Origin of the sequence: Halomonas sp. (assembly GCF_052095695.1) — a bacterium.
Taxonomy (GTDB): Bacteria; Pseudomonadota; Gammaproteobacteria; order Pseudomonadales; family Halomonadaceae; genus Vreelandella.
This window is the reverse complement of sequence record NZ_JBQDLQ010000027.1, coordinates 1-41,293: the sequence shown is the minus strand read 5'-3', so window position 1 is coordinate 41,293 and position 41,293 is coordinate 1. Positions and strand designations below refer to the sequence as shown.

At 52.1% G+C, this 41,293-nt stretch carries 46 protein-coding genes; 16 read left to right on the top strand and 30 right to left on the bottom strand.

What is annotated here, in order from left to right:
* The 3 genes from ACTH5D_RS07600 to ACTH5D_RS07590 all read left to right on the top strand — a co-directional run.
* The coding region (locus tag ACTH5D_RS07600) for an ATP-binding protein (protein ID WP_441669840.1) at window positions 1-2,071 on the top strand (2,071 nt) is incomplete at its 5' end.
* On the top strand, window positions 2,068-3,456 hold the full coding sequence (locus ACTH5D_RS07595; protein WP_441669838.1) for a hypothetical protein: 1,389 nt from the start codon (window positions 2,068-2,070) through the stop codon (window positions 3,454-3,456). The genes ACTH5D_RS07600 and ACTH5D_RS07595, both read left to right, overlap by 4 nt.
* A gap of 12 nt (window positions 3,457-3,468) precedes the next feature.
* Window positions 3,469-3,894 (top strand): very short patch repair endonuclease, encoded by a 426-nt coding sequence (locus ACTH5D_RS07590; protein WP_441669836.1) that lies wholly within the window; start codon window positions 3,469-3,471, stop codon window positions 3,892-3,894.
* 257 nt (window positions 3,895-4,151) lie between these two features.
* On the opposite strand, the gene ACTH5D_RS07585 is transcribed toward ACTH5D_RS07590, so the two are convergent.
* The 8 genes from ACTH5D_RS07585 to ACTH5D_RS07550 form a co-directional block, all read right to left on the bottom strand.
* Window positions 4,152-5,135: a DNA cytosine methyltransferase gene (locus ACTH5D_RS07585; RefSeq protein ID WP_441669834.1), complete on the bottom strand. Its 984-nt coding sequence runs from the start codon at window positions 5,133-5,135 to the stop codon at window positions 4,152-4,154.
* A gap of 100 nt (window positions 5,136-5,235) precedes the next feature.
* Window positions 5,236-5,514 carry a hypothetical protein gene (locus tag ACTH5D_RS07580; RefSeq protein ID WP_441669832.1) on the bottom strand — a complete coding sequence of 93 codons (279 nt, stop codon included), beginning with the start codon at window positions 5,512-5,514 and terminating at the stop codon, window positions 5,236-5,238.
* Window positions 5,515-5,835: 321 nt separating this feature from the next.
* On the bottom strand, window positions 5,836-6,510 hold the full coding sequence (locus ACTH5D_RS07575) for an HAD family hydrolase (protein WP_441669830.1): 675 nt from the start codon (window positions 6,508-6,510) through the stop codon (window positions 5,836-5,838).
* Entirely contained in the window at window positions 6,507-6,743 is a 237-nt protein-coding gene (locus tag ACTH5D_RS07570; RefSeq protein WP_441669828.1) for a tautomerase family protein, read from the bottom strand. The genes ACTH5D_RS07575 and ACTH5D_RS07570 overlap by 4 nt, the downstream gene beginning before the upstream one ends.
* A 17-nt stretch (window positions 6,744-6,760) precedes the next feature.
* Window positions 6,761-7,603, bottom strand: coding sequence for a hypothetical protein (locus tag ACTH5D_RS07565; protein WP_441669826.1), 843 nt, complete (start codon window positions 7,601-7,603; stop codon window positions 6,761-6,763).
* A gap of 59 nt (window positions 7,604-7,662) precedes the next feature.
* On the bottom strand, window positions 7,663-8,436 hold the full coding sequence (locus ACTH5D_RS07560; protein ID WP_441669824.1) for an AfsA-related hotdog domain-containing protein: 774 nt from the start codon (window positions 8,434-8,436) through the stop codon (window positions 7,663-7,665).
* The gene (locus ACTH5D_RS07555; protein ID WP_441669822.1) at window positions 8,360-9,079 is read right to left on the bottom strand and encodes a hypothetical protein; all 720 of its coding nucleotides are present in this window, start codon (window positions 9,077-9,079) and stop codon (window positions 8,360-8,362) included. The genes ACTH5D_RS07560 and ACTH5D_RS07555 overlap by 77 nt, the downstream gene beginning before the upstream one ends.
* A gap of 232 nt (window positions 9,080-9,311) precedes the next feature.
* Window positions 9,312-10,202: a LysR family transcriptional regulator gene (locus tag ACTH5D_RS07550; RefSeq protein ID WP_441669820.1), complete on the bottom strand. Its 891-nt coding sequence runs from the start codon at window positions 10,200-10,202 to the stop codon at window positions 9,312-9,314.
* A gap of 97 nt (window positions 10,203-10,299) precedes the next feature.
* Between ACTH5D_RS07550 and ACTH5D_RS07545 the strand changes: the two genes are divergently transcribed.
* Genes ACTH5D_RS07545 through ACTH5D_RS07535 form a run of 3 tightly spaced genes read left to right on the top strand, consistent with a single transcriptional unit; the run spans window position 10,300 to window position 12,876 of the window.
* Window positions 10,300-11,283, top strand: a complete 984-nt coding sequence (locus ACTH5D_RS07545) for an aldo/keto reductase (RefSeq protein WP_441669818.1) — start codon at window positions 10,300-10,302, stop codon at window positions 11,281-11,283.
* Window positions 11,280-11,660, top strand: a complete 381-nt coding sequence (locus ACTH5D_RS07540) for a carboxymuconolactone decarboxylase family protein (protein WP_441669816.1) — start codon at window positions 11,280-11,282, stop codon at window positions 11,658-11,660. The genes ACTH5D_RS07545 and ACTH5D_RS07540 overlap by 4 nt, the downstream gene beginning before the upstream one ends.
* A gap of 28 nt (window positions 11,661-11,688) precedes the next feature.
* The gene (locus ACTH5D_RS07535; RefSeq protein ID WP_441669814.1) at window positions 11,689-12,876 is read left to right on the top strand and encodes an MFS transporter; all 1,188 of its coding nucleotides are present in this window, start codon (window positions 11,689-11,691) and stop codon (window positions 12,874-12,876) included.
* A 256-nt stretch (window positions 12,877-13,132) separates the two neighbouring features.
* Here the strand turns inward: ACTH5D_RS07535 and ACTH5D_RS07530 are convergent, their stop codons facing one another.
* Together ACTH5D_RS07530 and ACTH5D_RS07525 are read right to left on the bottom strand one after the other, a co-directional pair.
* Complete coding sequence (locus tag ACTH5D_RS07530) at window positions 13,133-13,264, bottom strand: hypothetical protein (protein ID WP_441669812.1); 132 nt, start codon at window positions 13,262-13,264, stop codon at window positions 13,133-13,135.
* Between the two features lie 351 nt (window positions 13,265-13,615).
* Entirely contained in the window at window positions 13,616-14,536 is a 921-nt protein-coding gene (locus tag ACTH5D_RS07525; protein ID WP_441669810.1) for a DMT family transporter, read from the bottom strand.
* Between the two features lie 93 nt (window positions 14,537-14,629).
* Here ACTH5D_RS07525 and ACTH5D_RS07520 point away from each other — a divergent pair, with 93 nt between their 5' ends.
* Entirely contained in the window at window positions 14,630-15,544 is a 915-nt protein-coding gene (locus tag ACTH5D_RS07520; protein ID WP_441669808.1) for a LysR substrate-binding domain-containing protein, read from the top strand.
* A 41-nt stretch (window positions 15,545-15,585) separates the two neighbouring features.
* Window positions 15,586-15,756, top strand: a complete 171-nt coding sequence (locus tag ACTH5D_RS07515; protein ID WP_441669806.1) for a hypothetical protein — start codon at window positions 15,586-15,588, stop codon at window positions 15,754-15,756.
* A gap of 117 nt (window positions 15,757-15,873) precedes the next feature.
* On the opposite strand, the gene ACTH5D_RS07510 is transcribed toward ACTH5D_RS07515, so the two are convergent.
* Window positions 15,874-16,926 (bottom strand): LysR family transcriptional regulator, encoded by a 1,053-nt coding sequence (locus ACTH5D_RS07510; protein WP_441669804.1) that lies wholly within the window; start codon window positions 16,924-16,926, stop codon window positions 15,874-15,876.
* Between the two features lie 51 nt (window positions 16,927-16,977).
* Here ACTH5D_RS07510 and ACTH5D_RS07505 point away from each other — a divergent pair, with 51 nt between their 5' ends.
* Window positions 16,978-18,009 (top strand): alcohol dehydrogenase catalytic domain-containing protein, encoded by a 1,032-nt coding sequence (locus tag ACTH5D_RS07505; RefSeq protein WP_441669802.1) that lies wholly within the window; start codon window positions 16,978-16,980, stop codon window positions 18,007-18,009.
* Window positions 18,010-18,826: 817 nt separating this feature from the next.
* Here the strand turns inward: ACTH5D_RS07505 and ACTH5D_RS07500 are convergent.
* A complete protein-coding gene (locus ACTH5D_RS07500) occupies window positions 18,827-19,666 on the bottom strand; it encodes an SDR family oxidoreductase (RefSeq protein ID WP_441669800.1) in 840 nt (279 codons plus the stop codon).
* A 108-nt stretch (window positions 19,667-19,774) separates the two neighbouring features.
* On the opposite strand from ACTH5D_RS07500, the gene ACTH5D_RS07495 reads away from it, so the two are divergent.
* Complete coding sequence (locus ACTH5D_RS07495) at window positions 19,775-20,659, top strand: LysR family transcriptional regulator (protein ID WP_441669798.1); 885 nt, start codon at window positions 19,775-19,777, stop codon at window positions 20,657-20,659.
* 277 nt (window positions 20,660-20,936) lie between these two features.
* On the opposite strand, the gene ACTH5D_RS07490 is transcribed toward ACTH5D_RS07495, so the two are convergent.
* Entirely contained in the window at window positions 20,937-21,260 is a 324-nt protein-coding gene (locus ACTH5D_RS07490) for a hypothetical protein (RefSeq protein ID WP_441669796.1), read from the bottom strand.
* A 477-nt stretch (window positions 21,261-21,737) separates the two neighbouring features.
* On the opposite strand from ACTH5D_RS07490, the gene ACTH5D_RS07485 reads away from it, so the two are divergent.
* From ACTH5D_RS07485 to ACTH5D_RS07475, 3 genes are all read left to right on the top strand, one after another.
* Window positions 21,738-22,721 (top strand): DUF1852 domain-containing protein, encoded by a 984-nt coding sequence (locus ACTH5D_RS07485; protein ID WP_441669842.1) that lies wholly within the window; start codon window positions 21,738-21,740, stop codon window positions 22,719-22,721.
* Window positions 22,722-22,749: 28 nt separating this feature from the next.
* Window positions 22,750-23,772: a methionine synthase gene (locus ACTH5D_RS07480; protein WP_441669794.1), complete on the top strand. Its 1,023-nt coding sequence runs from the start codon at window positions 22,750-22,752 to the stop codon at window positions 23,770-23,772.
* A 308-nt stretch (window positions 23,773-24,080) separates the two neighbouring features.
* Window positions 24,081-25,031, top strand: coding sequence for a DUF808 domain-containing protein (locus tag ACTH5D_RS07475; protein ID WP_441669792.1), 951 nt, complete (start codon window positions 24,081-24,083; stop codon window positions 25,029-25,031).
* 17 nt (window positions 25,032-25,048) lie between these two features.
* Here ACTH5D_RS07475 and ACTH5D_RS07470 read toward each other — a convergent pair whose 3' ends face one another.
* The 4 genes from ACTH5D_RS07470 to ACTH5D_RS07455 all read right to left on the bottom strand — a co-directional run bounded on the left by ACTH5D_RS07470 (window position 25,049) and on the right by ACTH5D_RS07455 (window position 27,055).
* Complete coding sequence (locus ACTH5D_RS07470; protein WP_441669790.1) at window positions 25,049-25,225, bottom strand: helix-turn-helix domain-containing protein; 177 nt, start codon at window positions 25,223-25,225, stop codon at window positions 25,049-25,051.
* 45 nt (window positions 25,226-25,270) lie between these two features.
* A complete protein-coding gene (locus ACTH5D_RS07465) occupies window positions 25,271-25,417 on the bottom strand; it encodes a hypothetical protein (RefSeq protein WP_441669788.1) in 147 nt (48 codons plus the stop codon).
* Window positions 25,418-26,005, bottom strand: a complete 588-nt coding sequence (locus ACTH5D_RS07460; protein WP_441669786.1) for an AraC family transcriptional regulator — start codon at window positions 26,003-26,005, stop codon at window positions 25,418-25,420. It lies immediately after the preceding gene.
* Window positions 26,006-26,269: 264 nt separating this feature from the next.
* Window positions 26,270-27,055, bottom strand: a complete 786-nt coding sequence (locus ACTH5D_RS07455) for an AraC family transcriptional regulator (protein ID WP_441669784.1) — start codon at window positions 27,053-27,055, stop codon at window positions 26,270-26,272.
* Between the two features lie 107 nt (window positions 27,056-27,162).
* Between ACTH5D_RS07455 and ACTH5D_RS07450 the strand changes: the two genes are divergently transcribed.
* Window positions 27,163-27,972 (top strand): sulfite exporter TauE/SafE family protein, encoded by an 810-nt coding sequence (locus ACTH5D_RS07450; RefSeq protein WP_441669782.1) that lies wholly within the window; start codon window positions 27,163-27,165, stop codon window positions 27,970-27,972.
* Window positions 27,973-28,420: 448 nt separating this feature from the next.
* Window positions 28,421-29,620 carry a Bcr/CflA family efflux MFS transporter gene (locus ACTH5D_RS07445; protein ID WP_441669780.1) on the top strand — a complete coding sequence of 400 codons (1,200 nt, stop codon included), beginning with the start codon at window positions 28,421-28,423 and terminating at the stop codon, window positions 29,618-29,620.
* A 126-nt stretch (window positions 29,621-29,746) separates the two neighbouring features.
* On the opposite strand, the gene ACTH5D_RS07440 is transcribed toward ACTH5D_RS07445, so the two are convergent.
* The 7 genes from ACTH5D_RS07440 to ACTH5D_RS07410 all read right to left on the bottom strand — a co-directional run bounded on the left by ACTH5D_RS07440 (window position 29,747) and on the right by ACTH5D_RS07410 (window position 36,520).
* Window positions 29,747-31,249 (bottom strand): tripartite tricarboxylate transporter permease, encoded by a 1,503-nt coding sequence (locus ACTH5D_RS07440; RefSeq protein WP_441669778.1) that lies wholly within the window; start codon window positions 31,247-31,249, stop codon window positions 29,747-29,749.
* Window positions 31,249-31,701 carry a tripartite tricarboxylate transporter TctB family protein gene (locus ACTH5D_RS07435; protein ID WP_441669776.1) on the bottom strand — a complete coding sequence of 151 codons (453 nt, stop codon included), beginning with the start codon at window positions 31,699-31,701 and terminating at the stop codon, window positions 31,249-31,251. Before ACTH5D_RS07435 ends, ACTH5D_RS07440 begins: the two co-directional genes overlap by 1 nt.
* A gap of 56 nt (window positions 31,702-31,757) precedes the next feature.
* The gene (locus tag ACTH5D_RS07430) at window positions 31,758-32,729 is read right to left on the bottom strand and encodes a Bug family tripartite tricarboxylate transporter substrate binding protein (protein WP_441669774.1); all 972 of its coding nucleotides are present in this window, start codon (window positions 32,727-32,729) and stop codon (window positions 31,758-31,760) included.
* A gap of 74 nt (window positions 32,730-32,803) precedes the next feature.
* Window positions 32,804-33,505, bottom strand: coding sequence for an RraA family protein (locus tag ACTH5D_RS07425; RefSeq protein WP_441669772.1), 702 nt, complete (start codon window positions 33,503-33,505; stop codon window positions 32,804-32,806).
* Window positions 33,502-34,473 (bottom strand): hydroxyacid dehydrogenase, encoded by a 972-nt coding sequence (locus ACTH5D_RS07420; protein ID WP_441669770.1) that lies wholly within the window; start codon window positions 34,471-34,473, stop codon window positions 33,502-33,504. The genes ACTH5D_RS07425 and ACTH5D_RS07420 overlap by 4 nt, the downstream gene beginning before the upstream one ends.
* Window positions 34,470-35,306, bottom strand: coding sequence for a citryl-CoA lyase (locus ACTH5D_RS07415; protein ID WP_441669768.1), 837 nt, complete (start codon window positions 35,304-35,306; stop codon window positions 34,470-34,472). The genes ACTH5D_RS07420 and ACTH5D_RS07415 overlap by 4 nt, the downstream gene beginning before the upstream one ends.
* Complete coding sequence (locus ACTH5D_RS07410) at window positions 35,303-36,520, bottom strand: CaiB/BaiF CoA transferase family protein (RefSeq protein ID WP_441669766.1); 1,218 nt, start codon at window positions 36,518-36,520, stop codon at window positions 35,303-35,305. The genes ACTH5D_RS07415 and ACTH5D_RS07410 overlap by 4 nt, the downstream gene beginning before the upstream one ends.
* A gap of 168 nt (window positions 36,521-36,688) precedes the next feature.
* On the opposite strand from ACTH5D_RS07410, the gene ACTH5D_RS07405 reads away from it, so the two are divergent.
* On the top strand, window positions 36,689-37,372 hold the full coding sequence (locus tag ACTH5D_RS07405; RefSeq protein ID WP_441669764.1) for an IclR family transcriptional regulator: 684 nt from the start codon (window positions 36,689-36,691) through the stop codon (window positions 37,370-37,372).
* A 182-nt stretch (window positions 37,373-37,554) separates the two neighbouring features.
* Here ACTH5D_RS07405 and ACTH5D_RS07400 read toward each other — a convergent pair whose 3' ends face one another.
* The 6 genes from ACTH5D_RS07400 to ACTH5D_RS07375 all read right to left on the bottom strand — a co-directional run.
* Window positions 37,555-37,851 (bottom strand): DUF1330 domain-containing protein, encoded by a 297-nt coding sequence (locus tag ACTH5D_RS07400; RefSeq protein ID WP_441669762.1) that lies wholly within the window; start codon window positions 37,849-37,851, stop codon window positions 37,555-37,557.
* 21 nt (window positions 37,852-37,872) lie between these two features.
* Entirely contained in the window at window positions 37,873-38,382 is a 510-nt protein-coding gene (locus ACTH5D_RS07395) for a hypothetical protein (protein WP_441669760.1), read from the bottom strand.
* Window positions 38,383-38,498: 116 nt separating this feature from the next.
* Complete coding sequence (locus tag ACTH5D_RS07390) at window positions 38,499-39,803, bottom strand: PQQ-dependent sugar dehydrogenase (RefSeq protein WP_441669758.1); 1,305 nt, start codon at window positions 39,801-39,803, stop codon at window positions 38,499-38,501.
* On the bottom strand, window positions 39,800-40,228 hold the full coding sequence (locus tag ACTH5D_RS07385) for a DUF2231 domain-containing protein (protein ID WP_441669756.1): 429 nt from the start codon (window positions 40,226-40,228) through the stop codon (window positions 39,800-39,802). The genes ACTH5D_RS07390 and ACTH5D_RS07385 overlap by 4 nt, the downstream gene beginning before the upstream one ends.
* Window positions 40,229-40,384: 156 nt before the next feature.
* Complete coding sequence (locus ACTH5D_RS07380; protein ID WP_441669754.1) at window positions 40,385-40,783, bottom strand: EamA family transporter; 399 nt, start codon at window positions 40,781-40,783, stop codon at window positions 40,385-40,387.
* Window positions 40,784-41,006: 223 nt separating this feature from the next.
* Window positions 41,007-41,293: RidA family protein (locus tag ACTH5D_RS07375; protein WP_441669752.1), on the bottom strand; the 287-nt coding region annotated here is incomplete at its 5' end.

Here is a 41,293-nt window from a genome sequence, read left to right as displayed (position 1 = left end):
GGCTATATTTGAACTGGTAAAAAATGCATATGATGCGGATGCAACACGGGTTGATGTAACTCTTGATATGGAAGCCAGTGACCCGAAAATAATTGTAAGAGATTTTGATGGTTGTGGGATGAGCCGGGACACTATCATTGAAAAGTGGATGGAGATCGGAACAGACAGCAAGAGAAAGTACAACAGAAAGAGAAGCCCAAAATATCACCGAATGCCATTGGGTGAAAAAGGAGTTGGTAGGCTGGCTGTTCACAAGCTAGGCACTGAATTAACAATAAATACCCGGGCGGAAGGACATCCTGAATGCAAAATACAAATCGACTGGTCCTCCCTTATTAATGAGTCGAATTATATTGAAGACACTAAGGTGGGGATTGAGGAGTTAAAGAGGCCAGAAATATTTCAGGATGGGGAAACAGGAACCAGGATTGAAATAAATAACCTCAACAATCAAATCTGGGCAAGAGGGGATATACGCCGTTTAAAACGCCTCCTGACCAGTTTGGTATCACCGTTCAGTGAGGTGTCAGAATTTTCAGTGAATCTATCTGTTCCTGGCAGAGAAAAAGATATAGAGGATGTTCTGGACGCTGAGGATGTATTGAGCAGGGCGATCTGGCAATATGACTTTCTTGTTGATGAGGATGCCAAGTTTTCCTACTCCTACTCATTCAGCCCTCCTTCTCTTTTCAAGGAGCTTTTGACAGACTCCAAGAATGCCGATGATGAGAGGCTTGAGCTGATTCCTCCGGATAAATCGGAAAAGGCATCGCGAAAGAATGGAGTGAAGGATAACCTCCTGCTTGCAAAACCCGATATGGAAGGTATAGGCCCGATCTCTGGAACATTCTATTTCTACCTGAGAGACAGGAAAATTCTTAATGCCCAGGGCGCATACCAGGATGTTAAAAAGTACCTGGATGAACAGACAGGTGTGCGTGTTTACCGGGATGGAATTCGTGTTTTTAACTATGGCGAGGTTGGGGACGACTGGCTTGATCTGAATACGACACGTATAAACACTCCAGGAAAAAAAATAGCCAACAATATGGTTATAGCTAGTCTGCATATGGATCTGGAGCAGAGTTCTGACCTGAAGGAAAAAACCAACAGAGAAGGGTTTGATGAGAATTCAACCTACAAAAGATTCCGGTGGATTATCCTCAGTGCTCTGGACAAGTTTTATCAGCTTCATTTCGATCACCGGGAGTCAGTAAGAAAATATATCGATGGTGAGACTAAAGCGGCTAAACAAGACCCAGACGCAAGATTCACAGAAAATATCGAGTCCATCCGAAGTAGCCTCAAAAAACACGGCCTTGAGAAGGAAATTGGCGGGAAGGTCAATCAGATTGAGTCCGACTACAAACAGATGAGGGATGTTACGCTTTCTTCAGGCATTGCTGGCATAAACTTGGCTGTAATTTTTCATGAGGTTGAAAGGGGAGTGGATGAACTGAATGCTGCAATAAAAAGAAGCGACCCCCATACAGCACTGCTCAACAGATCGGATCATTTGTCAAAACTTCTCGAAGGATTCACACCTCTTCTTCGCAGGAACGAACAGAAAACCTTTAGTATAAAGGCACTGGCAAAGAGAGTAATTGATCTGTCGGAGCATCGTTTTCTGCATCATAAAATCACCGTATCCTGCCCCCTTCTCGTCGATGAGTCACCTGATTTCAAGGTTAAAGGCCCTTTTGGCCTTTTGCAGGCGGCTCTGACGAACCTTGTTGATAACGCGATCCACTGGACCAAACTGAAAGCGGAAAAGGAGGGAGAAGAATACAGCCCGGCAATGCGTCTGCTTACACTGACAGACTGGTTCAAAGAGGGTCCGGCATTGGTTGTTGCAGATAATGGTCCAGGATTTGATATCCCGCCCGACCAAGCAGTTCTGCCATTCAAGACGACACGCTCAGCTGGAATGGGGCTCGGCCTATATTATGCTGATAAGGTAATGGAAACCATTGGTGGACGGTTGATTGTCACCACCTGCGATGAACTGGATTTACCGAATGCATATTCTGGTGCTGCGATTGTTATGGTATTTAAAGGGGTGAAAGAATGATTTCTGGTTTGCCTAGTGTTGTGGTTATAGATGATAACAATAATGAGTTGGACAATATAAAGAATGCTTTTTTTGACGCTGGAATACCCTGCTTGCCGATCCAATATGTCAACGATGATCCGAATAATGAGAGCGGTATAGATCACGTGGATATTTCGGAGTGGGTATCCCCGAGGATCATAGTGACAGACTTGAACCTAACGGAAGTACAAAACGCAAAAGCAGTTAATTTAGTAGGTCCGTTAGCTAAAATGCTTCAAAAACTAACTCTAACGGGCCCTTACCTGTTATGCATCTGGTCAAAGCTTGAAAAGGATGTTGCCGAAGTAATGCAGCTGCTGGAGGAGCGGCATCGCGATAACATGACACTTCCTTTGCAGGTATCTGTCATCTCAAAAACAGAGTTTCTTGCAGAGCGGGGGAAGCTTAGAGAGAAGTTAAAAAATTTGATTGTAGAAAATTCGTTATTTGACATTCTCTTTAATTGGGAAGTGCGGATATCCGAGGCGGGAAGAAATGCTGTTACCATGTTGTACTCATTGGCCCAGGGCAACAATGAAAGCATGTCCATTGAGAATAGGGCAGATGAACTGCGGAAAATCCTGGCTGCAATAGGCAACGAGGCTATTGGTCTGAAGAACGCAGAAAAGAATCCAGCATTGGCAATGGAAGCAGGACTCATTCCTATTCTTGAGGATCAGGTCAGGTCCATGTCCAGTGCTGAGTTCGATAGCAAATGGGCTGGCGCAATTCCTGAGATAGGAAAAAAGCAGCATATTGATAATGCGGCAAAGTCAAAGCTGAATGCTTTCTACCATATTGAAGAGGTGCCGGAGAGTTTCCCAAAAGACAGTAGAGGCGTTTTCATATGCCTAAATAGCCAATACTTGGAAACAAAAGAAAACGTAGAAAAATTTGAGAAAAGGATTGGCCGTTCAATCGAATGTTTAGTTCATGAAGAATTTCTCAGCCGAAAAGGGAAGGCAGACGGACGCGCTTTGACTGAAAGGGCGAGGAATGAGACTATCCTCGGCTTTCTAGAGATTTCTGCAGCATGTGATTATGCTCAAAGGAAAATTAAGTTCCCCAGGTATATTCTGGGTGCATTGATCCCAGCTGAATTTGAAGAATTATCTTCTTTTACAACAAGCCAAGGAGTCAAGAAAGACAGAGCTCATGACGGGGTGTACCGGCTTCCACAAATTGATGTTAACGGAAAAGCCTACATCGTGAAATTCAGTTTTAAATATCAGCTAGGAGCTCAGCCGGATGACAATCAGTGGTTCGGAGTTAGTTTGTTTCGGGTGAGGGATCAGATCCTATCTGCCATAACATTTAACTGCTCTCAGTATGCATCAAGACCTGGCGTAATAGGTTTTCTATAGAGGCGAACACTTATGACAGATGTGCTAACCGAGGAACAACGTTCTTACTGTATGTCGCGGATCAATGGTAAGAACACCAAGCCTGAGTTAGCTCTCAGCAAACCTTTGTGGGGCTTGGGCTACAGATATAAAGTCAGAAACCGGTTGCCAGGAAAGCCTGACTTGGTTTTTCCATCATCGAGAACAGTGATTTTTGTTGACGGTTGTTTCTGGCATAAATGCCCAGATCATTTTGTGGAACCTAAAACGCGGACTCAATTCTGGTTAGATAAAATTAATAGTAACGTCGCCAGAGATCGACGAAATAATGAATCTCTAAGAGCGGATGGGTGGCAGGTTTTCCGAATTTGGGAGCATGAAATTAAACAGTCTCTAGCAAATGCAATTGACCGTGTGGTGTGTGTGCTGGAAATGAAAGGAAGCAGTCTTTACTTTTAAAGTTGTTTAGCTATTTAGTAGTTTGACTCGGAATAACTAATGCGATTTTTATTGTGCTATCTATATTCACGTCCGAGATAACCCTTGCTATATGTTGATTTTAATTATGGTGAGCGCAAGATGCGAGCTAGGGGCTAGTGATAAAAGTGCCAATTTATCGCCCGTAATTTTATTCACAAAAAGTAATGAGGGCAGAGGATTATCTGATTATTAACTGTTTAATGAGTTACGGCCAAATCGGTTTCAGCTAGATACATTCAGGAAGCAAGGCCTATTTGATTATCTTCGATTAAAGTAATTTTTTTGAAGATCGTTTCCATGACTGGAGAGCAAACACCGTTGCCACAAAGTTTAACCTTGTCCCGTCGGCTGCCGTGAGAGAGGAGATGTTTAGAGCCTGCACCCATAGCTTTCAGTAGCTCTGGTGGTTGTAACATACGCAGATATGGAATGTCATTCTCCCACGTAACCAAGCCAAATCGGTCGATGGTAGTTACTGTGCGAAGTGGTGCATCAAGTGATTGCCAGCCTCCCGCGTAATCTGACCCGTAGTAAACGATAATAAAATCTTTTCCTCTTCCCAGGGCTTCAATAGCCCTCTCTGCTCTATCGATCGTTGCTTGTGCTCTCTTTTCCCTATAAAGAGGACGGCTTTTGTAAACACCAGACCAGTCAATAATTGACCGAGCAGAACTAATACTTTTAGGCCGTAACGCGACTAGATCTTCCTGAGTAATAACAGACCCTTGCAGGTCGCAAACTAAAAACATACGTTTGCGTGCCTGCGGAACTCCAAAATCTGCTGAATTAAGGAGCAAGTCATTTACGGTATAGCCATATGACTCAATAGCGCTAACCAGCTCTTGATGCCGCCCCCACTTTTTCATCCTGTTCACATTTTCCACAATCAGCCAGCGTGGCTTCATTGTTTCGATCCAGGGAATTATGCCAATAGCTGTTTCTTTGCTTAGCTCACAACCTGGCTTGGCTCCCCGAGCGATCGAGTGAGAAGTGCACTCGGGTGAAGTTAATAGCACATCAGGCTTGTATTTTTTTGCCAGCTCAATTGGATCTAAGTCTTCGATAGGCGAGCAGACGACTTCTGCAGAAGGAAAATTGCTCTTATATGTGGATGCGGCAAGCTGCCAAGCATCAACTGCAAGAATTGGAGTAGCTCCTGCCTTGACCGCTCCCCTGGCACCAAAGCCACCACCACAAAATAGATCCACGAACTTGAGCATACAGCCTTCTTCAATTGAGACGTTTTTGAACGATGAGGCATGTTACCAGGTTTAAATTTGTCCTGCCTATTTTGTCGTGGATATATTTCGGATAGTCCTACTAACCACTCCCCGACACAATCAGCATCGTCGCCAAAATTGAAAGCACTATTCCCACCATACTCACACCGCTAAGCCTTTCCCCGCGCATCAGCGAACCAAACACGGCAGGCATCAGTGGGTACATCGAAACAATCGCGATGCTGATGATGGCAATATGGACTTCCCGCGAAAGTGCATACAGTGTTAGCCCTAGTGCACTGATGCCGCCCGCTGCAGTTGAAAATAGTGGAAAGCGCTTTAGTGCTGGGTGTGCGTGTTGATAAAGGGCAGACAGCATACGGCGCCGCTGAGCATGCAGAGTGCGATGCCATAAAAAGCGCTATGCTCAGGCACTTGGCCAAGGAAGTTGAGCTGCAAGGCAAACCCTAAGCCCGCGCCTACACCATATAGCAGACCGCTCTGATGCCGTACCCATTCGCGTTTTGCTCGGCTTACCAGCGATGGTTGCGACGTTTGCCCAAGTCATATCATGGGTCTGAGTCAGTTATCTGTATCCATGCACTGCTGCCCTTTGGGCGGTAAAGCGGAGAGGGGCGGCGCTGACTTTCGTGTCTTTACCGTGCGGTTTAAAAGTACTGCAGTTATTCTATGGTCAGAACTATGAGGTCGCGATGACACGCCAGTTGGCCATAGCTGCGTGTTTGGCAAGGCTGCTGCCAGTTCCCACTACGACCGGATAGCCGACGACTCCAAGCATATGCAGATCAGAAATATCATCACCGAAAGCGTAGCAATGTTGTGGAGATGTGTCTTTTTGTTGAAGGAAGTTCTGAATTGCTAATGCCTTGCCTATACCAATAGTTTGAGGGGATATAATATTCCCTGTATATAGTCCGTCCTCACCGATTTCAAGCATAGTTGCAAGAATATGGGGTGCTTTGAGGGAGTGCGCTATTGGTTCGAGAATGGCATGGAAAGAACCCGAAATGAAAACTGGAGTGATTCCTTCCCCTTGTAGTCGCTGAAGTTCTTCTATCACTGGTGCAATAAAGAGGTCAGCAGGATGTTCCAGGCGTTCCATTGCCCAATCCGCACCGGCTAGGTTAAGCATTTGTGGGTCGACTCCTGTGAAATAACGGTAATAATAGCGGTTGAGTTCTTCCCTTGTACGGCCCTCAAAAAGCATGCGTGAAAATTCAGTCTCGAAATCATCGTGCATATCAGGGCGAAGCAAAACTTTGTAACACCAGTAGTGATAGAACTCAAACATGCTTTTAATTTTGATTAGAGTTTCATCGACATCGAAAAAAGCAAATCGAATTTCAGTGTTCATTCTTTCTTCTCCTCGACATAAGTTTTCCGGCGGCTTTGAGTCTGAAAAGTTGGATCCGATCCTAATACTCCTGCATCAGCCCATCGGGACGGCTCTACTTCGGTCAGGTAGGCACTTATCTTATCGAGTGGAACACCAGTGACACGGTGCATAGCAGCAGTGACCTCTTCGAGAAGAGCCTGGGCTTTTTCCTGGTCTGCTATCTTAAATGTAGAAATGTGAATAACAGGCATAGCGTCTTCTCTCCAAATCAGGCTTGAGTGATAAGCTCATCGAACATTGGCTTGCGAAACTTGAGTTGGGCATGGATGTCCCCGCCCAGTCCATAGCGACCAATTGCCCCTCCATGACTCATCTGATAGCTCATCCACAGGACGACCACATTAACGATTCGATTCGCTCCAGCAATATTTGGCGATGGGAACGGGTTCGGCAAAATAACGTCATACTGCGCAGATCCCTGATGATCGGTTACAAATACATTGGGCACACCTAGAGGCCCAGGGCGTGTTGGCCCAGCGGGGTCTAGATCATGCTGACGCAAGCTCATAATGGTATACAGTGAGAACGGTATTAGTCCCTCTAGCAGGAAAGTAAAGCGTCCCGCGCGTCCGTTATCTACTATTTTTACGGTGAGCTCACCACGGGCACGCATCCAATCTTCGAGGGTCACAGGTTGCTGTAATTGTCGGCCATGTTCTGGCTTCAGGTCGGGAATGGGTACTTTATGCAAAGCATAGCTCGGTCGGCTTTCCGAATTTGCGTCTGGATATTGCTCTGGTGCGAAGAGCATCGGATAGTTGGTGCACGGTAGGGGCAGTGGAAGTGTGTGTAGCACCTTACCTGCAAGGTGCTTGGGTAAATAGTCATCGAAGCTTTCGACAATATCGTAGGGCGCCATCCCGCCGAAAGACGGTATTGCACTATTTTGTGAGACGATCGCGCGGCCCCATTGAGTTTCGCAGCCGCCTGCAGAATTGGGGCGGCTTATAGCGCCGATGACGATGAAGTTCCCGTTTTCGTCCATTACCTCACTGGGTGGATAAAGGGGGCCTTGGGTCGTTAGGCTCAACTGGTAGGTCTGTGTTTGCATATTAACCCTCCCGCGAGTAGATCGGGACATATAGTCCCGACCTACTTCATTCAAAAACTTCATTCCGCGACAGTAATCGAGGAAGGTTGTTGGAACTCACTAAGGAATACCTTGGCAGTGTCTCTCGCCAAAGCAGCCTCACGCTCAGAGATGATCCAGTCAGGGTACACAGTGAATGAGATTGAAGATCTGGTGCGCATATCTCCACCCTGGATGGTATCGATTTCCACATAGAACTTTTTTCGCCGTTCGTTGATGTCTTTCGAAACTATCCGATAATCAATATGCGAGTAGACCGGGAATACGAATCCCTTAAACTCAGTTGTCATGGAGTTAATGACAAAATAAACACTTTCCTCAGTCTCATTTTTGAAGAAGGTTTCAGTCACTGCCAGGAAGGCTTGGCGCGATGCTTCTATCAACACCATGCCCTGAACATGCTGTCCTGTCTGGTGATCCCCCATCAGCTCTGAATTTTCGTCAATGCAGAGATCCATTCTGAAACGGTTCTCGTCCAACTGATGAGGGGTACCTATTAGCGTATTGTGTGGAAATCTCTTGTGAGATAGACAAGGCTGGACTGGGCGAGGACGGAATGCGAGTGCAGTGGCATCCCAACGATGAGGTGTAATGCGTTGAGCATTGATCTTGGTGGTTAGTTCTTCTATGTCGTTATCTGAGAGACCCAGTCCCGGTATCAGCTTTAGTGTTCCCGGAAGAATGTGTTCAGGAATCTCGAGCATAGCGTTGAGTTGACTAACGGTGATGGCCTTCTTGTCGGCGGTAAAGTCTATAAACTTGTCTGAAACAAGAATTAAAGTTTCGCAGGTCATGTGAACCTCCTAGAAGCTTTCCATATCCCATTAGGCTGTCAAGTGGGAATAGCGCCCGATAAGTTTTAGTGAAAAGTCCCTCTGAGCCACCAGTGATATATTGATCACCAGCCTGCTGAACAATTTCGCGATAGCGATCCGAGGCAAAAACCGCGTTGTAGCTTTCCGGATCCGCTGAGAAACCTGAGACAAACATCACACCGGGCTGTCCGCTGATCACTGAGTGATACGCTAGGAAGGCTTGAACCTCGTCTGCATTACGCACTACATCGAAGATCGTCTCTTCGCGCCACTGACGGTATCCATCCATTGCCTCTGGCTTGACCTCGACATGTCTTAATTGAATGTAGGGAGTTGTTGGAAGAAGTGTGTCGATATTTTTGGGTGCTTCAACGAAATCCAGTAGCTCTCGGCGTACGTCCCCGACAAGATACTCTGAGAATTTCTGATCAATCGGCATAGTTGAGGCAGTCAAGGCCGTGAGTTCAAGATTGCCTTCGAGACTCCGAAGCTCTAACACTTCGGACTCGTCAAGTGAGGTAAAAATGCGAGACGCATCATTCTCTTGCAGTTTGTTAGCGAGTGCGTCTGCCTGACCGGATTTTACGAAATACCGAGAAATCAAAAGGGTTTGAGAAGGCATAGGTTTCTCCATGGCGAATCGTTGCAGTTAGATAAAGCTCTCAACGAAAATGGAATGTTTACACTCGCCAATTCCGTCGAGGTGCCATGAAAAGATTGCGACTATTAGAAAGGTCAGTCTTTAACAAATTTTCTTAATTTGTTTTTCAAAAGTGGAAAGTATTGATGGCCAGCATGCTTATGCTGGCTAAATCTATGGAGAGGAGAATGTGGATGGGAAGTAGATATGCCGCTTATCCACTAAGCCGTTCATGATGTCGAGCCACCAGATCTGTGAGAAAGTCAGCAAGTGCTCGGACACGCCGCGATCTTGCAAGGTCTGTTTGGATAACTAGATAGATTGGCTGGTCGACCCCAATGTCTGAGTCGATACAGACCAGCCCCCTGTCGCGTGCAATGAAGTGAGGTAGCACGGCAAGCCCAAGCCCCGCCTTAGTTGCTGCTACCTGTGTAGCAAGTGAAGTCGTGGTCAGTGCTGGCTTGCGCCCGCGTAGGATCCGCTCTACCCATTGAGCGCCAGGAAGATGCGTCTGGATCTCCCCCCAAGTGATGAAGGTATCCGTATCGTAGTCACCTTGATCAGGGTTGGCTTCTCGGCGTGACTCGTAGTCTGGGCTGCAATAAAGGCCGTACCCTAAGGTACCCAGACGGCGCAGAGTGACATTGCCCCTTTCGGGTCGAACCATCCGTACCGCAAGATCGGCATCTCTTCGATGCAAATTAATGGTCGAGATATCAGTCACAACTTCCACTAAAAGCTCTGGATATTCCGCTCGAAATGCTGGGAGTGCTGGCAGTATTAACTCGGTAGCCAGATTTTCGGCTGTGGCTAGTCGCACTTGCCCACTTATCTGCGCTTGAATGTCCGCGCCTGATGAGAAAGCCTGTGCAGCCGCTTCCATTACTTCAGCCTTCTCTACGAGATCGGCGCCATCCTCCGTTAACTGATAGCCCGATTGCTGACGTATAAAAAGAGGAAGTTTCAGAGCAGTTTCAAGTCGCTCGATTCTCCGTGAGAGTGTCGCTATGCCGATGTTGAGTTCCAAAGCAGCCGCACTCAGCGTTCCGCAGCGCGCTACTGCAAGAAATGCCCGAGTATCGTCCCAAACCAGACCTCGGGGCATGCTATTTCCGATAATGGAAACCCTTTTGTCAGTATCTTGCATTTTTTCCATTTTTTGATCCTGTCACGCTGTAACCTCCATGATTAAGGAGGTCGTTATGAAAAAGCGAACGCTTGGAAAAGACTTAACCGTTTCGGCAATTGGTTTGGGCTGCATGGGTATGAGCGAGTTCTATGGGCCTCGAGATGATAGTGAGTCTTTGCGGGTTTTGGAGCGAGCTGTAGAGCTTGGGGTCGACTTTTTTGATACAGCAGATATGTATGGGCCGCATCATAACGAAGAGCTGATTGGAAAGTTCCTATCACGTAGCAAGTCTCAAATTCGAATTGCAACCAAGTTCGGCATCGTGCGCAACCCAGGGGAGTACAAACGTACCCTTGATAATAGTGCTGACTACGCGCGCAAGTCTTGTGAAGCCTCGCTTCGTCGGCTCGGTGTGGAGCAAATTGACCTTTACTATGTTCATCGCATCAATCCTGAAGAACCGCTCGAAGAGACCATTAGTGGGCTGGAGCGACTTGTCCAATCTGGAAAGATTGCTCGTATAGGCTTATGTGAAGTCAGCGCTGAAACTCTGCGTCGTGCTCATGCAGTACATCCTATCACTGCAGTGCAAACTGAGTATTCTCTCTGGTCGCGCGAAGTAGAGAGTGCCGTGTTGCCTACCTGTCGTGATCTAGGTATTGGCTTCGTTCCCTATTCTCCGCTTGGCCGCGGATTCCTAACCGGCCGGTTTCAGAATACCTCTGAACTCGACAGTGATGATGTTCGCGCTAATTTACCTCGTTTTGCAAAGGAAGCGTTTGGATCCAACCGACGAATTGCCGACGTGATTGCTGAACTGGCTGAGCATAAGGGTTGCACTCCTGCCCAGCTCTCGCTGGCTTGGCTATTGGCACAAGGGCAAGAGATCGTGCCGATACCCGGCACTAAGCAACTGCAATATCTCGAAGAGAATGTCGTTGCAGCAAGCATCAAACTCAGTGTGGACGAGCAGAGGCAACTTGAACAGGCCACGGCATCGTTGCCTGTGGTAGGTGAACGCTACACCTCAGAAGGCATGAAAGGAGTGAACGTATGAGTAACTCGGCTTCTTATCGACGTACCCAGGCGTTAGCTCTTCTTGAGAGGCTTGAGCCCGGTGCGCCTGAACGCGTTGCGCAAAATCTTGATGAGTTTCACGGCGACGCAACTGAGATACTACTGGGTTTTGCTTTTACCGATGTAGTGGATCGTGAAGAGATCTCGCTACATACGCGCGAAATGCTCACTATCTCTATGCTCGCAGCAATGGGTACGGCTCCGGGGCAGCTCGAGTTTCACATGCGAGCCGCATTGAATACTGGGGTAACTCGTGAAGAGATTGTCGAAATCGTTCTGCAGGTGGCGGTCTATGCGGGTATCCCAGCGTCAATGAATGCTATTACAGCGGCGAAATCCGCTTTCACGTCCGTCTAATTTTTTGAACAGAGAAAAGGAGGTTGGCATGTCTGCTCAAAAAACAACTTGGCAAGACTGGGTGGCTGTAACGGCTCTTGGCGTAGGTAGCTTCACTATTGTTACCACGGAGCTGGCACCGATCGGTTTGCTCTCTAATATCGGTAGTTCTCTCGGAACGTCTACTTCGCAGACGGGCCTGATTGTTACCCTCTATGCATGGATAGCTGTTGCAGCGGCGCTTTTTTCTGCTGTCGTTCTTTCCCGCATGCCGCGGCGTCAACTTTTAGTTGGCTTGATGTTAATCCTTGCTCTGTCCAGTGGAGTTGCCGCCATGGCTGAAACATTCCCTGCGCTCATGGGCGCACGAGTGATTGGTGCGTTAGCGCATGGTGCCTTCTGGGCAATGATCGGTACTATCGGTGCTCAGATTGTGCCTCCCCATCGCGTAGGACTTGCCACATCCATCATCTTCGGAGGCGTATCGGCTGCCAGCGTACTGGGTGTGCCGCTAGCAAATTTGATGGGCTCTATCAGCGGTTGGCGTGCAGCCTTTACTGCTGTTGCGGTATTGTCATTTGGTGTCGCAGTCGTGTGTTTCGCCACGCTGCCTAAGTTGCCAGGAAGCGAAGGTTTCGGTGCCGCTGCCATGGGACGTGTGCTGTCTAACCAGCGTTTCATGTGTATCTTTGCCGCCACCACGCTTGTAGTTACCTCTCATTTCATGGCATTCACTTACATCGAACCCTACCTTGTTGGGCAAAGCGATATCAAGCCATCAGTGATTGCGTATTTACTCCTGGCGTTTGGTGGTGCTGGATTGGCAGCCAATGTAGTGACCGCTAACTTGATTGACCGCTGGCTCAAATCGGTTCTGATGGTTGCCCTTTGCTTAGCTTCGGCAGCTCTGTGGCTGTTGTCGATGTTATCGGATGTTATGGGTCTGTGGGGCAAGGTATTAATGCTTATTCTTTGGGGTGGGGGCATCGGAGCTGTTTTGGTGGGATTCCAGACTTGGATTCTTAAGGAAGCTGGTGATGACGCTCTACCGGCCTCTGCAATTTATGTCGCCATTTTTAATGCGGCGATAGGTCTTGGTGCGGTGCTTGGCGCTATCGTGCTGTCGACATCTGGGCTTAATGAGATCTATCTATTCGCCGCTGTTGCGACAGCGCTGGGTACCGCTACTATCGCATTAATGTCTGGCCCAGCGGTTGCAAACTCTCCAGCAGAATAGTTAAAAACTAACTTAGCGAAGCGGTGGGCCTGTTTTAGTGGCCTGCTGCTTTTTCTATCTACTTTGCTCATTAGTAACGCCAACTTATAGCCCGGTTCATGGGAGTGACAGGCGGCTTAACTCCTAAAAGGTTGAGCACTTCCCCTCGGGTATGAGTCAAAAACTTGCCCCATCTACGTTTTCCACAGTGAGTCTTATAAATACTAAAATGACTGGAAAACATGTAAGGCCAACCAAGACGCTCGTCTTCAGATGCCTAGCCACTCTCCGCCACAATCACCACCATCGCCAAAATTGAAAGCGCTATCCCCACCATACTCGCACCGCTAATCCTTTCCCTACGCACCAGCGAGCCAAACACGACCGGTATCAGTGGGTACATCGACACAATCACGCTGCTGATGATGGCAAGCTGGTCTTCCCGCGATAATGCATACAGCGTTAGCCCTCATGCACTGATGCCGCCCGCTGCGGTTGCCAGCAGTGGAAAGCACTTTCGCGCTGGGTGTGCGTGTTGATAAAAGGGCAGACAGCATACGGAGCCGCTGAACATAGAGAGTGCGATGCCGTAAAAAGCCGCGTGGTCGGGTACTGGCCAAGGAAGTGGAGCTGCAGGGAGCAACTTTATTCATCCTGCCTGGCTAATTAGCCTATGAGCCAAATATAAATCACAATCGGCTCGTAGTATGAGCTGAATAACTACCGAGGGTTTCTCAGTAGTTTTATCAGAAGATAGGCGTCAGATACGCGGCTGACGCAACACCATCAAACCGGCCATTAAGATCATGCCCATACCTAACCAGGTCAAGCCATCAGGTACTTCGCTGAATAGCAGGTAACCCCAAACACTGGCAAAAATTAGGTAGGCGTAATCGAAGGTGCCAATCAACGCTGAAGGGGCAATTTGGTAAGCCCTTGCCACACCTGTATTAACGATAATCAGCAGTAGCGCGTATACGCCTATGATCGTTAGTGCTGAGGCGTCTAGTGGTTGCCAGTTAGCAAACAGAAAGGGCGCAGTTTCAGCAAGCTGCCCCGTTTTACTGGCGGCCACTAGCACACTGAAAAATGCTCCCGCTGCAAGAAACGCTAGATTCAGCCCCAAGGTCAGAATTAATGGATGCTCTCTTTGGCAGTGATGGCGAGTGACCAGCATCGCGAGGGCATAGAAGATGGCGGCAAGCACAGGCAGCAGGGTGGCCGGTGTGAAGGTGTCATCGCCAGGCCGCAAGACTACCAAAACGCCCAGAAAACCGCAGAGGATGCCTAACCACGCCAAGCGTGAGAGATGCTCGCCTGCCCCCAATGCGGCCAGTAAGGCTATAAACAGTGGCGTTGTATAAATGGCGGCGGCTGCCACTGAAAGTGGAATCAACGGTAGAGCGGCGTAATAGGCTATCCACATGAGCAGCAGAAGCAGGCTTCTGATTGCTACCCAGCGCAGAGATTTTACTTTGGGCTGTGTTCCGGGATGGCCATTGATCAAACCAACCAGTATCGGCAGCGACATTAATGACGCGATGACATAGAGTTGCCATAAAGACATATTGGTACTCAGATACTTAACCAATGCGTCGGCCAGTGCTAGCAGGAAGACGGCCCCCATGATAAGTATGATGCCCTGGAGAATATTGTCTTGTGGCTTGGGAGCAGGCTTCATTAGAGCGATCCAGTGATGAATTCTGTTCTAGGTTGCCCTTGTTGCTGTCCGTGCTTCAAACGACTTCTGCGTCACGATGTATGAGCTCAGATTATGGATAAATTCACCAAGTCTCTTCCGCTTCCACCGCTGGCGACGCTGCGCCCCTTTGAGGCTGCCGCCAGACTCGAAAGCTTTTCGCGCGCGGCCGATGAGCTCCACCTGACCCAGGCGGCGATCAGCCGACAGATTCGTGCGCTGGAAGAAGACCTTGGCGTGATGCTTTTTGAACGCCGTAACCGCGGTGTGTTTCTTACCCGAGAGGGGCGCGAGTTTGGTCGAACGGTATCGCAAGCGCTGGAAAGTATTGCCACTGACGCTCAGGAGCTGCGTGGTGATCCCGACGATAAGCGCGTCGTGCTGTTCTGCCAGTTATGCGAAGCGTTTTACTGGTTAATGCCGCAGCTGGCTGACTTTAACCGGCGCTACCCTGAGATTGAGATTCAGTTGGCCACTTCAACACGGCCAATTACCGAATTTAGTGGCAGCTTCGACATTGCGCTGCAAACCAACGGCAGGCCCAGCGGCAGCCACCGCATGGTGTTTACCGCCGAGGATGAGATATTTCCGGTCTGCAGCCCGGCCTATCTGAATGGGGTCTCAACGCCGCTGAGCCTCGATAGTTTGCTTAGCCATCGCTTACTGCACCACCACGCGGAGCCGGCAGATTGGCTGGAGTGGGATGGCTGGTTTCGTGCCATGGGGCACTTTGAATTCTCATCTGTGGAGAGTGCTGTTTTCGATAGTTATCCGCTGCTACTGCAAGCGGCTGTCGCGGGGCACGGCATCGCCTTGGGGTGGCGGCGCACAACGCAACGCTTAATTGAAAATGGCGAACTTATCCGCCCAGTGGCAGCGAGCTTGTCCCAGCATGATGCCATCGCCCTATACACACGGGAGGGTGCGTCCCAACGCGCAGGCAGCGAAGCGTTGCTTGGTTGGCTGCGTGAGATGCTGAGTGGTAAGTGACACTAGGCTTTGCACGAAACTTACAAGCAGCCTATCAGGTAATGGTTGCACCAGCCGGTATGCGCACCGTCTCCACCTTTGTTTTTGGGCAATTTGAGCAGGGGGCTCCTGGGGTGGGTATGGCAATGAGCGCAGTGGCAATATTAACCATCACAGCGTTGCTGGTGGCCTTGACCGCCTTTAGCCGAAAACGGTTGCCGATAGCAGGTTAGTTGTATCATTTGATCTTTATAATATCTCGCAGAGTGGCAGACGATAACTCGAATGCACATGCAGCAACCGGACAATGTACGATAAGACTTGGCTCCTTGCGGAGAGCACTCCTGACGTTATGAATGTCTTATCTTGCCAGTTAGCGTATCGATGAGAGCGCGCAAGGCTGATGAAATATGGCGGTGACCCGAGTAGTAAAGGCACAATCCCGGAGACGCCGGGCACCAGTCTTCCAGGGCTCGTTCGAGGCGACCGTCGTGCAGTGCTTCTGCCGCAAGATGGTCGGGCACGAAAGCAATGCCGATTCCATCAATTGCAGCCTCCACCATCAACGGCTGATCGCTCAACGTCAGGGGCCCTGTAGTATTGATCCTTTCGACGATTCCCTGCCGTTCAAACTCCCAACGGTAGATCGCGCCACTTTCAAAGCGAAAGCGGATGCAGTCGTGACTATAGAGATCCTGCGGCACGATTGGGCGTTTTCGCCGTTTGAAGTAGTCTGGAGAAGCAACTGCCGCGAACCTCACCTGTCCCATGACGGGTACCGCCACCATGTCTTTTGGTACCGCTTCTGCCAGTCGAATACCGACATCAAAGCCGTCTGCCACGATGTCGCTGAGTTTGCCATCACTGACGATGTCGAGATGTACCTGAGGATGCTTACGCAGAAAGCTCGCAAGTACAGGCCTTAGGACTAAGCGAATGGCCCCTTCACTTGCATTGATGCGCACCGTACCGCTTGGAGGCTGGTCACTGCCGTCCAGTTCTAGGATAGCTGCTTCTATCGAGTCCATGGCCGGACGTAGTTTCGCCGCGAGGCGTTCTCCTGCCTCTGTCAAGGAGACGCTGCGAGTCGTTCGATTGAAAAGCCGAACGTTCAACCGTCGCTCGAGAACCTTGATTGAATGGCTGATCGCCGAGGGGGGCATGTTAAGTTCGATGGCCGCGTTACGGAAACTTCGATGGTTCGCGACTGCCAGAAATACGCTGAACGCCGGCAGATCGGTGCCTTTTAATTGGTGAATTACTTTCATCTTATCATCAAGTATTAAACGGATTGTTTTGATTATAAAGGTACCATAAGCTGAATCCGTTAGTGTGAAAAACGACAGCTCACCGTTGAGAACCATCCCGTCAGGCGATCGCTTGAGAACCTTACTGATCGCCAACTTCTTTCGCCGTCGGGATACTTCAACGCACCAAATGTAAAGGTGAAGACGATGAAAATGAAGGCAATCGTGATGACGGGGCCCAATCAGCCCTGGGAAGTTCAAGAAGTTCCCATTCCTGAGGTTGAACCGGGACAAGTTCTGGTGAAAGTTCATGCCTCCGGAATGTGTTACACGGATGTGTGGGCGACTCAAGGTTATGGTGGTGATATCTATCCTCAAACGCCGGGACACGAAGTTGTCGGCGAGATTGTCGAAGTCGGCGCTGGGGTGCGTACTCGCAGGGTAGGAGATCGGGTCGGCACGACCTGGGTGCAGTCTGCGTGTGGACGTTGCCCTTACTGCCGAGAAAGCCGTCCTCTCACCGGGCAGACTGCGATGAATTGCGACGAGCCCCGTACTACGGGATTCGCAGCACAAGGCGGCCATGCGGAGTACATTGTTATTTCGGCCGAAGGGACAGTGTTGTTGCCCGACGGCCTGGGGTATGTAGATGCCGCCCCGATGATGTGTGCGGGGTATACCACCTGGAGCGGTCTGCGTGACGCTGCGCCGCAGCCACGCGAGAAAATCGCTGTTGTGGGCATTGGCGGCTTGGGACACATGGCTTTGCAGTTATCCAAAGCGTGTGGATTTGAGACCATAGCTATTACACATTCACCGGACAAGCGAGAACTGGCCATCCAACTGGGAGCTGACCAAGTCGTTGCCAATGGCAAAGAGCTGCGAGATATTGGCGGTGCGGACATCCTGCTTGTCACCACCAACCATTTCAGTTCGGCGGAAGAAGCGATCAACGGACTAAGAGTGGATGGCCGGGTGGTACTCTGCGGGCTCGACTTTACAAAGCCGTTCTCGATCTCATCCGATGGCGTGCCGTTCCACATGATGCGACAGAAAGTGATCGGTTCAACACATGGGGGACAGCATTACCTCAGTGAGGTGCTTGACCTTGTAGCAAAAGGTAAAGTTAAGCCGATTGTCGAGACTTTCTCGCTCGATCAGGCAACCGAAGCATATGATCGTCTTGTCTCCGGTAAGATGCGATTCCGTGGCGTGTTTACCCCCTCACAGGGTAACTGATAGACGAAGCGGCTCGTGAGGTACTGCAGAAAGCAGAACTTTTAATCAGAAAAACTTCCCGTACCGGTTGTGTCCTTTATTCCCGTAGAAAAGAGTATCCCCGTAGAAAAGAGGCGAAAGTTGTCGCCTCTTATTTAGTCTTGCGAGGCCGCATCATTATGGTGATCGGCCTCGTTTGTCATTTAAGCGATTTCAGCATCCTAATGACGGTACAAAGCGGTTGGAGAAGTTGTCGGGATGCCATGCGTTTGAACGGCGGAGAAATTGCATATTGATCAATCACCTCAGTTGGCAGAAAATTTGGAAAACTGGGCTCAGCAAGAACGTCAGGAAGGCGAAAAGCTGGGTATTGAAGGTAAGCACTGATCGATTGCCTTCTGGCCTAAGAGGCCGCTCTTGAACTTGCTCAACCTTCCCGATCCCGGTCATATCGCTCTACAGCAGGGAAGAGCGGCAACCAATGTTCACGTCGAATGTTCCAAAGCTCATACGTCGGTTTCAGTTGATTGGGTGAATCAAGCGCGCCCAGATGTATTTCGATTTCTTCATCGCTTATCTTCGCAAGATTCATATACTAAAAGTAGGCGGCTCTTCCGGTTTTGCTCTATGCGTTCATGTCGCGTTTTTAACCAGATGCGTTCTTTAATAACGTTCTATTTTGTGAACTTTGAGTGCACATATAGAAGAAAGGCTAAAGAAATAGCGTTAAAGCATGCGAATGACCCTATGTGAGCCGAATACGAATCTTATTCAGCTCATTATCTGAGCCGAAAGAGCGCCGTAATCGGCTCATTGGTATCTTTTGAGCTTGGATAGGTTATTCGATGAACTCATCTTTATCGGCCGCCAGCGTTAGCGGTTTGTTTGCCTCCAGTTCTTTCATCCTTTGCGTCAGCGCTTGGCTAATGGAGTGATAGGCCGTGCTGCCTAATGCTAGCCTAAACGGGGCAGAGGGTAGGTCGGCGGTGTCGATGAGGCGGTTCACGGTTTTAATCGCATCGCCTTTAATGGCGAAAGCCCCCGACGCCAACGCACGGCGCGTTTCGCCCGCGGGTGTTTCTTCATATACGGGCATGGGGTTCGTACGATCCAGCGCCTCGCCGAATTGGGTGGCCGTGGGGCCGGGTTCGGCAATAATGAAATCGATTCCAAAGGGGGCGACTTCCTGAGCGACCGACTCAATAAACCCTTCGATGCCCCATTTGCTGGCGTGGTAAAGACTGAAACACGGGTAGGCGATTTGGCCGCCTTCCGACGATACCTGCACGATACGCCCACCACCTTGCCCACGCAGGTGGGGTAGCACCGCCCGAATCAATTGAATCGAACCGGTGAGGTTGGTCGCGATCTGTCGTTCAATCTGTTCGTCCGTGGCTTCTTCGGCGGCGCCAAACACGCCATAGCCCGCGTTGCTGACCACCACATCAATTCGACCGAAGGCGGCAAAGGCGTGCGCTACGCCCTGTCTCATTGCCTGCGTATCGGTCACGTCGAAGTTCACCACGTAAAGGCGCTCTCCGTGCTGAGCCTGCAGGTCATCCAGGGCTCCGGGACGGCGTAGGGTGGCCACCACGCGGTCGCCCCGTTCTAGCAGGTGTTCGGTGAGCAGGCGGCCAAGGCCGGTCGAAGTGCCTGTGATTAGCCAGGTTTTAGCCATTTGTTATCTCCCGTGAAGTGATTGAGCGTTGCGAGAGATAGGTTAGGCCAGTAATACTGTTAATTGAATACTCAATAATTGAGACAAGTTAGTGAGGGATGTTCACCAATGAATAAGCCGACGTTAGCCGACCTCAAGGCGTTTAAAGCGGTGGCCGAACATCGTAGCTTTCGCCAAGCGGCGGACTTGATGGGCGTCAGCCGGTCGTCTCTGAGCCATACTTTGCGAACCCTCGAGCGCCGACTTGGCACGCGCCTTTTACACCGCACCACACGCAGTGTCTCGTTGACCGAAAGTGGTGAGCGTTTACTTTTGCGTTTGGGCCCGCTTTTGGGCGAGCTGGATACCCTGTTAGAAGAGGCCTCAAGCCTTGAAGGTAAGATCACGGGTAGATTACGCATTAACGCTAGCGAAGCGGCGATTCGCCTATTGCTGCAGCGTGTCGTGCCCCGCTTCCTAACGCTTTACGAGGGTGTCGAGCTTGATCTGGTGGCGGAAGGGCGGCTGGTCGATATTGTCGAAGAGGGGTTCGATGCTGGGATAAGGCTAAGGGAAGCTGTTCCCAAGGATATGATCGCCGTTCCTGTTAGCGGAGAGTTGCGGTTTCTCGCCGTTGCCTCGCCTGGTTATTTACAGGGCAAACCGATGCTTGAGACGCCCGATCAGCTCGCCCTGCACCAGTGCATCAGGCAGAGGCTGCCCAGTGGCAAACGTTACCGCTGGGAATTCCAGCAGCACGGCCAAGAGGTGTTGGTCGATGTGCCGGGTGCCATGACGCTGGATAGCAGTCAACTGATGGTGGAGGCTGCCGTGGCGGGCTTAGGCATCGCCTATGTGCCGGAACTCTATGCACACGCGTCCCTTCGCGATGAGACGTTAGTGACGGTGCTTGAGGATTGGTGCCCTTACATATCCGGCTTGTACCTTTACTACCCCAATAACCGCCATGTGCCGCCCAGTTTGCGGGCCTTTATTGATTTAATGCGCGAGTGAGGCACCTTTACTTTCGTTAGTTGGTCCACCGCTGCGGCATTTTACGGCATTTGGCTAACAGTCGTTGCTGTAACCACTCGAGTAATGTTTGCTCGGTGCCTTTATGAGCCAAGGGGCTCAGTGTAGCGAGTACACCGTCGATAGCTACCGGCATGCATTCCGCAAGTTCAAACCCTTGCTTCAAGAAATAGCGGGGCTGAAAGCGTAGCGCGCGGGCCAGTGCTTCCAGATGCGAGCGCTCGATGTGGCCGGGGCGATTCTCATTAATTATGAGGATTTATCGTCTTTGACGAGCAGCCACGTTAATATCCTCGCAATTGTCGTGGTACAGCGAGGCGGAGTCCAACGCCAGGCGCTTGGTGGCGCTGTTGTAGTAGAAACGACCGGACTCGGCGCCTGAAAGCTTGTAATCACCGCACACCCCATAGCCCTTGTTGACTCGCTTCAAGTGGGAGATCTCGGCCGGTGCCTGGCTGTCGAGGCGTTCCGATATGATCGCGGCGATTTGAGCATCACGCTTGGCCTCGGAGTAGGCTTGGCTGCCGAATATCAGGCCCGCAACGGCGAAAATGGCGACGACGGGAATCCATAGGTTATGCATAGCGTGTCCAGTCAGAGAATATGAAAGTGCATGATTTCGGCAGGCAAACTATTTAGCAGAATAATAACTTTTGCTCGTTCAACTTCATTCACAAGAGAAGGCTGCTACGAGCAAAGTGTTGTTGATCCAATGCGCATGACTCGCTGGAATTCCTGACAGAGCGCCTGTGCATCCGCGTCACTTAGTGGCACGTAGAATATGCCCCTGACACCCCGCTGATCGTACGGTAGCCGACGAGGACTAAAGAACTACAGCATGTTCCGCCCCGCAGAATGTTGAAAGGCGGTCGGTCGAGAATGCGCGGGCTTGATACCGGATAGCCTCGGATGCGCCCATTGCTGCTAACTATGAATATATCTAAAGATGGCATGAAATAAAGACATTTTTATTCATGTTGTTGCTCCTGTATAAAACTCCTAGCGCTTTTATGACCGAGATTCGGCATGCCCATTACCTGCTACAGGAGGCCAGATGACGATGACTAGCGATATAGCCTTTACCATCAAACGTATCGGCTTCGATGAGAACTATCGGCCATCAGATAGTACTCGCATCACCACCAACTTTGCCAATCTGGCTCGGGGCGAGAGGCGCCGCGAGAACTTGCGTAATACCCTGGACATGATCAATAACCGCTTCAATACGCTGGTGCATTGGGACAACCCGGAAGGGCATCGTTACAGCGTCGAGCTTGATATCGTTTCCGTGAGTATGGCGGTGGGGGCTGACGGCAAGGGCCAGCCGTTTCAAATCATCGAGATACTCAAACCCCGTTTTGTGGATACACAAACGGGTCGACGCATTGAAGGCATCGTGGGTAACAACTTTTCCTCCTACGTGCGCGATTACGATTTCAGCGTGCGGCTAACCGAGCACAACAAGCACCAGTCGAGCTTCAGTATCCCGGACGATTTTGGCGTGCTGCACGGCAACTTGTTTAAAAGCTTCGTAAACTCATCGGTTTACCAAGAACATTTCGACAAGCCCCCGGTCATCTGCTTGAGCGTGTCGGATAACAAGGTTTATCACCGCACCGACAATCGGCATCCCGTACTGGGCGTTGAATACCAGCCGAATGAGTCGTCGCTGACCGAGCAGTATTTCCAGAAGATGGGGCTTCAGGTGCGCTACTTCATGCCGGCCAATAGTGCCGCGCCCCTGGCGTTCTATTTTTCCGGAGATTTGCTCAACGATTACACCAACCTTGAGCTTGCCGGCACCATCAGCACCATGGAGTCTTTTCAGAAGATTTATCGGCCCGAGATCTACAACGCCAATGCGGCGGCGGGCAACGTCTATCAGCCCGATTTGAAGAACCCGGACCACTCGCTGACACAAATCGTTTACGACCGGGAAGAGCGCAGCCAACTGGCCGCCGAGCAGGGGAAGTTTGCCGAAGAGCACTTCATCAAACCCTACCAGGCGATGCTCGAGCAGTGGTCTGCCAATCGCTCACTTTAATGTCACCCAATACGCGGAATGATCACTCATGAGTCAACTATTACCTACTTCAACGGCGGGCAGCCTGCCCAAACCTTCCTGGCTTGCCGAGCCCGAAACCCTCTGGTCGCCCTGGAAGCTCGAAGGCGATACGTTGATTGAAGGTAAGCAGGATGCGCTGCGCGTGTCTCTTCAGGAGCAGCAGCAGGCCGGTATCGATATCGTCAGTGACGGTGAGCAGACTCGCCAGCATTTCGTTACCACCTTCATCGAGCATCTTACCGGCGTTGATTTCGAAAAGCGCAAGACGGTGAGAATTCGCAATCGCTATGATGCGAGCGTGCCGACTGTGGTGGGCGAGGTCAGCCGTCATAAGCCGGTGTTCGTAGATGATGCCAAGTTCCTGCGCAGCCAAACCCGCCAACCCATCAAGTGGGCGCTGCCGGGGCCGATGACCATGATCGACACGCTGTATGACGATCACTATAAAAGTCGCGAGAAGCTGGCCTGGGAATTTGCTAAAGCGCTTAATCAGGAAGCCAGGGAGCTGGAGGCGGCGGGCGTCGATATCATTCAGTTCGATGAGCCTGCGTTCAACGTGTTTTTCGACGAGGTCAACGACTGGGGCATCGCCGCGCTGGAAAGGGCCATCGAAGGGCTCAAGTGCGAGACGGCGGTGCATATCTGCTACGGCTACGGCATCAAGGCCAATACGGATTGGAAAAAGACCTTAGGCTCTGAGTGGCGCCAATACGAAGCAGTCTTTCCCAAACTGCAGCAATCCAATATCGACATTGTTTCATTGGAGTGCCAGAACTCCCACGTGCCCATCGAGCTGATCGAACTTCTTCGCGGCAAGAAGGTGATGCTGGGTGCGATCGATGTCGCCACCAACACCATCGAAACGCCGGAGGAGGTCGCCGCAACGCTTAGAAAGGCGCTTCAGTTCGTCGATGCCGACAAGCTTTATCCTTGCACCAACTGTGGCATGGCACCGCTGTCTCGATCGGTCGCCAGAGGCAAGCTCAGTGCCTTGAGCGCCGGGGCGGAGATCATTCGAAAAGAGCTTTGAACAAGGCCGCTATCAAGCGTTGTGCTCATCAAATCGTTGAACGGCGCCAGCCGTGGGCCATCAGAGGTATAAAGGATGGCGAGGTTCTTGGCGTGGCTGTGGTCTCTGACGAGTAGCCTTGCAGAACTCTTGTACACACGTCAACGTTTGCTTGCAGATTCAGTCACGCTTCGACGAGGACATCAAGCGGTTCCTGCTAGGCCGCATGACGGTTCGCCCGATTTTGATGCCATGGATTGCCCGCAGGCGGCGGGCCTGCCTGCTATGTGCTTTACTATCTGCAACTGTTATTCACGGAGGAAGCATCCATGGCCATAGGCGGCTTGATAGGGTTACTGGACGACATTGCCGCCTTGGCGAAGTTGTCCGCAGCATCACTGGATGATGTGAGTGCCGCCGCCGGGCGTGCGACGGCGAAGGCGGCCGGCGTGGTGGTCGATGATACGGCGGTGACGCCACAATATTTGCAGGGAGTGGCAGCGGAGCGTGAACTGGCGATTGTGAAACAGATCGCGCTTGGGTCGATCCGCAACAAGCTGATTTTTATCCTGCCGGTGGCGCTGCTGCTGAATCACTTTCTGCCCATGCTATTGCCGATCATTCTGATGGTGGGTGGCACTTATTTGGCCTTTGAGGGCGCGGAGAAGGTCTGGCATAAGCTTTCCGGTGACCATGATGACGAAAAGCCTTCGGTGGCAAAGGGCCCGGAAGCCGAGAAAAAGATCGTGAGTGGTGCTGTTCGCACTGACCTGATTTTATCCGCTGAAATCATGGTGATCGCGCTTTCCACCGTTGCCCATCAAGGATTCTGGTCACAGATGGTGAGCCTGATAGTAGTCGCGTTTGTCATCACTATTTTGGTGTATGGCGTGGTGGCGCTGTTGGTCAGGATGGATGATTTCGGCCTGAAGCTCGCCAAGCGGGAGAGTTCGGGCGTGCAGAAGTTGGGCCGTGGCCTGGTGACTGCTATGCCCAAGGTGCTGGCGACTATCGCAGTGGTGGGCACTGTCGCCATGCTCTGGGTGGGTGGGCATATTTTGATGGCTAACCTGGGCGCCGATGGAACGGGTTGGTTCAATGCCCCCTATGATTGGGTACACCATATTGAGCAGGCCATTACTGAGGCAACCGGTGCCTTGGGCGGCATACTGGGCTGGAGCTTCAACACGCTATGCTCTGCGGTGATTGGCTTTTTGGTCGGCTCGGTTGTTGTGGGTTTGCTGCACCTCGTTCCTTCCAAGAAGGCGCATTCAGCATAGGTGCGGGCTAAGCTAGGTTACCTCGACTTTATTTGCTCAATAATCCGAGCCGCATCTTTGGCTGGGGGCTGGCCGAAAGCACGGGCGTATTCCCTTCCAAACTGTGTGAGGCTTTCGTATCCCACTTCGTGAGCTACCTCTGTGACGCTGTTACCCGCGGAAATCAATAGCGTTCGCGCCTGAAGTAGCCGCACCTGCTTCTGGTGCTACAAGGGGCTGAGCGCTGTTCCGGCTTTGAACTAGCGGTGAAACGCCGAGATGCTCATGGCCGCTTCTCTGGCAAGCGCCTCCATTCTTAAGGGCTGCGCATAGTCGTTACGAATCCGCTGAATGACCTGGTGCACCCGTGCCAGGGCGGTGTCTGGCGTGGCTATGTCGCGCAGCATCTATACCATTGGTCCCTGAAGCACGCGGTAAAGAATCTCGCGCTCGTAGGCGGGTGCCAGCGCAGGAATGTCGGCAGGTTGCTTCATCAAGCGCAACATGCGCACCCAAGCATCGAGTAGTTCTGGTGTCACCGCTGCCACGGGAAAACCTGTTTCATATTCGGCACTGTTGCCAGTATTAGGCAGTTCCGAGATTAGGCCTGCCAGTAGAGTGGCATCCAAGGATAGGCTCACGGCCAGGTAGGGCGCTCCAGCCTCGCTACTACGCACTACACCGGCTGCTGGCAGATCAACTGACATCACAAAATAGATCGCGGGATCGTAGTGCAGGGTTGGGTGCACGTGCTGGCGCCGTTCAAAGCCGGTCAATATTCGCGGCCGCAAAACGAACGCCTCGGCAGCCACTGACTCGGCCAACTGGCGAAAGGTGTTAACACGCGTGCCCACTACGGGATGTGCATCCTTGGAAACTTTGCGCTCAAGTGCGGCCGCGAGTTCCGCCTTACTCATTGAGGAGCGCCCCGCGATCTCTTGTTGCTGGGCCTGCTTATACAATGCGTTGCGTGTTTGTTCCGGTTCCTGAGTCATGGGTTATCACTTCCTTGCCTTGCTCAATCATGATTACTTTCTAAAATAAACTTGAGCTGCATAGATCGTGTGTAAGCCTTGCCTCATTCATGCAGAAGGCATTGCCTGTTTCCAAGTCTGCATGCCCAATCTCGCTGGCGGCTTAGCGCTTAAACATGGCTTTGAATATATCCAATTTCGCATGTCGACCCGTTTTAGCCTAGCAGCGCTTTTGCACTCTCGTCGGCTCGGAGCCGTCTCGCTCATCCTTGAACAACCTGCTTGTTACACTTCCTGCTGGTGAGCAGCCGACCGAACGAATGCGGTGGGAGATTGGCCGAGCACCTTGCGAAACATGCTGGAGAAAGCGGCAGGGCTGTCATAGCCAAGTTCCAGCGCCGTTTGGGTAACGGAGCTGCCGGATAGCAGCCTTGGAATCGCCGCCATCAGGCAAGCTTGTTGGCGCCATACACCAAAGGAGAGTCCGGTCTGCTGACGGAACAGGCGATTAAAGGTGCGCTGACTGCGATTCAATTGCCGGGCCCACTTTTCGGGAAGGCTGTGAATGTTCGGCTGGCCGAGAAAGTCTCGGCACAATGTGGCCAGTGGGGGGTATTGCGGTAGGGGCGCAAATAGGGGCAGCGATGTAGCCAACTGAAGCTCGTGCAGAAGAAGTTTTGCCAGGGCACCATCGCGGCCGTTTTCATCATAGAGAGCGGGTACGCTGGCGGAGGCGAGCAGTAAGTGATGCAAGAGGGGCGTCACGACCAGCACCTCGCAGTTTCGAGATAAGCATGGAGCCGCGTGGGGCTCGATATAAAGACTCCGGGTGCTCACCCCGTTCATGCGCACTTGGTGCCGCTTGCCCGCCGGCAGCCAGACGCCGCTATAGGGCGGCACCATCCAGGTGCCGTCATCCGTATTAACTTCCATCACGCCGGTCATGCCATAGAGAAACTGGGCTCGGCGATGGGTATGAAAGTCGAGGAGGGTGCCGGAGCGGTAGTCAGTGCCGATGGCCACCACGGGCCTTGCTACATGATCCACATCTGAAAGAAGCGTATTGAGCATTAGCGTGAACCTGGCTGAAACGCGTTGATAGTTGTCCGAATGACGAATGTCGGCCAACTTCCGCCAGCATATAGTGCCTGCTGTTTGGTTTCATCAGGAGAGTGCCGGTGTACAGCGTATTGCTACTTTGTGGCGGGTTGGCGGGAGTGACCACCGTGTTATTCGGTTTCGGTGGTGGGTTTGTGGTAGTTCCCTTGCTGTATATTCTGCTGATTTCCGTCCATGGGGCCGATAGTGGTATCGGTCCGGCGGCCATGCATATCGCGGTGGCCACCTCGACGGCGTTGATGGTGTTTGCGGCTTCCCTGTCGACATGGCGCCACCATCTAAGACAAACCGTGCAATGGCACTTGGTGCGTCCGCTGGTGGGCTATATCGCCGTGGGCGCTGTGCTTGGTGCGGCGGCTGCCGTGTCGTTGAGCGGGGAGTGGGTGCGCTGGGCGTTTATCGGCTATCTGGCTATTACGATTGCGGATGCCGTTCTGCGGCCCGGTTTTCTGCATCAGTCAGGGAGGGATGTGCGTCCTATGGGGCGTGGGGTAACGGCGATGACGGGGACATTGATTGGTGCGGTGGCCGCCTTGCTGGGCGTTGGCGGCAGCGTGATGACCGTACCGCTCATGCGCCGTAGAGGCGCGAGTATGACGGCAGCCACCGCCATGGCCAATCCGTTGTCGTTGCCCATGGCGGTGAGTGGCACCGCGACGTATGTGTTGCTGTCGGCAAATCACCCAGCGTTGGGGGACTGGTATGCCGGTTATGTGGATCTGCGCGCCTTGCTGGTACTCGCAGTGGGCTCATGGTTCGGTATCCGCTTGGCGTCGACCTGGATTGGGCACATTCCTGATCGTATTCATGCCAGGGTGTACCTGCTATTGCTGACCATGGTGCTGGTATTGATGGTTGTTGTAGGCTGAAGCGCCCGCTTTTACTTGGCAGGTTTGGTTGACAGAACCATGGTAATACTTGGCTGTATAAATAAACAGTTTTTGTGGCTCGTTTTGAAGATGCTTGTTTTGGCGATGCAAGGTGCTTTATGCAAACCTGGGAGGCAACACTCATGAATGATCGGCAAATACAGATATTCATTAGCGAAGATGGGCAAGCACACCTTGAGGTGACGCTGGAACAAGAGACCATTTGGTTCAAGGTTACACCTTAAACCAACGCCGCCTAACCGAGCGTGGCATAGAGTTTGAGCAGGCAGTAAATTTGCTCAGCCGAACCCTGACCAATCAAGGCTTGGTTTCAACCGAAGGCGAAGCAACTTAATTGTTTGGGCAGGTGCGAGGCGATGGTTTGGCATTCGCATTGGTCACCATTGATCGGGTTGTCTATCATTACGCCCTTTGGCCGCGAGCTTCTATGACCCAATCTAAAACGCCTTTCATTGTGGTGCTGAGCCTGGCAATGACCATGATGCTGGGCCCATTTTCAATGGATACGTATCTGCCAGCCTTTCCGGTTATCGGGGAATCGCTGGGTATTTCTCAGCAGGCGGTATCGCTAAGCGTTTCCGTGTATGTATTCGCGATGGCGTTGGGGCAGTTGATCGGCGGAGCGCTTTCCGACCGCTTCGGGCGACAGCGGGTGCTGATGAGCGGGCTGGCGATTTTTGCGCTTTCGAGTATTGTCATCGGCATGGCGGATTCCTTGAACATCCTGCTCGGCGGGCGGGCCGTTCAGGCCCTTGGCGCTGGTTTTACTCTGGTATCTGTACCGGCACTGGTGCGCGACCGTGTGGCGGGCCGAGACGCCGCGAAACTGTTCTCGATGATGGGCTTTATCATGGTGTTGGCGCCGGGCATTGCCCCGAGCGTGGGCAGCGCGATTCTATCAATAGGTTCCTGGCACTATATATTTTTCGCTTTGGCGGTATACGCGTTGCTGCTGGTGCCGTTGCTGGTGTGGGTGCTGTTTACCGGCCCGGGCAAGGTGTCTCGAGTGAAAAGTCCCCAGATGAGCCTGTTGGCGCGTTACAAACTGGTGCTGTCGACCAAGCCGGCGCTACCGTTCATTGCCTGGCAAGCCGCATCGTTTTCCACCCTTATGATGTTTATTACTTACGCTTCTTTTATCTATCAGGGACACTTCGGCCAGTCGCCCTCAAGTTTTTCGATGCTGTTTGCGGCTAACATCGTCGCGATGCTTATCTTCAATATTCTCAATCGTGCTCTACTTTCCAGGCTGCCGTCGCTGCGCATTCTTCAGTTGGCAACGGGCTGTCAGGCGGTCGGCATACTCTTGCTGCTGATGGCTGCCTTCATGGACTGGTCAATGTACGCTTTCCTGGCCGCCATGATGCTGACCATCGGCTCGATAGGGGCGATCTCGCCGAATATTCAGGCCTGCTTTTTGGAGTACTTTCCCACCAGTGGTGGAACAGCCGCCGCGCTTCTGGGGGCCGCCCAGTTTGGTGTCGCCGGGTTGTTGAGCGCGTTGTCCGCCATGTTGCCGCATTCGCTTGAAGCGGTCATTCTAGCCATGGCCGCCTGTGGCTTGGTGGCGTATCTGATGCTTGCCCGTTCAATCATTAAAGGGCGTGCCGCTGTCGAGGCGCCCTAGATCAGACGGCAAGCCCTCACGTGTTTGGCCATTAAGGCTGCAAATGCAAACACCCCGCTTTTAAAGGCGGGGTGTTTGCTCTTTACGCTTCTTCAATACCATCAACAATAAACACGCGGTAATTTTTTAGCCTTGAGTAAGCGCGCGGCGTGCTTTAAGCGTGGAAAAAAAGCTCCATAGCATGATAAAGGCAGCAATGGAGAGGATGGTTGCGCTAATAGGCCTATTAATGAAGGTCGCAAAATCACCCGATGAGAGCAGCATGGCGCGGCGGAAGTTGTCCTCCATCATCGGCCCTAGTACAAAACCCAAAATGAGGGGCGCTGCAGGGAAAGCCAGTTTGCGCATTAAAACGCCCAGGGCACCGAAGATCATCACCAGTAGCACATCAAAGGCACTGTTATTGACGCTGTAGGTGCCCAGACAAATGAACATCAATACGACTGGAAACAGCAGATGATAAGGAACGGAAAGCAGGCGCACCCATACTCCAATCAGGGGGACGTTAAGAATGACCAGCATAATATTGCCGATCCAGAAGCTCATGACGAGTCCCCAAAAAAGGCTGGGCTCCTCTGTCATCAAGCCGGGGCCTGGCGTAACGCCATGGATGATGAGCGCTCCTAACATTAATGCCATTGTCGGGCTGCCGGGTATACCCAATGCTAGAGTAGGGATGAACGAGGTTTGGTCAGCTGCGTTATTGGCGGATTCTGGAGCCATGATGCCTTCAATTGTCCCTTTACCAAATCGGCTTGGATCTTTGGATGAGCGCTTTTCCACCGCATAAGCGATAAACGCGGCTAGTGACGGGCCTGTTCCCGGTAAGGCGCCAAAGAATGAGCCAATGCTTGAGCCACGCAACATCGGGAGCCACGAACGTTGCATGTCATCCCGTGTAGGTTTCATGGCGCGTAGCGTCAGGTCAGACGATTTAAAGCGGTTTGCCTTAACACTGCCAACACTAATAATGAGTTCCGCGACCCCAAACACTCCCATGGCAAGCGCTACAAGGCTAATGCCGTCACCGAGTTCTGGGATGCCAAAAGCAAAGCGTTGTGTGCCTGTGTAAACGTCGGTACCGATACTACCCAGGAAAATACCTAGCAGGACCATGACGAACCCTTTGACTGCCGAGCCATCAGCAATACCGGTCGCCGCAATCAGCCCAAGCAGCATTAATGAGAAGTACTCCGCGGGGCCCATGTTCAGTGCATATTGTGCTATCACCGGTGCGAATAGCGTCAGGATGACGATGCCGATGGAGCCGCCAACGAAAGAGGCCACTGTAGTCATAAAGAGGGCAACGGCACCACGGCCTTTTTGCGCCATAGGGTAGCCATCCAAACAGACCACCGCATTGGCAGGCGTGCCTGGCACGTTAAGCAGGATAGACGCCGTGCTGCCACCGTAACTCGTGCCGTACCATATTCCCGCCAGCATTATGAGTGCTGATGTCGCTTCCATATGAAACGTTATGGGAAACAGCATGGAAATGGCGGCTAAAACGCCAATGCCCGGGATAACGCCAAGTAATGTCCCTAAAAACACGCCAACAAAGCAGTAAAACAGATTGCTGAGTGAAAGTGCGGTGTGCAAACCAAGCGAAAGATTGCCAAAAAAGTCCATTAGAATGCCCACCTGAAGATCGGTATGTTCATGCCCAATGCCAAGCGGAAGATCAAAATGGCCACAAGAGTGAGAAAGGCGATGAGTGCCAAAACCGTCTTAATTCGCAACTGCTTATCGGCAAGCGAAGTGATCAGTGTTAACAGGAAAATGGCAGGCACTAAGCCAACCCGTGGTACTGCGAGAGAGAAGACCAAAACTCCGCCGAGGATAGCGCCTAGCGGGCGCCATTCAATGCTAGGCATCGGAAAACGCGGGCGCGATGCACCTCCAATGGAAAGCATTATTCCCAGTAGAGCAGTAATCAACCCTATGCCCATAGGAACCATACCAGGCCCCATGCGCTGAAGTGTCCCCAGGTTATAATGCGTAGAAGCATAGGCGGCAATGATAAGGCCAAGGGCTGCCAGTGCCATTCCCGTAATAATGTCAACGATATCGCGATTTAGCATAATGATGTCTCCCATCATAAGGCCGAGCAAATAAATCAATGCTCGGCCTTAAATGATCACTCCACTGTCACGCCTGAGGTGCTGACGGCTTCAGCCCAACGCTCATGCTCGGCCTGCAAGTAAGCCGCAAGCTCGTCGGCAGAGCCACCTTCCACCGTGCTGCCCTCGTTTTCTATCGTTTCGATCAGGCGCTCATCCTGAAGGGCCTGATTGATAGCAGCGTTAAAGGTTGCGACTACATCGTCGGGAAGACCTGCGGGGCCGACCACTGCTTTCCAGTCGGAGGCTTCAAAACCTTCATAGCCTAACTCGGCTATTGTAGGCACATCAGGGATCGCCGCGTTGCGTTCAGCCGAGGTAACCGCTAACGCTTTTAATGAGCCTGACCGGATATGCGACAATAAACTGGGAAGGCTGGCAGTAACAAAGTCCACATGCCCGCCGATGGCGTCCGTTACCGCTTGGGCCGCACCAGGGTAGGGTATATGCATGAACTTTACGTCTGCTTGGTCGCTAAATACTTCCATTGATAGGTGACTTACCGTGCCAGAGCCGGGTGTACTCATGGACACTTTGCCTGGGTTTTCTCTGGCGGCGGCGACTAACGATTCAAAATGCTCGTAGGCCGAGTTCTGGTTAACGGCCAGTACCATGGGTTGTGAGCTAACTAGCGCAATAGGCGTAAAATCATTTAATGAGTCGTAGGGAATGCTGGCGTACAGCGTGGGGTTAATCGCCATGTTAGACGTTTGCCCCATGCCCATCACCTGCCCATCATTTTTAGCACGCGCGAGTTGCGAAAGGCCGATGTTGCCGCCCGCTCCGCCGCGGTTCTCGATAACAAAGTTCCACCCTTGCTGTTCAGAGAGTTTCTCTGTCAGTATGCGTGAGGCAAAATCCGTACCTCCACCGGCGGAGAAGGGCACAATGAAGTCGATGGATCCTTTGGGATAGGATTGGGCCATTCCTATAGCCGGAAGAATAAGCAATGCAGCGCAGGCGATAGATTTTAAGGCGTTGTTTTTCATAGCGTGTTCCTTATTTATGTTGTCGTACGGCTTATTGTTGTGTGCTGAAGTAACGTTGTATGCTGACGTAGTAGCTAAAGCGGACAGCCTTTCTTACGCAGGATGGAATCGAAGCGCTCGCGGTCGATCTTGCCGGTTTCATTCTGCGCACGTATGCGCGCTTCTTGCTCTGCCTGGGACTGACACAGGCTTAAAAGCGCCTCGGCTTCACTAGCGGGGATAGCGATAACGCCGTCAGCGTCACCCAGAATTAAGTCGCCAGGCATCACTGTCATGCCAGCACATGAAATGGGCGTATTTATCTGGCCAGGGCCGTCCTTGCTGGGGCCACGGTGAACATGGCCGCGGGCGTAAACGGGTAGGACGCCTTCGGCCCATTCAGCGACATCGCGTAGCGCGCCATCAATCACGATGCCACCCAGTTGGCGGGCAATTGCTGTTGTGCGCATCAGGCCCCCGATCACCGCGGTGGAAAGATCGCCGCCCCCGTCGATAACGATAATGTCACCTGGTTGGGCGCGCTGTATGGCGACGTGCACCATGAGATTGTCACCTGGGCGGGTACGCACCGTAATAGCTGTACCACACATGGTGAGCCCAAGGTCGTTGTGATAAGCGTGAAGGCCTACTGCACCCGTATGGCGACCCATTACATCGCCTGCATGAGCGACTGGCACTTGCTTAAAGGCGGTCAGCAGCTTTTGCGTTAGCGTGGTTTGACGTGGTTGAACAGCAAAGCCAGCAGGCCATGTTCCGCCATCAAGAGTCGTGCTCATTGAGTTATCTCCAGTAAGTGTTCGTTGACGATGCGTCCATGCGCAGGGGGATGCCCTGCCAGCAGTGCCAAGGCATTTTCGGCAGCGGCACGGGCAGTCAGTGCTAGCGCTGCATCGCTATTGCCGCCTACATGCGGAGTGAGTACCACTTGGGGTAAGCGCAGAAGAGGATGGTTTTCGGGAGGAGGCTCAATGTTCAAGGTGTCCAGTCCCGCGCCCTTTAGACGGCCAGCCATGATGGCGTCGGCCAGGGCATTCTCATCAATTAGCCCACCGCGTGCGGTATTGATCACAATGGCACCCGAGTGGAGCTTCGCGAGTGCTGCGGCATCAATTAGGTTTTGGGTAGAGGGCAGCAGAGGGCAGTGCAGAGAGAGCACATCGCTACTTGTTAGCAGGTCGTCTAGGCTAGCCGCCTTAAAAATACCGTCTGGCATGGCTTCAAGATCGGGGTCATAGGCGATGACGCGCATACCAATGGCATTGGCCATTCGGGCGACATGGCGGGCGATGGTGCCGCAACCCACCAGTCCCAGCACGCGTCCTGAAAGCTGTAAGCCAGGAGTTTGTCTCGGCCATTCTCCGGCACTGATACGTTGGCCCAGATCCGAGACATTACGCGCCGCGGTGATCATCAGGCCAATGGCTAACTCAGCGACCGACTGCGCATTGGTATCACTGACGACTGTTACAGGAATGCCCAGTTCAGCCGCTGCTTGAATATCTACTGCATCATGGCCTACGCCGTGACGGGATATCGTGCGTAGCCCTTGGCAGGATGCAATGGCTGCTTTGTTCAGTGTGAGCGTGCGTGCGATGACGGCGTCGATAGGCTGGCTGGCCATTACCTTACTCAGGCTATCTTCTTCCCCTTTGGGGATGAATAGCAGGCGGCAACCTGCTCGTTCTAGCACTTCACGGCCTTCGTCAGCCAGGCGTGGAGCCGTCACCAGAATTGTATAACTCATGGCTGGCCGCCCTCCTGTTCAACACTACGGGGAGCATGGCCGGTATAGGTCCAGGTTTCAGTACGGGGGAGTGGGCCTTTATTGCGCTCGGGTCGCTGCATCTGTTCCCAGGCATGGCTCATGATGCCTACCGAGCGAGATAGCACAAACAGGCCACGGCATAGCGCTGGTGGAAACCCCAGTGCCGCATAAATAGCGCCGGTTGCGCCATCTACATTCATGGGAATTACACGGCTGCGGCCTTGGGATATCTGGCGCTCAACTTCTTCTGCAATATCGGCAAAATGCGTATTGATGCTGTTGTCGGCAGTGGCGCGTAGAATCTCCATCAATTTCGGAGCACGCGGGTCTTTGGGATGGAAGCGATGTCCGAATCCTGGGATATAGCGCACGCCACGTTCTTTAAGCTTGGCAAGCTCGGTATGGGTGGCAGAGGTAATATCATCACCAGCTTCACAGCGTGCCTGGATAGCGTTGTATAGCGCCACGCACTGCTCGCCCGCACCACCATGTACATCGCCTAGCACGTTGGCTGCAGAAGCCATGGCGTTGTTGATGCCTACTCCACAGGTGGATGCAATGCGCGCAATGGCAATAGACGGCGCTTGCGGGCCGTGGTCAATGGCGCTCATCAGTACCGTGCTTAACAGAGACGCCTGGGCTGCACTGGGTAGATCGCCGCGTAGCATCAACCAGATCATTTCCGGGAAGCCGACCTTGCCAATCAGATCCTCAATGGCGTAGCCGTGGTAGCGAATTATACCGGGGGACATTTCTATGATGTCGGTAGACCACCAGTCTTCCCCGGCGGTACGGCGGTTCTCTTCATTCATTTTTCCGTCTCTTTGGTTGTTATGTCTGGATGAGTGAAGGCGGCGCGTGCGGCAGCGTCATAGCCGAGCTCTGCAAGAATCGCATCGGTGTCCTGCCCCAATGTGGGAGGCGGGGTTTTGGGTTCAGGGTCGCCGCTGCCCAGGCGAAAACCTGAGCGCACGACTGAAAGGTTCGTCTGGCCGATAATATTTGGGAAAGTACGTGTTAATTCGCGTTCTTTTACTTGGGGGTGGCGAAGCGCCTGGGGAACGGTGAGCACTTCTCCTGCGGGTATGCCATGGGCATTCATGCGTGTTGCCCACTGCTCGGCAGAGGCGGTTTGTAAGGCGGTTTCCAGCTCGGTGGTTAGAGCGTTACGATGACGCTTGCGCTCTTCGCGCAATTGAAACCGTGGATCGGATACCAAATCCATGCGCTCTATCAACTGGCACAGAATCTCGAACTGTTCCTGCTTATTGGCAGCGATATTCAACAAACCATCACCAGTGCGGAAAGTGCCGGATGGGGCCGCCGTTGTATTTTGGTTTCCCATAGGCAGTGGCTCGATGCCGCACGTCAGCCAGTTGGACACCACCCAACCCATGGTGCCCATCATGGATTCCAGCATGGATACATCAATAACCTCGCCGTGCCCGGTTGTATGCCGCCCGACCAGAGCGCTGGAAATGGCGAAGGCTGCGGTCATACCACCGATAGTGTCGCAAACGGGATAGCCAACGCGCAGCGGTGCAGACGTTTCATCGCCTGTCACACTCATTACGCCGGAAAGACCCTGGATGATCTGATCGTAAGCAGGGTTCTTTGCCAGCGGGCCGGTTTGTCCAAACCCTGAAATAGCACAGTAGATCAGGCGTGGATTAAGTGCTTGAAGGCTCTCATAACCAAGACCAAGCCGGTCCATTACGCCAGGGCGAAAGTTTTCGACTAGTACATCGGCGGTTTGCACCAGCTTGCGAAAAGCCTGCTTGCCTTGATCGGACTTTAGATTGAGCTCAATGGAGCGTTTGCCCGCATTTTGGGCGAGAAATGAAACGCCCATTAGCTGGGCATTTAGTTCGGGGTCGGCTCCTAACTGGCGGGCCAAATCTCCACTGCCGGGCTGCTCAACTTTGATGACATCGGCACCTTGCTGAGCTAGCTGATAGCAGCAGTAAGGACCAGCAAGTACATTGGTTAGATCCAGTACCCGAATTATTTTTAACAATTCAGACATGGAGATTGCCGGAAGCTGTAACGTTGATAAACACCATAATGGTTCCTTTTTGTTCTATCAGGCATAATGGTGTTCTTTATGGCAGAACGTTTTTTGCATGTCAAATATGTTCTATTTTAAAATTTATGTGTTCTGTCAGGTAGAACTAAATGCGAATGGAGGTGTAGCTTGGTCCAAAAGCAAAATCGAGTAGAAGCTGTTGAGCGTGCTTTAACGATCCTGGAAGCGTTTACGGATCAGGAGAGATCGCTATCGCTCGTTACGTTAGCGGAGCGTACCGGGCTGTATAAAAGCACTATTCTTCGGCTGATAGGATCTTTGGAGCGCTTTGGCTATATCGTGCGTGAAGGCGATGGCACCTATGCTTTAGGACCCAGCCTGTGGCGGCTAGGGAATCTATTCCGCCATACCGGCGATATGGGTGAGCTGATTCGCCCACAGCTGGCTCACCTGGTAGAGCAAACTCAGGAAACGGCATCGTTCTTTATCCGCTTGGGTAGCCAGCGCATGTGCCTTTATCGGCTTAACTCGCCAAAGCCTGCTCGGCATCATCTGGATGAAGGCGCGCTACTACCTATCGACCGGGGTGCGACAGGCCGCGTTCTTTTAGCGTTTAGTGGGGAAGAAGGCGCGTTCTATGACGATATTCGTACCAAAGGCTATGCCTTCTCGAAGGGCGAGCGAGACCCGGATGTTGCTGCCATAGCACTGCCGGCACTCGACCGACATGGAGTGATGCGCGGCGCAATATCCGTTTCTGCATTAATCACCCGGCTAACCGATGAAAAAGTCGAAGCAACAGTCGCACTACTCCAAGCGAGCTGTGACGCCTTGCGTGAGACCATGCCTTAGATAGTGAAGGGGGCCTGCTCTTTGGCTTCTTGCTGTGATAGACAAAAAGATATTCAGGCTATCGTTTGAAGCGAAATTTTTTGGGTAGAAAGTAAAGAAAATAGTAACGTTAGTAACAGGAAGGGCCATTCGTTAAACCACGAATGGCCCTTCCTGTTACTAAGCGTTATTGCCAAAAGGCTTTAGGCCTCTTCAACCCCCTCAACAATAAATACGCGATAATCAGCCCTTTGGAAACGGTGCTTGCGTGCTTCCTGGTAGGCGGGGCTTTGGTACCAGGCGCGGGCGGCGGCCATATCGGAAAAGCGCAGAATCACGGCGCCTTCCATTGAGCTGCCTTCCATTACTTCAACGTCGCCGTAGAAGGCGAGCGGTTGCGGGGCGTGGCCTTCGCGCGCCGCTTTGGCCTTTGTGGCGTATTGCTCCATTTCCTGGGCGTCGTGAGTGTGCTCTCGGGTGAGTACGACATAAGCGGGCATTACATTATCCTTACATAGCGGTTAGTGCTGCTCGGGGTCAGGCTCGATCACGATTTCTTGCTCTAGCCGCTTTTCTTCTAGCGTTGCCAAAGCAATTTGGTAGCAATCTTCGATATGGCGGTTGCCTATGTACTTCATGGATGTGAAGCTAATACCGCCAGCCACAGCGCTGCCGATGAAAGGTACGAACTTGGTCGTCCCTTTGGCGACCATCTTGACACCCATCTTTTGAAGCAGCGATATAACCAGTTGTTTCGTGATGTACTTCCCTGCCATCTTGCTGCCTACATTGGAGATCGCCGTCATTACCATTATCTTGGACTCTGTATCCAAGTTTTCGATCTGCTCAGGCGTTAAACCAAATTTATCATTAATCTTCGGAATGAGTCTTAACAGCAGGGTCACGTCCGACCCCAAATCCAGGCCCGGAATGGGAATGACGGCAGCGCCCGCTGAAAGTGTTGAGCTCTTCGTTACCATTGAGTAACAGGATTTTTTAACTTTTTCGAGCTCTTTTAATGATTCGATCATATAAGGCCCTCTGTAAAGAAACAGCGTGGATGATCATCCGTTACTGCGATTTTTTCCATCGGGAAAAGCAGCAGCCATTCCAGCTGCCGCCTTATTCATCCCGCTAGAGAATAGCGTTACTCATTACCGTCGTACGTCACGCGCCAAATGGCATTCGTTAGGTCATCAGCGATAATAAGGGCGCCCGCAGGGTCAATGGTGACACCCACCGGCCTACCGCGGGTTTGGCCATCTTCAGTGAGAAAGCCGAAAACGAAATCAATCGGGTCGCCGGAAGGACTGCCGTCACTGAAGGGTACAAAGACTACCTTGTAGCCAACCGGATCTGAGCTGTTCCAGCTGCCGTGTTCGCCGACAAATGCGCCCTCAGCGAACTCATCACCCATTTCAGGCGTTGAGAAAGTAACGCCAAGTGGTGCTCTGTGCGAGCCAAGGCTGTAGTCCGGCGCAATCGCGGATGCCACTTTGTCGGGGTCTTGCGGCTGAACGCGTGTATCGACGTTCTGCCCCCAATAGCTGTAAGGCCAGCCATAGAAGCCGCCTTCTTGAATGGAGGTGAGATAGTCAGGCACTAGATCCGGGCCGAGTTCATCGCGCTCGTTCGCCACTGCCCAAAGCTGATTGGTCTCTGGCTGAATGGTCAGCGCCGTGGGGTTGCGCACGCCGGTAGCGTAAGCGCGGTGAGCGCCGGTTTGCGCGTTAATTTCCCAGATTTCAGCGCGGTCGACCTCGGCTTCCATGCCTCGCTCGGTGATATTGCTATTGGAGCCAATACCAACATAAAGAAAGCGCCCGTTAGCGCTGGCGGTCAGTGATTTGGTCCAGTGGTGATTAATTGCCGACGGAAGCAGCGTCACTACGTCTGGCGGGCCGCTGGCTTCGGTCTGGCCTTCCTCATAGTCGAAACGGACTAGCGCATCTTGGTTGGCGACGTAAAGATTGTCATCCACCAATGCTAGCCCGTAAGGCGCATTGAGATTCTCGGCAAACACCGTTTGCTCTTCATAGGTGCCGTCACCGTCAGCGTCACGCAGCAGCGTTAGCCGATTACCGCTCTCAACCGAGGTGGTCCCGCGTGCCTGAATTAAACCAGCGATGAAATCCTTCGGCCTTGATTTTGGTGCTTCACCGCCGCCTTTGCCTTCTGCCACCAGAATGTCGCCATTAGGTAGCACGATAGTCTGGCGCGGTACTTTTAGGTCGGTGGCGATCGCCGTGATCGAATAGCCTTCGGGTACGATGGGCTGCTGATCGCCCCATTCTGCTTGTTCAGGCACGGTCATGCTGGGCAACAGCCCGCGCTGCGGCTCGGGTAGCGTCGGGTTAGCGCCATACGGCTGTTCCGATTGAGCGACGCTGCTGCCGCTCGCTCCCAGCAATACCGAGAGAGTGCTGACATAAACGAGATTAGACACTTTCATGGCTTACCCTCGGCGCGGAGGCGTGAAAAACCGACCCAAGTCGCCGCGCAGGCTAACACGGTAACAACGATCGAAAGAGTTAGGCCGGTGGGCATCATGGCCCAGGCATCGCGTGCATGAACCAGCGCGTTAATGAAGCCAACGAACCACGTGACCAGCAACAGGGCAGCGTAAATCAGCGAAAGGCCACGACGTCCGTCAGCACTGAACAGGCCAATAAGAGCGGCGAGCAACGCAAAGCCGTTGAAAACGAGCCCTCCTGCAATAAGCCAGGAAGAAAAGATGCTCCACTGTATATGGAAGCTCGATGAGTAGGCGTAATCGCTCAGCGCGGCGCCCAGAAAAAGGGGAATCATCCCGGCAAGCAGTACGGCATGAAGCGGATGTAACCCGCGTCGATAAGTGCGGTCGGCGGTGGCTATCACGGCAATCTCCTTATGCTGATCAAGCTAATGGATTGACCTGAAATGTTGGCTGTTCGTGCCAAAACACATCAGTGAACGACATCATATTCGTTAGTGCGCAGTATAGTTGACGTGGCGCGTCTTGCCCAAGGTTGAAGCAATGCCGTGCCTTCAAGTTTACTGCTGGCGCAGCACTACCACACCTGCCGTTAATATCATGCCTATTCCCACCCAGGCCTGCCATGACAGGCGCTCGCCTGCACTAAAGATAGCCAGCACGGCAATAAATAAGAGCGTGGTATAAATAGCGGCAGCTGCTACCGACAGTGGAATAAGCGGTAGCGCGGCGTAATAAGCAATCCACATAAACAGCAAAAGCAGGCTTCTGATCGCGACCCACCGCAGTGATTTAATGCGGGGTCTCGGCCCAGAAGGGCCAATCAACAACCCTCCTAATACCGGCAGTGAGAGCAGCGATGCGATGACATAAAGCTGCCATAACGACATGCTGTCACTGAGATACTTAACTAACGCGTCGGTTAACGCGAGCAGAAAAACCGCCCCCACAATCAGCATGATTCCTTGTGGAATATTATCTTCTCTGGTTATAACAGGCTTTATTACAGCATTCCGAGTATGAGTTCTATACTAGAATGCGCTTGCGGCTATCAATGCTTCAAACGACTTTTGAATTGCGATACATGAGCTCAGATTATGGATAAATATATCAAGTCTCTTCCGCCGCTTGCGACCCTTAGACCCTTTGAGGCCGCAGCACGGCTTGATAGGCGCGGCGTGATTAATCGGGTAGTCGTGCAATAACTTTGATTTCAAAGTCGAATCCTGCCAGCCAGGTCACGCCAATGGCCGTCCAGTTTGGGTAGGGCTTGTCTGGAAACGCACGCGCTTTGACTTCCAGCCAGGTGGCAAACTGAGCTTCGGGGTCGGTATGGAAGCTCGTCACATCGACGATATCCTCGAAGCTTGCACCGGCCGCTTCTAGAATGCCCTGTAGGTTATCGAAAGCGAGCTGTACCTGAGTGGCAAAGTCCGGCTCGGGCGAGCCGTCTTCACGGCTGCCGACCT

Bases quoted from the DNA above. Each gene is read 5' to 3' on its own strand.
- ACTH5D_RS07595 (WP_441669838.1), top strand. From the start codon at position 2,068: ATGATTTCTGGTTTGCCTAGTGTTGTGGTTATAGATGATAACAATAAT.
- ACTH5D_RS07590 (WP_441669836.1), top strand. From the start codon at position 3,469: ATGACAGATGTGCTAACCGAGGAACAACGTTCTTACTGTATGTCGCGG.
- ACTH5D_RS07585 (WP_441669834.1), bottom strand. From the start codon at position 5,135: ATGCTCAAGTTCGTGGATCTATTTTGTGGTGGTGGCTTTGGTGCCAGG.
- ACTH5D_RS07580 (WP_441669832.1), bottom strand. From the start codon at position 5,514: ATGCTGTCTGCCCTTTATCAACACGCACACCCAGCACTAAAGCGCTTT.
- ACTH5D_RS07575 (WP_441669830.1), bottom strand. From the start codon at position 6,510: ATGAACACTGAAATTCGATTTGCTTTTTTCGATGTCGATGAAACTCTA.
- ACTH5D_RS07570 (WP_441669828.1), bottom strand. From the start codon at position 6,743: ATGCCTGTTATTCACATTTCTACATTTAAGATAGCAGACCAGGAAAAA.
- ACTH5D_RS07565 (WP_441669826.1), bottom strand. From the start codon at position 7,603: ATGCAAACACAGACCTACCAGTTGAGCCTAACGACCCAAGGCCCCCTT.
- ACTH5D_RS07560 (WP_441669824.1), bottom strand. From the start codon at position 8,436: ATGACCTGCGAAACTTTAATTCTTGTTTCAGACAAGTTTATAGACTTT.
- ACTH5D_RS07555 (WP_441669822.1), bottom strand. From the start codon at position 9,079: ATGCCTTCTCAAACCCTTTTGATTTCTCGGTATTTCGTAAAATCCGGT.
- ACTH5D_RS07550 (WP_441669820.1), bottom strand. From the start codon at position 10,202: ATGCCCCGAGGTCTGGTTTGGGACGATACTCGGGCATTTCTTGCAGTA.
- ACTH5D_RS07545 (WP_441669818.1), top strand. From the start codon at position 10,300: ATGAAAAAGCGAACGCTTGGAAAAGACTTAACCGTTTCGGCAATTGGT.
- ACTH5D_RS07540 (WP_441669816.1), top strand. From the start codon at position 11,280: ATGAGTAACTCGGCTTCTTATCGACGTACCCAGGCGTTAGCTCTTCTT.
- ACTH5D_RS07535 (WP_441669814.1), top strand. From the start codon at position 11,689: ATGTCTGCTCAAAAAACAACTTGGCAAGACTGGGTGGCTGTAACGGCT.
- ACTH5D_RS07525 (WP_441669810.1), bottom strand. From the start codon at position 14,536: ATGAAGCCTGCTCCCAAGCCACAAGACAATATTCTCCAGGGCATCATA.
- ACTH5D_RS07520 (WP_441669808.1), top strand. From the start codon at position 14,630: ATGGATAAATTCACCAAGTCTCTTCCGCTTCCACCGCTGGCGACGCTG.
- ACTH5D_RS07515 (WP_441669806.1), top strand. From the start codon at position 15,586: ATGGTTGCACCAGCCGGTATGCGCACCGTCTCCACCTTTGTTTTTGGG.
- ACTH5D_RS07505 (WP_441669802.1), top strand. From the start codon at position 16,978: ATGAAAATGAAGGCAATCGTGATGACGGGGCCCAATCAGCCCTGGGAA.
- ACTH5D_RS07500 (WP_441669800.1), bottom strand. From the start codon at position 19,666: ATGGCTAAAACCTGGCTAATCACAGGCACTTCGACCGGCCTTGGCCGC.
- ACTH5D_RS07495 (WP_441669798.1), top strand. From the start codon at position 19,775: ATGAATAAGCCGACGTTAGCCGACCTCAAGGCGTTTAAAGCGGTGGCC.
- ACTH5D_RS07490 (WP_441669796.1), bottom strand. From the start codon at position 21,260: ATGCATAACCTATGGATTCCCGTCGTCGCCATTTTCGCCGTTGCGGGC.
- ACTH5D_RS07485 (WP_441669842.1), top strand. From the start codon at position 21,738: ATGACTAGCGATATAGCCTTTACCATCAAACGTATCGGCTTCGATGAG.
- ACTH5D_RS07480 (WP_441669794.1), top strand. From the start codon at position 22,750: ATGAGTCAACTATTACCTACTTCAACGGCGGGCAGCCTGCCCAAACCT.
- ACTH5D_RS07475 (WP_441669792.1), top strand. From the start codon at position 24,081: ATGGCCATAGGCGGCTTGATAGGGTTACTGGACGACATTGCCGCCTTG.
- ACTH5D_RS07465 (WP_441669788.1), bottom strand. From the start codon at position 25,417: ATGCTGCGCGACATAGCCACGCCAGACACCGCCCTGGCACGGGTGCAC.
- ACTH5D_RS07460 (WP_441669786.1), bottom strand. From the start codon at position 26,005: ATGACTCAGGAACCGGAACAAACACGCAACGCATTGTATAAGCAGGCC.
- ACTH5D_RS07455 (WP_441669784.1), bottom strand. From the start codon at position 27,055: ATGCTCAATACGCTTCTTTCAGATGTGGATCATGTAGCAAGGCCCGTG.
- ACTH5D_RS07445 (WP_441669780.1), top strand. From the start codon at position 28,421: ATGACCCAATCTAAAACGCCTTTCATTGTGGTGCTGAGCCTGGCAATG.
- ACTH5D_RS07440 (WP_441669778.1), bottom strand. From the start codon at position 31,249: ATGGACTTTTTTGGCAATCTTTCGCTTGGTTTGCACACCGCACTTTCA.
- ACTH5D_RS07435 (WP_441669776.1), bottom strand. From the start codon at position 31,701: ATGCTAAATCGCGATATCGTTGACATTATTACGGGAATGGCACTGGCA.
- ACTH5D_RS07430 (WP_441669774.1), bottom strand. From the start codon at position 32,729: ATGAAAAACAACGCCTTAAAATCTATCGCCTGCGCTGCATTGCTTATT.
- ACTH5D_RS07425 (WP_441669772.1), bottom strand. From the start codon at position 33,505: ATGAGCACGACTCTTGATGGCGGAACATGGCCTGCTGGCTTTGCTGTT.
- ACTH5D_RS07420 (WP_441669770.1), bottom strand. From the start codon at position 34,473: ATGAGTTATACAATTCTGGTGACGGCTCCACGCCTGGCTGACGAAGGC.
- ACTH5D_RS07415 (WP_441669768.1), bottom strand. From the start codon at position 35,306: ATGAATGAAGAGAACCGCCGTACCGCCGGGGAAGACTGGTGGTCTACC.
- ACTH5D_RS07410 (WP_441669766.1), bottom strand. From the start codon at position 36,520: ATGTCTGAATTGTTAAAAATAATTCGGGTACTGGATCTAACCAATGTA.
- ACTH5D_RS07400 (WP_441669762.1), bottom strand. From the start codon at position 37,851: ATGCCCGCTTATGTCGTACTCACCCGAGAGCACACTCACGACGCCCAG.
- ACTH5D_RS07395 (WP_441669760.1), bottom strand. From the start codon at position 38,382: ATGATCGAATCATTAAAAGAGCTCGAAAAAGTTAAAAAATCCTGTTAC.
- ACTH5D_RS07390 (WP_441669758.1), bottom strand. From the start codon at position 39,803: ATGAAAGTGTCTAATCTCGTTTATGTCAGCACTCTCTCGGTATTGCTG.
- ACTH5D_RS07380 (WP_441669754.1), bottom strand. From the start codon at position 40,783: ATGCTGATTGTGGGGGCGGTTTTTCTGCTCGCGTTAACCGACGCGTTA.